The sequence below is a fragment of the Salipiger pentaromativorans genome (assembly GCF_024721115.1).
GTDB classification, from domain to species: Bacteria; Pseudomonadota; Alphaproteobacteria; order Rhodobacterales; family Rhodobacteraceae; genus Salipiger; species Salipiger pentaromativorans.
Genome location: NZ_JAMDHK010000014.1, coordinates 1 through 55,471, shown reverse-complemented (window position 1 = coordinate 55,471; position 55,471 = coordinate 1). Strand labels below are relative to the sequence as shown.

General features: G+C 65.4%; 55 protein-coding genes and 2 tRNA genes (1 of these 57 cut by a window edge). 31 read left to right on the top strand and 26 right to left on the bottom strand.

The features are described 5' to 3' along the window. Positions 1-69 carry the beginning of a transcriptional repressor gene (locus M4578_RS18520; RefSeq protein ID WP_258094785.1) on the bottom strand. It extends 411 nt beyond the left edge of the window, so the window shows 69 of its 480 coding nt (coding positions 1-69); its start codon is at positions 67-69; its stop codon lies beyond the left edge, outside the window. Between the two features lie 87 nt (positions 70-156). Between M4578_RS18520 and M4578_RS18515 the strand changes: the two genes are divergently transcribed. Further along, entirely contained in the window at positions 157-1,149 is a 993-nt protein-coding gene (locus M4578_RS18515; RefSeq protein WP_258094784.1) for a zinc ABC transporter substrate-binding protein, read from the top strand. Between the two features lie 98 nt (positions 1,150-1,247). Here M4578_RS18515 and M4578_RS18510 read toward each other — a convergent pair whose 3' ends face one another. The 13 genes from M4578_RS18510 to M4578_RS18450 all read right to left on the bottom strand — a co-directional run bounded on the left by M4578_RS18510 (position 1,248) and on the right by M4578_RS18450 (position 10,331). Next, positions 1,248-2,024 carry a LamB/YcsF family protein gene (locus M4578_RS18510; protein WP_258094783.1) on the bottom strand — a complete coding sequence of 259 codons (777 nt, stop codon included), beginning with the start codon at positions 2,022-2,024 and terminating at the stop codon, positions 1,248-1,250. A gap of 9 nt (positions 2,025-2,033) precedes the next feature. Further along, positions 2,034-3,047: a 5-oxoprolinase subunit C family protein gene (locus M4578_RS18505; protein ID WP_258094782.1), complete on the bottom strand. Its 1,014-nt coding sequence runs from the start codon at positions 3,045-3,047 to the stop codon at positions 2,034-2,036. Next, positions 3,044-3,784, bottom strand: coding sequence for a 5-oxoprolinase subunit B family protein (locus M4578_RS18500; protein WP_258094781.1), 741 nt, complete (start codon positions 3,782-3,784; stop codon positions 3,044-3,046). Before M4578_RS18500 ends, M4578_RS18505 begins: the two co-directional genes overlap by 4 nt. A gap of 261 nt (positions 3,785-4,045) precedes the next feature. Then, positions 4,046-5,296, bottom strand: coding sequence for an aminotransferase class V-fold PLP-dependent enzyme (locus M4578_RS18495; protein WP_258094780.1), 1,251 nt, complete (start codon positions 5,294-5,296; stop codon positions 4,046-4,048). Further along, complete coding sequence (locus tag M4578_RS18490) at positions 5,293-5,481, bottom strand: DNA gyrase inhibitor YacG (RefSeq protein ID WP_258094779.1); 189 nt, start codon at positions 5,479-5,481, stop codon at positions 5,293-5,295. The genes M4578_RS18495 and M4578_RS18490 overlap by 4 nt, the downstream gene beginning before the upstream one ends. Further along, positions 5,478-6,494, bottom strand: coding sequence for a ribonuclease E/G (locus tag M4578_RS18485; RefSeq protein WP_258094778.1), 1,017 nt, complete (start codon positions 6,492-6,494; stop codon positions 5,478-5,480). Before M4578_RS18485 ends, M4578_RS18490 begins: the two co-directional genes overlap by 4 nt. 9 nt (positions 6,495-6,503) lie before the next feature. Continuing rightward, positions 6,504-7,079, bottom strand: coding sequence for a Maf family protein (locus M4578_RS18480; protein WP_258094777.1), 576 nt, complete (start codon positions 7,077-7,079; stop codon positions 6,504-6,506). A gap of 66 nt (positions 7,080-7,145) precedes the next feature. Next, positions 7,146-7,364: a translation initiation factor IF-1 gene (gene infA / locus M4578_RS18475; protein ID WP_007792573.1), complete on the bottom strand. Its 219-nt coding sequence runs from the start codon at positions 7,362-7,364 to the stop codon at positions 7,146-7,148. 97 nt (positions 7,365-7,461) lie between these two features. Then, entirely contained in the window at positions 7,462-8,346 is an 885-nt protein-coding gene (locus tag M4578_RS18470) for a carbon-nitrogen hydrolase family protein (protein ID WP_258094776.1), read from the bottom strand. Positions 8,347-8,425: 79 nt separating this feature from the next. Then, the gene (locus tag M4578_RS18465) at positions 8,426-9,007 is read right to left on the bottom strand and encodes a GNAT family N-acetyltransferase (RefSeq protein WP_258094775.1); all 582 of its coding nucleotides are present in this window, start codon (positions 9,005-9,007) and stop codon (positions 8,426-8,428) included. Continuing rightward, positions 9,007-9,405: a ketosteroid isomerase-related protein gene (locus tag M4578_RS18460; RefSeq protein ID WP_258094774.1), complete on the bottom strand. Its 399-nt coding sequence runs from the start codon at positions 9,403-9,405 to the stop codon at positions 9,007-9,009. The genes M4578_RS18465 and M4578_RS18460 overlap by 1 nt, the downstream gene beginning before the upstream one ends. Continuing rightward, the gene (locus M4578_RS18455; RefSeq protein ID WP_258094773.1) at positions 9,402-9,848 is read right to left on the bottom strand and encodes an arsenate-mycothiol transferase ArsC; all 447 of its coding nucleotides are present in this window, start codon (positions 9,846-9,848) and stop codon (positions 9,402-9,404) included. Before M4578_RS18455 ends, M4578_RS18460 begins: the two co-directional genes overlap by 4 nt. Before the next feature lie 3 nt (positions 9,849-9,851). Continuing rightward, positions 9,852-10,331: a UPF0262 family protein gene (locus tag M4578_RS18450; RefSeq protein ID WP_258094772.1), complete on the bottom strand. Its 480-nt coding sequence runs from the start codon at positions 10,329-10,331 to the stop codon at positions 9,852-9,854. Positions 10,332-10,478: 147 nt separating this feature from the next. On the opposite strand from M4578_RS18450, the gene M4578_RS18445 reads away from it, so the two are divergent. After that, a complete protein-coding gene (locus M4578_RS18445; RefSeq protein WP_258094771.1) occupies positions 10,479-11,687 on the top strand; it encodes an alpha/beta fold hydrolase in 1,209 nt (402 codons plus the stop codon). A gap of 16 nt (positions 11,688-11,703) precedes the next feature. Here M4578_RS18445 and hisD read toward each other — a convergent pair whose 3' ends face one another. Beyond that, on the bottom strand, positions 11,704-13,005 hold the full coding sequence (gene hisD, locus M4578_RS18440; RefSeq protein WP_258094770.1) for a histidinol dehydrogenase: 1,302 nt from the start codon (positions 13,003-13,005) through the stop codon (positions 11,704-11,706). Between the two features lie 154 nt (positions 13,006-13,159). Here hisD and M4578_RS18435 point away from each other — a divergent pair, with 154 nt between their 5' ends. After that, positions 13,160-13,555, top strand: a complete 396-nt coding sequence (locus M4578_RS18435; RefSeq protein WP_258094769.1) for a c-type cytochrome — start codon at positions 13,160-13,162, stop codon at positions 13,553-13,555. A 9-nt stretch (positions 13,556-13,564) separates the two neighbouring features. Here the strand turns inward: M4578_RS18435 and M4578_RS18430 are convergent, their stop codons facing one another. The 3 genes from M4578_RS18430 to M4578_RS18420 are packed head-to-tail and all read right to left on the bottom strand — an operon-like array spanning position 13,565 to position 15,459. Beyond that, positions 13,565-14,029 carry a DUF2948 family protein gene (locus tag M4578_RS18430; RefSeq protein ID WP_258094768.1) on the bottom strand — a complete coding sequence of 155 codons (465 nt, stop codon included), beginning with the start codon at positions 14,027-14,029 and terminating at the stop codon, positions 13,565-13,567. Further along, positions 14,026-15,297: a UDP-N-acetylglucosamine 1-carboxyvinyltransferase gene (gene murA, locus M4578_RS18425; protein WP_258094767.1), complete on the bottom strand. Its 1,272-nt coding sequence runs from the start codon at positions 15,295-15,297 to the stop codon at positions 14,026-14,028. The genes M4578_RS18430 and murA overlap by 4 nt, the downstream gene beginning before the upstream one ends. A 3-nt stretch (positions 15,298-15,300) precedes the next feature. Next, the gene (locus tag M4578_RS18420; protein WP_258094766.1) at positions 15,301-15,459 is read right to left on the bottom strand and encodes a hypothetical protein; all 159 of its coding nucleotides are present in this window, start codon (positions 15,457-15,459) and stop codon (positions 15,301-15,303) included. A gap of 100 nt (positions 15,460-15,559) precedes the next feature. Between M4578_RS18420 and M4578_RS18415 the strand changes: the two genes are divergently transcribed. Next, a tRNA-Thr gene (locus tag M4578_RS18415) sits at positions 15,560-15,634 on the top strand. Between the two features lie 84 nt (positions 15,635-15,718). Here M4578_RS18415 and M4578_RS18410 read toward each other — a convergent pair. After that, positions 15,719-16,273 carry a TetR/AcrR family transcriptional regulator gene (locus M4578_RS18410; protein ID WP_258094765.1) on the bottom strand — a complete coding sequence of 185 codons (555 nt, stop codon included), beginning with the start codon at positions 16,271-16,273 and terminating at the stop codon, positions 15,719-15,721. 110 nt (positions 16,274-16,383) lie between these two features. Here M4578_RS18410 and M4578_RS18405 point away from each other — a divergent pair, with 110 nt between their 5' ends. Then, positions 16,384-17,577 (top strand): acetyl-CoA C-acyltransferase, encoded by a 1,194-nt coding sequence (locus M4578_RS18405; protein ID WP_258094764.1) that lies wholly within the window; start codon positions 16,384-16,386, stop codon positions 17,575-17,577. A 64-nt stretch (positions 17,578-17,641) separates the two neighbouring features. On the opposite strand, the gene M4578_RS18400 is transcribed toward M4578_RS18405, so the two are convergent. Beyond that, positions 17,642-18,283: a TetR/AcrR family transcriptional regulator gene (locus M4578_RS18400; RefSeq protein WP_258094763.1), complete on the bottom strand. Its 642-nt coding sequence runs from the start codon at positions 18,281-18,283 to the stop codon at positions 17,642-17,644. A 117-nt stretch (positions 18,284-18,400) separates the two neighbouring features. On the opposite strand from M4578_RS18400, the gene M4578_RS18395 reads away from it, so the two are divergent. Continuing rightward, positions 18,401-20,437, top strand: coding sequence for an NADH:flavin oxidoreductase (locus M4578_RS18395; protein WP_258094762.1), 2,037 nt, complete (start codon positions 18,401-18,403; stop codon positions 20,435-20,437). Between the two features lie 60 nt (positions 20,438-20,497). Here M4578_RS18395 and M4578_RS18390 read toward each other — a convergent pair whose 3' ends face one another. Next, positions 20,498-22,153: a thiamine pyrophosphate-binding protein gene (locus M4578_RS18390; RefSeq protein WP_258094761.1), complete on the bottom strand. Its 1,656-nt coding sequence runs from the start codon at positions 22,151-22,153 to the stop codon at positions 20,498-20,500. A gap of 194 nt (positions 22,154-22,347) precedes the next feature. Here M4578_RS18390 and M4578_RS18385 point away from each other — a divergent pair, with 194 nt between their 5' ends. The 9 genes from M4578_RS18385 to M4578_RS18345 all read left to right on the top strand — a co-directional run bounded on the left by M4578_RS18385 (position 22,348) and on the right by M4578_RS18345 (position 28,916). Further along, entirely contained in the window at positions 22,348-22,632 is a 285-nt protein-coding gene (locus M4578_RS18385) for an STAS domain-containing protein (RefSeq protein ID WP_258094760.1), read from the top strand. After that, positions 22,629-23,003: a response regulator gene (locus M4578_RS18380; RefSeq protein WP_258094759.1), complete on the top strand. Its 375-nt coding sequence runs from the start codon at positions 22,629-22,631 to the stop codon at positions 23,001-23,003. Before M4578_RS18385 ends, M4578_RS18380 begins: the two co-directional genes overlap by 4 nt. A 2-nt stretch (positions 23,004-23,005) precedes the next feature. Beyond that, positions 23,006-25,132, top strand: coding sequence for a chemotaxis protein CheA (locus M4578_RS18375; protein ID WP_258094883.1), 2,127 nt, complete (start codon positions 23,006-23,008; stop codon positions 25,130-25,132). Then, entirely contained in the window at positions 25,125-25,592 is a 468-nt protein-coding gene (locus M4578_RS18370; RefSeq protein ID WP_258094758.1) for a chemotaxis protein CheW, read from the top strand. The genes M4578_RS18375 and M4578_RS18370 overlap by 8 nt, the downstream gene beginning before the upstream one ends. Continuing rightward, positions 25,589-26,455: a CheR family methyltransferase gene (locus M4578_RS18365; RefSeq protein WP_258094757.1), complete on the top strand. Its 867-nt coding sequence runs from the start codon at positions 25,589-25,591 to the stop codon at positions 26,453-26,455. The genes M4578_RS18370 and M4578_RS18365 overlap by 4 nt, the downstream gene beginning before the upstream one ends. A 9-nt stretch (positions 26,456-26,464) precedes the next feature. After that, entirely contained in the window at positions 26,465-26,851 is a 387-nt protein-coding gene (locus tag M4578_RS18360) for a response regulator (RefSeq protein ID WP_258094756.1), read from the top strand. Position 26,852: 1 nt separating this feature from the next. Beyond that, complete coding sequence (locus M4578_RS18355) at positions 26,853-27,209, top strand: chemotaxis protein (protein WP_258094755.1); 357 nt, start codon at positions 26,853-26,855, stop codon at positions 27,207-27,209. A 121-nt stretch (positions 27,210-27,330) separates the two neighbouring features. Beyond that, the gene (locus tag M4578_RS18350; protein ID WP_258094754.1) at positions 27,331-28,389 is read left to right on the top strand and encodes a CheB methylesterase domain-containing protein; all 1,059 of its coding nucleotides are present in this window, start codon (positions 27,331-27,333) and stop codon (positions 28,387-28,389) included. Further along, positions 28,386-28,916, top strand: a complete 531-nt coding sequence (locus M4578_RS18345) for a chemotaxis protein CheD (protein ID WP_258094753.1) — start codon at positions 28,386-28,388, stop codon at positions 28,914-28,916. The genes M4578_RS18350 and M4578_RS18345 overlap by 4 nt, the downstream gene beginning before the upstream one ends. A 13-nt stretch (positions 28,917-28,929) precedes the next feature. Here M4578_RS18345 and M4578_RS18340 read toward each other — a convergent pair whose 3' ends face one another. From M4578_RS18340 to M4578_RS18325, 4 genes are all read right to left on the bottom strand, one after another. Beyond that, entirely contained in the window at positions 28,930-29,652 is a 723-nt protein-coding gene (locus M4578_RS18340) for a proteasome-type protease (RefSeq protein WP_258094752.1), read from the bottom strand. A gap of 91 nt (positions 29,653-29,743) precedes the next feature. Further along, positions 29,744-30,577 (bottom strand): transglutaminase family protein, encoded by an 834-nt coding sequence (locus tag M4578_RS18335; protein WP_258094751.1) that lies wholly within the window; start codon positions 30,575-30,577, stop codon positions 29,744-29,746. Then, entirely contained in the window at positions 30,574-31,527 is a 954-nt protein-coding gene (locus M4578_RS18330; RefSeq protein ID WP_258094750.1) for an alpha-E domain-containing protein, read from the bottom strand. The genes M4578_RS18335 and M4578_RS18330 overlap by 4 nt, the downstream gene beginning before the upstream one ends. Before the next feature lie 7 nt (positions 31,528-31,534). After that, positions 31,535-32,959 carry a circularly permuted type 2 ATP-grasp protein gene (locus tag M4578_RS18325; RefSeq protein WP_258094749.1) on the bottom strand — a complete coding sequence of 475 codons (1,425 nt, stop codon included), beginning with the start codon at positions 32,957-32,959 and terminating at the stop codon, positions 31,535-31,537. Between the two features lie 474 nt (positions 32,960-33,433). On the opposite strand from M4578_RS18325, the gene urtA reads away from it, so the two are divergent. From urtA to selD, 11 genes are all read left to right on the top strand, one after another. Next, a complete protein-coding gene (gene urtA / locus M4578_RS18320; RefSeq protein ID WP_258094748.1) occupies positions 33,434-34,723 on the top strand; it encodes an urea ABC transporter substrate-binding protein in 1,290 nt (429 codons plus the stop codon). Between the two features lie 83 nt (positions 34,724-34,806). After that, a complete protein-coding gene (urtB, locus tag M4578_RS18315; protein ID WP_258094747.1) occupies positions 34,807-36,765 on the top strand; it encodes an urea ABC transporter permease subunit UrtB in 1,959 nt (652 codons plus the stop codon). Positions 36,766-36,952: 187 nt separating this feature from the next. Then, the gene (gene urtC / locus M4578_RS18310; protein WP_258094746.1) at positions 36,953-38,140 is read left to right on the top strand and encodes an urea ABC transporter permease subunit UrtC; all 1,188 of its coding nucleotides are present in this window, start codon (positions 36,953-36,955) and stop codon (positions 38,138-38,140) included. Continuing rightward, a complete protein-coding gene (gene urtD, locus M4578_RS18305) occupies positions 38,137-38,877 on the top strand; it encodes an urea ABC transporter ATP-binding protein UrtD (protein WP_258094745.1) in 741 nt (246 codons plus the stop codon). Before urtC ends, urtD begins: the two co-directional genes overlap by 4 nt. A 73-nt stretch (positions 38,878-38,950) precedes the next feature. Continuing rightward, positions 38,951-39,646: an urea ABC transporter ATP-binding subunit UrtE gene (urtE, locus tag M4578_RS18300; protein ID WP_258094744.1), complete on the top strand. Its 696-nt coding sequence runs from the start codon at positions 38,951-38,953 to the stop codon at positions 39,644-39,646. A gap of 288 nt (positions 39,647-39,934) precedes the next feature. Continuing rightward, positions 39,935-41,284 carry an ABC transporter substrate-binding protein gene (locus M4578_RS18295; protein ID WP_258094743.1) on the top strand — a complete coding sequence of 450 codons (1,350 nt, stop codon included), beginning with the start codon at positions 39,935-39,937 and terminating at the stop codon, positions 41,282-41,284. A 65-nt stretch (positions 41,285-41,349) separates the two neighbouring features. Continuing rightward, on the top strand, positions 41,350-42,591 hold the full coding sequence (locus M4578_RS18290) for a carbohydrate ABC transporter permease (RefSeq protein ID WP_258094742.1): 1,242 nt from the start codon (positions 41,350-41,352) through the stop codon (positions 42,589-42,591). Positions 42,592-42,676: 85 nt separating this feature from the next. After that, positions 42,677-43,882, top strand: coding sequence for a carbohydrate ABC transporter permease (locus M4578_RS18285; protein ID WP_258094741.1), 1,206 nt, complete (start codon positions 42,677-42,679; stop codon positions 43,880-43,882). A gap of 94 nt (positions 43,883-43,976) precedes the next feature. Continuing rightward, positions 43,977-45,212: an MGH1-like glycoside hydrolase domain-containing protein gene (locus M4578_RS18280; protein WP_258094740.1), complete on the top strand. Its 1,236-nt coding sequence runs from the start codon at positions 43,977-43,979 to the stop codon at positions 45,210-45,212. A gap of 5 nt (positions 45,213-45,217) precedes the next feature. Beyond that, positions 45,218-46,246: an ABC transporter ATP-binding protein gene (locus tag M4578_RS18275; RefSeq protein WP_258094739.1), complete on the top strand. Its 1,029-nt coding sequence runs from the start codon at positions 45,218-45,220 to the stop codon at positions 46,244-46,246. Between the two features lie 464 nt (positions 46,247-46,710). Next, positions 46,711-48,888 (top strand): selenide, water dikinase SelD, encoded by a 2,178-nt coding sequence (gene selD / locus M4578_RS18270; RefSeq protein ID WP_258094738.1) that lies wholly within the window; start codon positions 46,711-46,713, stop codon positions 48,886-48,888. Here selD and mnmH read toward each other — a convergent pair. Next, positions 48,870-49,928 carry a tRNA 2-selenouridine(34) synthase MnmH gene (gene mnmH / locus M4578_RS18265; RefSeq protein ID WP_258094737.1) on the bottom strand — a complete coding sequence of 353 codons (1,059 nt, stop codon included), beginning with the start codon at positions 49,926-49,928 and terminating at the stop codon, positions 48,870-48,872. The two genes, selD and mnmH, sit on opposite strands and share 19 nt — an antisense overlap. A 149-nt stretch (positions 49,929-50,077) precedes the next feature. Between mnmH and M4578_RS18260 the strand changes: the two genes are divergently transcribed. From M4578_RS18260 to M4578_RS18240, 5 genes are all read left to right on the top strand, one after another. Then, positions 50,078-50,152 (top strand) — tRNA-Phe (locus tag M4578_RS18260). A gap of 220 nt (positions 50,153-50,372) precedes the next feature. After that, positions 50,373-50,570, top strand: a complete 198-nt coding sequence (locus tag M4578_RS18255) for a helix-turn-helix transcriptional regulator (RefSeq protein WP_258094736.1) — start codon at positions 50,373-50,375, stop codon at positions 50,568-50,570. Positions 50,571-50,955: 385 nt separating this feature from the next. Beyond that, entirely contained in the window at positions 50,956-52,512 is a 1,557-nt protein-coding gene (locus tag M4578_RS18250; RefSeq protein WP_258094735.1) for a glycosyltransferase family 2 protein, read from the top strand. Between the two features lie 7 nt (positions 52,513-52,519). Then, positions 52,520-53,095: a hypothetical protein gene (locus tag M4578_RS18245; protein WP_258094734.1), complete on the top strand. Its 576-nt coding sequence runs from the start codon at positions 52,520-52,522 to the stop codon at positions 53,093-53,095. Between the two features lie 828 nt (positions 53,096-53,923). Beyond that, a complete protein-coding gene (locus M4578_RS18240) occupies positions 53,924-55,414 on the top strand; it encodes a calcium-binding protein (RefSeq protein ID WP_258094733.1) in 1,491 nt (496 codons plus the stop codon). Positions 55,415-55,471 lie beyond the last annotated feature (57 nt).

The following is a 55,471-nucleotide window of genomic DNA, read 5'->3' as shown; positions in this document are numbered from 1 at the left end:
TTCCGCCGCGCCCAGCGCCTGCGCGATGCAGTGGCGATGGTCGTGCGAGGAAAAGCCGAGCGTGTCCATGGCAACCTCCGTAATCTAGGGGTTGATATGTTATAGCATCACGATTATCAAGCCCGGTGAATGTTATATCATAACAGGAAGACCTCTATGCTGAAACCGCTGCTTCCCGCCGCGCTGCTGCTGGCCACCCCGCTCTGGGCCGAGGCGCCCCGCACCGTCACCGACATCGGCCCCGTTCAGGGCCTTGTCGCCGCGGTGATGGGCGATCTGGGCACCCCTGACGTGCTGGTGCCCAAGGGCGCCTCGCCGCATTCGCACGCGCTCACCCCGTCGGAGGCGCGGGCGCTGCAGGACGCAGAGCTGGTATTCTGGATCGGCCCCGATCTGACGCCGGGAATCGGGCGCAAGATCGAGGCCATCGCGGGCGACGCCGCAACGGTGGTGCTGTCCGAACAGCCAGGCACACTGCATCTGGCCTCGCGCGATCACGTTCTCTTCGACGAACGTGTGCCGGCCGATGAGGACGATCACGATCATGACGAGGCGGATGCCGCCGACGCGCATGACGACCACGATCACGCCGAAGACGCCGGTCACGAGGACCACGACGATCACGACCATGCGGGCGGCGACCCGCATCTCTGGCTGTCCCCCGAAAACGCCGCCAACTGGCTGCCGGCGATTGCCGGCGCCCTGGCCAAAGCCGATCCGGTGAACGCCGCCGCCTACCGCGCCAATGCCGCCGCGGCGCAAGCCGCGCTCGACGACGCCGTCGCCCGCGCGGCGGCGCGGCTCGCGCCCGTGCAGGAAGACCGCTTCGTGGTGTTCCACGACGCCTATCAATATTACGAACGCGCCTTCGGCCTGCATGTGATCGGCGCAATCAAGCTGTCGGATGCCACCGATCCCAGCCCCGCCCGGCTCGATGCGCTGCGCGACGCGGTCGCCGAAAGCGGCGCCACCTGCGTCTTCGCCGAGCCGCAATTCGACCCGCGCCTGATCGCCGCCATCACCGAGGGCGCCGAGACCAAGGTCGCCGAGCTGGACCCGCTGGGCCTGGCGCTGGCGCCGGGCGCCGGCTTCTATCCCGCGCTGATCGAGGATCTGGCAGAGCGCATCGCAACCTGCGCGGCGCATTGAGCCCCGGCTCTTTCATCTTTCCGCAAAATACTCCGGGGGAAAGCGCGCTCCGGCGCGCGAGGGGGCAGCGCCCCCTCCTCCCCCCCTCCGCACCGACCTCAGACCGCGCCGGTGCGTCCCTCGAAGGTCTTCAGCGCAACCCCGGCCTCTTCCAGCGCCGAGCGGACCGTCCGCGCGATCTGCAGCGCGGTCTTGCCGTCGCCATGCAGACAGATCGTATCCGTGGCCGCCGGGATATGCCGGCCGCTCTCGGTGATGATCGCCCCCGCCTGCACCATCGCCACCATGCGCTGCGCGGCCAGATCCGGATCGTGGATCACCGCGCCCGGCTGCGAACGATCGACCAGCGTCGCGTCGTCGTTATAGGCCCGGTCGGCAAAGATCTCTCCCGCCCAGCGGCAGCCCAGTCCCTCCACCGCCTCCTGCTGCGCGGTGGCCGCCAGCACCATGACGATGATGTCGGGATCGACCGACAGCGCGCCCTCATAGGCCGCCTGCGCCAGACCGGCATCCTCGGCGCACATATTGGCCAGTGCCCCGTGCAGCTTGAGATGGCGCACCTGACCGCCCGCCGCCTGTGCCATCGCCCGGGCCGCGCCAAGCTGGTAGGCCACCAGGTTGCGCAGGCTGTCGCCGGAGATCTGCATCCGCCGCCGGCCAAAGCCCTGAAGATCGGGAAAGCCCGGATGCGCCCCGATGCCCGTCCCGCGCGCCACTGCCACCGCCATGGTCGCGGCCATCACGTCCCAGTCGCCCGCATGGAAGCCGCAGGCGATATTGGCCGAGGTGATCACCTCGAGCAGATCCGCATCCTGCCCCATCACCCAGGGGCCGTGGCTCTCGCCCATATCCGCATTCAGATCGACAGATGTCATGGCATCCTCCTAATGGTCGTGATGATCGCCGCTGGAAAACCCGCTGACGAGCTTGTGGGACAGCAGATCGGGCACATCCGCCGGATCGCGCACCACCGGCACGACCTTGCGCGGCAGCTCGGCAATCTGCCGGCGATAGGCCGCCTCGGCGGCCAGCGCCTCCGGAAGCGAGACGAAGCGGAAGCTCAGCCGCGCCCCCGCCGGGGCCTGCGCGATGCGCGGCAGATCCGCCGGAATGACGGTGCCCAGCCGCGGGTAGCCGCCAGTGGTCTGGCATTCGGCCAGCAGCACGAAGGGGGCGCCGTCGCCGGTGATCTGGATGTCGCCGGGCGAGATCACCTCGGACACCACCGACAGCCCGCCCTCGACGCCATAGCCCGCGCCGTCCGGCACGACCTTGACCCCCATGCGGTTGGCGCGGTTGTCCCGCGTGAACCCCTCGCGCCCGAAGCGCGCGCGCTGCTCCGGCGGGAAAAACGCCGTCTGAAGGCTTTCCACCACCCGCAGCGTACCGCCCGCGAAGCGGTTCTCGGCCGCCAGCTTGCGCCCGGTCTCGCCGCCCCGGTCAGGAGCGACCGCGAGCCGCGTGCCCGCCGCCACCGGCGCGCCGAGATTGGCGGTCAGATGCGCCGATTGCGCGTGCAGGATCTCGGGCTCGGCAAAACCTCCCCCCACATGCAGATAGCCATAGGCCCCGCTGGTCGCCGGGCCGATCTCGAGCCGCGCGCCCTTCGGCAGCAGATGCGAGGCGTGCCAGAGCAGCGGCGCCCCGTCGAGCGTGGCCCGCATCGGCGCGCCGGTCAGCGCGATGCGCATCTCCTCGGTGGCCTCGAACTGCCCGCCCATACCGCCCATCTCGAGCGCGACGGCGCCGCGCCTACCCAGCAGCGCCTCCCCCTCGGCAAGCGCCAGCCGGTCCATCGCGCCGCCGCGCGACAGGCCATAGGTAATCCAGCCCGGGCGGCCGGCGTCCTGCAGGGTCAACGCGGGACCCGCCCGATGCACGATCAATGCGCGGCTCATGACAGCGCCTCCCATGTGGCACCGCCCTCCGGATCGCCGGCGAGATTGGCAAAGACCTCCTCCGAGACCGGCGGAAACGCCACCTCGTCGCCGGGCGCCAGCAGGAAGGGCCGCTCGTGGCCCAACCGGAACAGCGGCGCGGCGGTCTGCCCGACATGGCGCCAGCCGGTGGGCGCGGTGACCGAGAAGATCACGAATTGCCGGATCGCCAGCACCAGCGCGCCTTTCGGCACCTGCGGCGTCAGCGCCTGCTGGCGCGGAATGTTCCAGCGTTCGGGCAGTTCGCCCAGATAGGGCTGCCCCGGCGCGAATCCCAGCGCCGTCACCCGTACCCGCGCGGTCGAGAGCGAGGCCAGCGCCTCGGCCTCCGACATCCCCGCCGCCGCCGCCGCCTCGCCGAGCTGCGGGGCCAGGGCACCGCCATAGACGGTGGGAATCCGGTGCAGCCGCCGGCCATGCGGCAATTCCGCCTGAAGCCAGTCGCGGCTCTGGATCAGAGCGCGCAGCTCGGCCTCGAGCGTCTCATGGGTCAGGTAGAGCGGATCGAAGCGCAAATAGCAGGAGACCAGCGAGGAGGAGCTTTCCTCCACCCCGTCCCAGCCCGCATGCTCGACTTCGGCGCGAAAGGCCAGCGCGGCGCGGTTCGCAGGCTCGCTCAGCCGGTCGCCGAAGCTGACCAGCATACCGTCGATGCCAACGGTGCGAATGATCGGAAAGCTGGTGGATTCCAGCGTCATGGCCCCGGCCCTGTCAGGTAAAATCCGTTTGAACATGAACAATCCCGGCGCCCGCTGCAAGCCGGCTGGAGCGTCTGGCGATCTTGCGGGAAACCGGCTCATCGCAGATGGCACCCGGCGGGTGGAAAAGCGGCGGCGGGTGGTCGCCAAACCCATCTTGACCAAGACGGAGACTTGTTTCCGGACCAGAGGCACGGAGGTTGCAGGTAAGACCTAGACTTCGCGCGGGCAAGGTCCGCCCAAGACCGACCCGGGCGACCTTTACCCCAAAACCCGCGTCATCGCGGCGAGAAACGCCGCCACCTCGGCCTCCGAATTGTAATGGCAGAGCGACACGCGCACGCAATCCGCCTGCCCCAGCGGGGTCAGGATATTGCCCGAATAGTGATCCGCCTTGCGGCTGTGCACCCGGATCCCCTCGCCCGACAGCGCCGCGACCAGATCGACCGAGGCCCGCCCCTCCGCGTAAAAGCTCACCAGCCCCTCGCGCGCGGGGTTGTCCACACCGCCGACGATCGTCACGCCCGGCATCTCGGCCAGCCCCGCCAGATTGCCGGTGCCGTGCAGCATGGCCCGGGTCAGCGCCGCCTCGTGATCGTGGATCGCCCGGCCCGCCGCCGCGATGCGGGCGCGCGGCTCGGTCTCGTCCGAGACCGCGCCGCCCAGCCATTCGAAATACTCGACCACATCGGAAAAGGTCGCATAGGCGCCGGTATCGCGCGTCCCAAGCTCCCAGCTGCCCGCAGGCCCGCCGATCAGCGCGTCATGCGGCAGCGCCGACAGCCGGTCCGAGGCCCAGGCGAGCCCGTAGCCATGGCGCGAAAACACCTTGTAGGGCGAGATCACATAGCCGTCGATGTCATAGCCCGCGATGTCGATGCCGCCGTGGCAGGCGTGCTGGATGCCGTCCACGATGATCAGCGCCTCGGGCGCCTTGGAACGGATCGCCGCGACGATGGCGGGCACATCCATGCCCATGCCGGTCACCGGCGAGGTGTGCAGGATCGTCGCCACGCGCACATCTTCGGTCACCGCCGCCGCATAGGCCTCTGCCGTCACCACGCCCGTGGCGTCGTCATGCGGGACCAGCACATGGCGCTTGCCCGCCACCTCGGCCCAGCGTGCACAGGCGCTGCGCGAGGCGGGATGTTCCACGGTCGAGCCCAGCACCACACCCTCCGGCGTGCCAAGACAGGCATCCGCGATCAGCCGGAACAGCAGCTCCGTCCCGCTTTCTCCCAGCAGCACCTTGCCCGTCTCCGCCCCCAGAAACAGCGCCGCATCCTCGCGCGCCTTGGCGATGATCTCGCCCAGCGCCGCCGAGGCGGGGTTGTCGCGGCCCTGGTTGTCGGGAATCGCGGCAAAGCGCGCCGAGGTCTCGACCACCGATTTCAGCGTCAGCGCCCCGCCCGCGTTTTCGAAAAAGATCCGCGGGCCGGTGAAGGGGCAGTCCTCCACATAGGCGAATTTCGCGCGGATGGTCTCGAGCAGTTCGGGCGTGATGGCAGTCAATGTCGGGTTTCCTCTTGCCGGGCCTTTTCGGCGGCCTCGATGGCCTCTTCCATATCCTCGGGATCGGTCGAGGGGATGGCGTAGCTGCCCGAGACCCATTTCGCCAGATCCACATCGGCGCAGCGTTTCGAACAGAAGGGGCGGTATTTGACTTCGGTGGGTTTGCCGCAAATCGGACAGCTCATGTCAGCACCTCCCGCAGCGGCACGCGCTCGCGCTTGCGCTGCAATTCCATCAGACCGAGCTGGGTCCAGCCCGCGAGAATGGTCTCGGTCTCGTCCTGACGCAGCGCGGCGCGCAGCACCTGCTCCATCTGGCGGCGGTCCTTCTTGGGCGCGGGCGCGGGATCGACCAGGATTTGCCCGCCCAGCCCCCGCAGCCGAAGCTGCCGGGGCAGCTCGCGCAGCGCCGACATATTGGCCTTGAGCCCCGCCGCGGGCGAGGTATCGCCGCCGGTGTTGATATCAACGGCCACCAGCGCGCGGGTCGGCTCGATACACATCGACCCGCCGCCCGCAAGCGGCACCAGCGGGCTGCGCAGCGCGTCGATCATGTCATGCACATTATGGCGCTCAAAGCTGCCGGGCGCGGCGTCGAGATCGCCGGTATCCCATTCCCGCCAGGCCAGCGCATGCGGCCCGTCGCCCTCGACCAGCGTTTCAGGCTCGCCCGCGCTGTCCTGCAACACCTGCGCCGCCAGCCGGGCCATGGCCTCGATGTCCTCGGCGATGTCCTGGGCATGGGCGCCCGCGCAGGAAGAGCGCAGGATCAGCCCGTGATCGCCCTCCATCACCTCATGGGCGATGGCCAGCAGCTCGTCGCGCAGATCGTCGTCCTTGATCTGGCGCGACACGTTGATGCCCGGCGCGCCGGGGGTGACGATGGCATAGCGCGACTTGAACAGCAGCCGCGTGGTGACCGGGATCGCCTTGCCGGGCTCGGCATAGCCCGTGACCTGCACCAGCAGCGCGTCGCCCGGCGCCAGCCCCTTGACCTGCCGCAGAAAGGCGGTGCCGTCCGGGGTTTGCAGGAACATGCCGCCCTGCCCCTTCATCGGGCGCAGCGCGGTCGCGCGGTAGATCGTGCCGGGGCGCGGATGATCGCTGTCGATCAGCAGATCCTGAAGCTGGCCATCGACGATCAGCGCGGCGGCTTCCGTCCCGTCCAGCTCGTCCAGTGCGATGGTGCGGCCCTTCATGACGCTGCCCTATGCTGCCTTGTAGAGAGGATAGCCCGCCGCGATCAGCAGCCCGGCGGTTTCCGCCAGCGGCAGCCCGACGACGGCGGTGAAACTGCCGTTGATCCAGGGAATAAACGCGCCCGCAGGCCCCTGAATGCCATAGCCGCCCGCCTTGCCATGCCAGTCGCCGCTTTGCAGATAGGCGTTCAGCTCTTCGTTCGACAGGCTTTTCATCTGCACCTGGGTGACGACATCGCGCTCCCAGATCCGGTCGCCGCGTTTGACGGCCACGGCTGTGATCACACGATGACGGCGCCCGGACAGGGCGACCAGAAACGCCGCCGCTTCCTTCTCGTCGGCCGGTTTGCCGAGGATTCGGCGGCCCAGCGCGACGGTGGTGTCGGCGGAGAGCACGATCTCGTCGGGCCCGCAGGGAATCGCCTCGGCCTTCTCGCGGGCGAGACGCACGCAATAGGGACGCGGAAGCTCGCCCTTGCGGGGATCCTCGTCGATGTCGGGAGGGCGGATGTCGGCGGGGGTCACACCCAGCTGCGCGAGCAATTCGCGGCGGCGGGGGCTGCCGGAGCCGAGGACAAGTTTCATGCGCGGGCCCGTGCGGTTTCGATCCGCGATGCGGAATCTTCCGGTGATGTCAGGCCCATGCGGGGCTTACTTGAAGCGATAGTTGATCCGACCCTTGGTCAGATCGTAGGGGGTCATTTCCACCTGAACGCGGTCGCCTGCCAGAACCCGGATGCGGTTCTTGCGCATCTTTCCTGCCGTATGTGCGATGATCTCATGGCCGTTCTCGAGCTCGACCCGGAATGTCGCATTGGGCAGGAGTTCCTTCACGACGCCGGGGAATTCGAGAATGTCTTCCTTGGCCATGGTATCTCCTGTGTGTGCCATTCCGCGCTGGTTTGCGGAACGCACAACGATATGCGCCCAAACGACGCCTTTTTCAAGGGCACATCTGCCCTGCAAATCAGGAAAGGCTCCGCAAGACGGCGGGGCGGTCACGCCCGGCCTGCTCGTCCCAGTGGGTGCGGTTGAGCACGACCCCATCCTTGCGAACCCGCGCGACCGCGTCAAGATCAAGCTCCGCATAGGTCCAGCCGGGACGGTTCATTGTGCCCTCGGCAAGCACCCCGCTGGCGGGAAAGCCTGTGTCGGGCGGCCCGAAAACCCCGCCCATGCCGCTATTTGTGTCCACCGCCTCGGACCAGTCGCAGGTGCCCACGGTCGAGGCCATCACCGTCACGCATTGCTGTTCCAGCGCTCGCGCCATCGCGCCGATTCGCACCCGGTGATAGCCATGCGCCGCCTCGGTGCAGGAGGGCACGAGGATCAGATCGGCCTCCGACAGCGCGCGGGCCAGCAGCGGATATTCGCTGTCATAGCAGATCAGGATGCCGATCTTGCCCAGCGCCGTGTCGAAAAGCGTCAGCGGCCCGCCGCCCACCACGTCCCACTCCTCGCGCTCGAAGCGGGTCATGATCTGCTTGTCCTGATGGCCCATGGCACCGGAGGGTGCAAAGAACCGCGCGCGGTTCACCGGGCGCGGGCCGATCCCGGCATCGAAGACCGGGGCGGAGGCGGCGAGGATATGCACGTCATATGTCTTTGCCAGTTCCGAGTGCAGCGCATCCACCTGCGGAATGACCTCCGAGACCGCGTGCAGCGAGGCTTCGAGATCCAGCGCCACGTCGCGGCCCGCCAGCGTGGCCAGCTCCATCGCACCGTATTCCGGGAAGACCAGCAGATCGGCGCCCTGCCCTGCGGCCTCGCCCACCCATTCCGTGAGCTTCGCGGCGTAAGCCTCCCAGTTGTCGAGGAAATCCATCTTGTAAGCGGCGGCGGCGAGTTTCATGGCGTCGTCCTTGTTGCAGGCGAAGGCCGGGGCGCTGCCCCGGACCCCGGGATATTTAGAGCCAATGGAAAACCGGGAATCAGAGCGATTTGATCCAGAACTGCAAGGAATGGTCCGATTGATCGGTATCCCCGAGGTCTTTCCATCGAAAATGTGCAAGTGCACCATCGAGCTTTTCATAGCCGCGCTTACGCCAGAACGGGTCTAGCGGTGCATAATCGGCCGGGCGCGCCGGGTGATCGGGCGCGCGCAGCACGCCGCAGAAGGCCGCGTGCCGGCGCCCCAGCGCGCGGGCATGTCCCTCGCGCAGATCGAAGAACCTGTGCCCGATCCCCCGCCCCCGATAGGCGGGCAGCAGCACGGATTCGGCGCAGTAGAAGACCTCCGCCAGATCGTAGCCCGTGCCCGCGAAGGCTGCGGCGAAATCCTCGGCGTGATCCTCCATCGGCGTGCCGGTGGCGGCGCCCACAAGCCGGGGGCCGTCGAAGGCGCCGACCAGCACGGCACCGGAGCTGTCGCGATAGGTCTGAAGATAGCGGCGCTCATAGGCGACATCGCCATCGTAGAGATAGGGAAAGTCGCGGAACACCGCGATGCGCAGCCGCGCCACATCGTCGAGCGCGGCGTCGAGCGCCGCGCCGGTCAGCACCTCGACGCGCATCAGCTGACCTGCCGGATCCAGTCCGCGAGGTTGTAATAGGTCACCACGCGAGTGATCTTGCCGTCCTTGAGGGTAAAGAACGACCCCGCCGGCAGCCGGTAGGTCTGGCCATGCGCCTCGGGCAGCCCGGCATCGGTGTTCAGGTATGTGCCGTTGACGATGTACTCGGCGGCGCCACGGGTGCCGTCCTCGGCCTCGAACACCACCATATCGGTGAGGGTTTCGTCATAGCAGTGGGACATGTGGGCGCAGAATTCGGCGAATTTGGTCTTGCCGCTGCGGATCTGCCCTTCGTTGACGTGATGCGCCACGTCGGTGGCGAGGCAGGCCAGCATCGCCTCGGTGTCCTTGGCATTGAAGGCGTCGAAATAGCGCTGGAGGGTGTCGGTGGCGCTCATCTGTCTCCCCATCGGCTCTTGAGCTTGTCCATAATCTGATCGCGGGTCTGGCGATAGGCGTTGAGTTTCATCTCGCGGGTCTCGCCCAGCCCGGTCGGGTCCATGATCGGCCAGTACTCCACCGTCAAGTGGTAAAACCGCGTGAGATCCAGCGCCGCGCGCTGCGAGGCCGGTGACATGGCGACGATCAGGTCGAACCCCGAGAGCGCCTCGCCCATCTCCTCCAGCTCCTCGAAGCTGCGGGCACGGTGTTTGCTCAGCTCGACGCCGATCTCCTTGCAGACCGCGATGGCGAACCCGTCCACCTCGAGGTCGTTCACCACGCCGACGGATTGCACATAGGTGTCGAAGCCGTAGAGCTTCTTCATGATCCCCTCGGCCATGGGAGAGCGTACCGCGTTGTGATCGCAGCAGAAAAGCACCGATTGCGGCAGGTCCGCCAAGCCTCAGCCCCCGAAATGCAGCACGCAGATGAGGGTAAAGAGCCGGCGCGCGGTGTCGTCATCGACCTCGGCCTTGCCCTCCAGCCGCTCCTGGAGGATGCGCGCGCCCTCGTTGTGGATGCCGCGGCGGGCCATGTCGATGGTCTCGATCTGGCTGGGCGCGGCGGTTTTCACCGCGTCGAAATAGCTTTTGCAAATCTGAAAGTAATCCTTCACCACCTGCCGGAAGGGCGAGAGCGAGAGATGAAACTCCGCCGCTTTCTCATCGGCCTCGGTGGACACGTCGAACACCAGACGCTTTTCGCGGATCGCCAGCCCCAGCTTGTAGGGGCCGGGCGGCACCGCGCGGTCGTCGCGCGCGGGCAGGGAAAAGCTGTTCTCTTCCATGAGGTCGAACATGGCGACACGGCGTTCCTGCTCGATCTCGGGCGTGGGCGGCGGCAGGTTGGCGTCGTCCAGGTCGATCTGAGAGATATGGCTCATGGGCGTAGTCCTTCAGCGGGCCCGAAAGGCTTAGCGTGCCGCGCCGGGCACTGCAATGCGGGGCTGCGATGATGAGACGCGTTTCCCGCATAGGAGTATTTATGCTATGCTGATTCATTGGTTAGATGAATTTTCAGGAGCGCGGCCATGTCCCGGCGTGCCATCATTCTTGTCCCCGGCTTTTCCCGCAAGGAGCGGCACCAGTCCCGCGACCGGCTGGTCAGGGCGTTGCAGCACTACACCGACGGCTGGCGGGTCGAACAGACCGACGAGGGCGACGGCCCGACAACCGGCGCCATCGGGCTGACCGCCGCGGCGCGCGCGGGCGGCGAAACCCGCGAAATCGACGTCTACGAGGCCTATTGGGGCGATCTGGTCCCCGACTGGAGCAACGAATCCCCCTGGGCGCGGTTCAAGCGGGGCTTCTTCCTGATCCGTTACTGGCTGACCGGCGGCGTGCGCGGCTGGCTGGCCCGGGGCGAAGCCCCGCCGCGCGCGGCCTGGGCGATGGTGATCGCGGCGTTTCTGCTGATCCTGTGGTGGATCGTGGTGGCGATCTTTCTGATGCAGGCCATCGGCAACGGCACGATCACCCTGCCGGACTCGCTGACACAGATCCCCGTCGTTCAGACCGTCTGGAACTGCCTGACCGGCTGGACCGCCACGATCGGCGGTTCGGTCTTTGCGCTGATCATGCTGTGGATCTGGAGCCTGGGATGGCTCGAGCAGTTTTCCAACATCTCGGCCTACACCAAGGCCTATCTGCGCGACGAGGCGCTTGGCGACGACGATGTCGGGCTGCGCGCCAAGGCGCGGCACCGGGTGCTGGAGGTTCTCGATCAGGTTGCCGATGTGCACGGCGACAAGGCCTATGACGAGATCTATGTCGTGGGCCATTCGCTGGGCGGCGCCATCGCGGTGGATGCGCTGGCCGAATGCGGCGATCTTCTGGAACGCGTCGTCCTGTTCACCTGGGGATCGGCCCTGGGGATGCTGGCGCAGCAGGAACCGCTGGTCGAGCAGGAGATCGCCAAGTTCTACACCTCGGAGACCCGTGTCCGCTCGTGGGTCGACGTGGTGTTTCCCAAGGATTTCATGGGCTCGAAAGTGCCCGTACCGCGCCGTTTCGGCAAAGACGGCGCGCCGGGGCCGAGCTATGACATGCTGTTTCCCGGCGCCGTCGCCCCGACCCTGCCCAAAGGCATGCACACGCTGGAACTGACCCGCATCCACGAAGCCTATTACCGCTGCGAGACAGCGGTTCTGATGCTGGTGCAGCCGGTCACGGCGCTGCCGCCGCTGCCGGACGACCCGGTCGGCGCCGGACCGCGCCCGGTGGCCGGGCTGCGCGGCTGAGCGCGGGAGCGGGGGATCAGCGGTTGAGCTTGCGCAGCCGCGCGGTGACGCTCAGCCCATGCGCTTCGAGGCTTTCCGACTGCGCCAGCACCTCGGCGGCGGGCCCGATGGCGCGCAGCGCCTGCGGCGACATCTGCGCCAGCGTGGTGCGCTTGAGGAAATCCAGCACCGACAGCCCCGACGAAAACCGCGCGGACCGGGCCGTGGGCAGCACATGGTTCGGCCCTCCGACGTAATCCCCGATGGCCTCGGGCGTCCACTGGCCGAGAAAGATCGCGCCCGCATGGTGGATCTTTTCGGACAGCGCCTGCGGATCGGCGACACACAGCTCCAGATGCTCCGGCGCCACCCGGTCCGAGAGCGCCGCCGCCTCGTCGAGATCCCGCGCCACGATCACCGCGCCGAAATCGCGCCAGCTCGCGCCGGCGATGGCGCTGCGCTCCAGCACCTCGAGCTGACGGTCGACCTCGGCCGCCACCGCCCGTCCGAATGCCGCATCGGTGGTGACCAGGATCGCCTGCGCGCTTTCGTCATGCTCGGCCTGGCTCATCAGATCGAGGGCGAGGAATTCCGGATCGTTCTCCGCGTCGGCGATCACCAGGATTTCGGAGGGGCCTGCGATCATGTCGATGCCGACCTTGCCGAAGACCCGCCGCTTGGCCGCCGCGACAAAGGCGTTGCCCGGGCCGGTGATCTTGTCCACCGGGCGCACGGTTTCCGTGCCATAGGCCAAGGCCGCAATCGCCTGGGCCCCGCCCAGCCGGTAGATCTCGTCCACCCCGGCGATCCGCGCCGCCAGCAGCACCAGCGGATTCACCTCGCCATCGGGGGTGGGCACGGTGATGCAGATCCGCTCGACACCGGCCACCTTGGCGGGAATGGCGTTCATCAGAACCGAGGACGGATAGCTCGCCAGCCCGCCCGGCACATAGAGCCCCGCCGCCGAGACCGGCGTCCAGCGCCAACCCAGCGTGGCGCCGTCGGGATCGGTCCAGAGCGCGTTCTCGGGCATCTGGCGGACATGGTAGGCGCGGATGCGCTCCGCCGCCGTCTCCAGCGCCGCCCGTTCCGAGGCGGGCACCTGCGCGCAATAGGCGTCGATCTCTTCGCGCGTGAAGGCAAGCCGTTCCGGGCTCAGCTCCAGCCGGTCGAATTTCGCCGTCAGCTCGATCAGCGCCGCGTCGCCCCCCGCCCGAACCTCGGCGATGATCCCCGCGACGATGTCGTCCACATCGGGACTGTCCTCGCGCTTGGCGCTCAGGAGCCGGGCGAATTCGATCTCGAAATCCGGCTCGGTCGTGTCGAGAAAGACGGGCATGGCAAGGTCCTTGTGCGTGTCCTTCGCCTCTTACCCGCTGCCCGCCCTTGCCTCAAGCACCTGCGCGCCGCCTTGATCCCGGTCAAGGCCGGTAAAATTCGTAGCGCTAACATTCCGAAGGACGGGGAGACCACGCAAAGGGAGGAGGACTCACATGAGAGCCTTTGCAGCCATGGGTGCCGTTCTGGCACTCATCCTGCCCTTGTCGGCACAGGCCGACCAGGCAGGGGAAGCCGAATACCTGAACCATTGTGCCGCCTGTCACGGCGTCTCGGGCACGGGCGATGGCCCGCTGGCCGAGATGATGACGGTTCCGGTGCCCGATCTCACGCAGATCTCGGCCAGGAACGACGGCGCCTTTCCCATGCTCGCGATGATCCAGGTGATCGACGGGCGGACCGGGGTGCGCGGGCACGGATACCCGATGCCGGTCTGGGGGCAGCGGTTCAAGGACAGCGCAGAGGAGATGGGCAGCTACGGCAGCGAGATCGAGGTCCGCGGGCGCATCCTGTCGCTCGCCTATTTCCTCGAGTCGATCCAGGCGCCGTAAACCGCCGGACTAGCCTTCGTGATCCGGCAGTTTTCCGGAAACGGCACGATACGGCCGGGTCACGTCGCGCAGGCGAAGCTCCAGAGCTTCGACCTGCGCCCGCAGCGCGCCGTCGCCGGCCAGGGTAAAGACGACAAACCCCGCGCCCTCTTCTCCGGGTTCGAACTGCACCGAGAGAAGCGACAGCACGGTTTCTCCATCGCCACGGGCAACGCCCTGGCTGGCCACCGCCTGCACATTCTCGACCGAGACCAGCGCCCGCACACGCTCGGGCGGCACGGTGTGCACCCCGTCCTCGCGCCGCACACGGTTCACCAGCAGCGCCAGCCGCCGGTGCCGTTTTTGCCAGGAAATATCGCCCGCGGTCAGCACCGCATCCTGCAGCAGCGCGGAGAGCACCTGCAAATCCTCGGGGTCCATCGCCCCGAGATTCAGCGGCCCGCCGCCTGCGTCTTCAAACCGTGCGTCCGTCAATCGCCCTTCACCCGTTCGATCTTGGCCCCGACCCCGCGCAGCTTGCGCACCACATGCTCATAGCCGCGATCGAGGTGATAGACCCGGCTTACCACCGTTTCGCCCTCGGCGGCGAGTCCCGCCAGAATCAGCGAGACGCTGGCGCGCAGATCGGTGGCCATCACCGGCGCGCCCTTGAGCTTCTCGACCCCCGTCACCGTCGCGGTGCCGCCATGCACGTCGATCTGGGCGCCCATGCGTATCAGTTCCGGCGCGTGCATGAAGCGATTCTCGAAAATCTTCTCCTCGAGCACCGAGGTTCCCTCGGCGGTGCAGAGCAGCGCCATCATCTGCGCCTGAAGATCGGTCGGAAAGCCCGGGAAGGGCTCGGTCACCACATCCACCGCGCGCACCCGCCCGTTCTTGCGGCTGACCTTGAGACCGGTCGCCGTCTCCTCCACGCCGACCCCCGCCGCGTCGAGCTTTTCGCAAAAGCTCTCGACCAGCGCGATCGTGCCGCCGAGGCACTCCACCTCGCCGCCGCAGATCGCCGGGGCCAGCATATAGGTGCCCAGCTCGATCCGGTCGGTCACCACCCGGTGAGTCGCCCCGCCAAGCCGGTCGACGCCCTGGATCTCGATGGTATCGGTGCCCTCACCCGCGATCTGCGCCCCCATCTTGCGCAGGCATTGCGCCAGATCGACAATCTCGGGCTCGCGCGCGGCGTTCTTCAGCACCGTGGTGCCCTTGGCCAGTGTCGCGGCCATCAGCGCGTTCTCGGTCGCGCCCACGGTGACGAAGGGAAACTCCACCACCCCGCCCCGCAAGCCTCCGGCAGGCGCCTTGGCGTGGACATAGCCCTCTTTCAGCTCGAGCTCGGCGCCCATGGCCTCCAGCGCCTTCAGGTGCAGATCGACGGGCCGCGCACCGATGGCGCAGCCGCCGGGCAGCGAGACCTCGGCATGGCCGTGCCGCGCCAGCAGCGGGCCGAGCACCAGGATCGAGGCGCGCATCTTGCGCACGATGTCGTATTCGGCGCGGGTGCTGGTCAGGCTGTGGCTCGACATCGCCAGAACCTGATCCTCCTGCAACCCCTGCACCTCGGCGCCCAGCGATTGCAGCAGCAGCGTCATGGTACGGATGTCCGACAGCCGCGGCGCGTTGGTCAGCGTCAGCGGCTCGTCCGACAGCAGCGTCGCCGGCATGAGGGTCAGGCAGGCGTTCTTGGCACCCGCGATGGGGATCTGGCCCGAAAGCGGGCCATTCCCGGTGACGACGATGGAATCCATGTCCTACTGATCCTTTTCACTGCTCTGCCCCGGCGCGGCTTTCTCCGCTCCGCGCGCTCTGGCCTGTTGTTTTCGCCGCGCGAGATTCGCCTTCAGCGCCGCTTTCAGCCGCGCATCGCGATCATCCGCCTTGGGTTTCTGGCTGCCTGTCTTGCGCTCCATGGACCTTCTTTAAAGCAGGGGCGAAAAACCGTCCAGATTGCGCTTGCACCGGATTCGATTTGCGTCTAATCAGCCGCCCACGCCATCAAGGCGTCCCGGCGCTGCCGTAGCTCAGGGGTAGAGCACTCCCTTGGTAAGGGAGAGGTCGAGAGTTCAAATCTCTCCGGCAGCACCATCTTCAAACACCCACCCATACCGACCCCGAGAGCGCGGGCTTCCCTCGCCCGGCGCATGATCTCCTTGGGACAGCCGGACCCGCTCAGGACCCCCTGGGCGCCTCCGGTGCCCTGTTGGCCGCGACGATCGACGCCGCCAGCTCCGGGTCGCGGACCGCGCGGGCGAGCATCAGCGCGCCGATCAGCCGGCTCAGCAGACGGATGGCCATGGTATCGTCACCGTCCGCCGCCCCGGAAATCAGCGACAGCGTGTGCCGGAGCCCGTCCTCGAACGCCCTCCCCACGCGCGCGTCGTGGCGTGGCGCCTCGCTGGCCAGCGCCGCATAGGCGCATCCCTTCTCGCGATGGGCAATGTGAGGCGCGGAAAGATACCACTCCGAAACGGCGGCGAGCGGATCGCCCTGCGCCGAGTCGAGCACCGCCTGCCAGGCCTCTGCGTTCCGGGCAAGCGCCTCGGCCGTCGCCTCCGCGATCAGCGCTTCCTTGCTGTCGAACTGCTTGTAGAAGGCCCCGTTGGTCAGCCCCGCCGCCTGCATCAGCCCGGCGATTCCGATGCCGTCATAACCTTCGGCACGAAACATCTCGCTTGCGGTCGCGACCACGCGCTCCCGGTTCTTCGCCGCATCGCTCCGGCTCATGCGCATGGGCATCCCCCCTTTTCGCTCATCGTTAAATTACAGTCATAATCTTAATGTTGACAAGAATGATTACGATCATAATCTAACGGCAACACCAAGAGGAGCCCCCCATGCCCAGAGACCCGAACCCGATCGTCATTTCCGCCGCGCGCCGCACCCCGCTGGGTGCCTTCATGGGGGCCCTGTCGGGGGTCAGCGCGACAGAGCTCGGCACGGCGGCGATCCGCGCGGCGGTTTCCGATGCGGGTCTGGCGCCCGACCGGGTGTCGGAGGTGCTCATGGGCTGCGTGCTGCCGGCGGGGCTCGGGCAGGCGCCGGCGCGGCAGGCCGCGCGGGGCGCGGGGCTGGCGGATGCCACCGGCGCCACGACGGTGAACAAGGTCTGCGGATCGGGCATGAAGGCGGTGATGATCGGCCACGACCTGCTCCGGGCGGGCAGCGCCGGAATCGTCGTCGCCGGCGGGATGGAGGCGATGTCGGGTGCGCCCTTTCTGCTTTCGGAGATGCGCAAGGGCCGCAAGGCGGGCAGTTCCGAGCTGCTCGACCACATGATGAAGGACGGGCTCGAAGACGCCTATGACCGGGGTCGCCCCATGGGGCTTTTCGGCGAGGCCACGGCAGAGCGCTACGGCTTTAGCCGCGAGGATCAGGACAGCTATGCCATCGAGACGCTGACGCGAGCGCGCCAGGCGGTGGAACGCGGCGCCTTCGACGCGGAATGCGCTGCGGTCACGGTCCGTACCCGCAAGGGCGAGGTCACGGTCGTGCGCGACGAGCGCCCCTTGCAGATCGCTCCCGACAAGATCCCCGGCCTGCGCAGCGCCTTCGGCGAGGGCGGGACGATCACCGCGGCGAGCTCCTCGGCCAATGCCGATGGCGCGGCGGCGCTGGTGCTGACCACGGAGGCCACGGCGGTGGCCGAGGATATGCCCGTGATGGCGCGCATCCTTGGCCACGCGACCCATTCGCAAGAACCCGCCTGGTTCACCACCGCGCCGATTCCGGCGATCCGCAAACTGCTGGACCAGCTCGGCTGGGCGGCGGCAGAGGTCGATCTGTTCGAGATCAACGAAGCCTTTGCAGTGGTCTCGATGGCCGCTGCGCAAGAGATCGGCATTCCGCGCGACCGTCTCAACGTGAACGGCGGCGCCTGCGCCCTGGGGCATCCCATCGGCGCGACCGGGGCCCGCATCCTGGTCACGCTGCTGCATGCGCTGCGCGCCCGCGGGCTGCGCCGCGGCATCGCCTGCCTCTGCATCGGCGGCGGCGAGGCCACCGCCGTCGCGGTGGAGCTTGTGGGCTGAGCCGGCGCCCTGCCCGGCACGCGCCTGGGCGGCGGCGCGTTGCGCGCCCCTGCCCTAACGCCTGTCAGGCCACGCCGAACCGGGCGCGGAACCGCGCCATATCCGCCGGCGTCGGTGGTTGGCCCGCAAAGATCGTGACGTAATCGGCGACGCGCAACAGCCGCGTCTCCAGCGTTTCGCGCACCTGCATCGAGATATATCCCATCTGGGTCAGATAGACCGTGCGCGCCCGGACATCCGCCTCGGCCTCTGTCACCCCGAACCGCCGGAACATCTCGCGAATCGCCGCCAGCCGCGCCTCGTCCGCCGCCTGCACCTGCGCCGCGACGCCCGCATCCCCATGCGCCCAGCCGCGCACCGCGAAATCGAAGCGCGGCTCGAAGCCGGTCTCGTCCAGAAACGCCCCGATCAGCGACAGCACCGCCTCGGGCAAGGTCTCGGCATAGGCGGCGCAGGCGGTCACGATGGCGCCGGTGTTCTGCGCCTCCCAATGCGCCAGAAGCGCGTCGAGCAAGGCGCCGCGATCCTTGAAAAACCAATAGAAACTGGTGCGCGAGAGGTTCAGCCGCGCCCCCAAAGGCTGGATCTTCACCGCCTCGAGCCCGCCATCGACAAAGGCTTGCTTGGCCGCCTCCAGCCACAGCTCGCGCGATCCGCGCCAGCCCGCCGCCTTCGCGGCCGCATCCTCATCCGTCTGCCCTGTCATGCGCCCGGTCTAGCCGCCGCCCCCTCTTGGAACAAGGGAAATGGACAGTCATGAACACAAACTTGACATAAGTGAACATTTCTCGCAGCGTCGCCGCAGCCCCGAAGGAGTCCGGCCATGTCCACCGATCCGCTGTTGCAGCCCTATCGCCTCAAACACCTGGTGCTGAAGAACCGCCTGATGCTGTCCTCGCATGAACCGGCCTATGCCGAAGACGGGATGCCCAAGGCGCGTTACCGGGCCTATCATGTGGAACGCGCCCGCGCCGGGATCGCGCTGACGATGACGGCGGGCTCGGCCAGCGTCTCGCGCGACAGCCCGCCTGCCTTCAACAACATCCTGGCCTGGAAGGACGAGGTGGTGGACTGGATGCGCGCGCTTGGCGACGCCTGCCACGAGCATGGCTGCGCGGTGATGATCCAGCTCACCCATCTCGGCCGCCGCACCCGCTGGGACAAGGGCGACTGGCTGCCCTCGCTCTCGGCCGGCCATGACCGCGAGGTGGCGCACCGCGCCTTTCCCAAGCGCGCCGAGGACTGGGATATCGCGCGGCTGATCGAGGACTATGCCAGCGCCGCCGAGCGCATGCAGGCGGCGGGGCTCGACGGTATCGAGCTCGAAGCCTATGGCCATCTGATGGACCAGTTCTGGACCCCGATGGTCAACGAGATGGAGGCGCCCTGGGGCGGGTCGCTCGACAACCGCATGCGCTTTGCCATGGAGGTGCTGGGCGCGATCCGCAAGCGCGTGGGCGAGACGTTCATTGTCGGCATCCGCTATTCGGCCGATGAATGCGCCCGGACCGGCATCACCCCGGACGAGGGGCTCGAGATCACCCGGCGGCTCAAGGCCAGCGGGCTGGTGGATTTCCTCAACGTGATCCGGGGCCGCATCGACACCGACGCGGCGCTGACCGATGTGATCCCCGTGCAGGGGATGCGCAGCGCGCCGCATCTGGATTTTGCCGGCGAGATCCGCGCCGCGAGCGATCTGCCCACCTTCCACGCCGCCAAGATCCAGGATGTCGCCACCGCGCGCCACGCCATCGCCAGCGGCAAGCTCGACATGGTCGGCATGACCCGCGCGCATATGGCCGATCCGCATATCGTCGCCAAGATCCTGCGCGGCGAAGAGGACCGCATCCGCCCCTGTGTCGGCGCCAATTACTGTCTCGACCGGATCTATATGGGCGGCGGGGCGCTCTGCCTGCACAACCCCTCGACCGGGCGCGAACTGGAAATGCCGCATGACATCGCCCCGGCAGAGACCGCACGCCGCGTGGTGATCGTGGGCGCCGGGCCGGCGGGGCTCGAAGCCGCGCGGGTGGCGGCGCTGCGCGGCCATGAGGTGGTGGTGCACGAGGCGGCGAACGATCCCGGCGGCCAGGTGCGGCTGACCGCGCAGACCCCGCGCCGGGCCGAGATGATGTCGCTTATCGACTGGCGTTTCGCGGAATGCGAGCGCATGGGTGTGCGCTTTCATTTCAACAGCTTCGCCGATGCCGAGACGGTATTGGCCGAGGCGCCGGACGTGGTGATCGTCGCCACCGGCGGGCTGCCCCATGCCGAGGGGCTCGACACGGGCGATGCGCTGGTGGTCACCGCCTGGGACATCCTGTCGGGCGATGCGCAGCCCGGCAGCAATGTGCTGATCTTCGACGACGCCGGCGATTTCGCGGCGCTTCAGGCGGCGGAGAAACTCACCGCCGCCGGCGCCAGCGTCGAGATCGTGACCCGCGACCGCAACATCGCCTCCGAGGTCATGTCGATGTCGCTCACCCCCTCGCTGCGCGCGTTGCAGGGCCGCGACCTGCGCTTCACGGTGACCTGGAGGCTCGACGCGGTCACGCGCGAGGGCAATGGGCTGCGCGCCACGCTTGGCAGCGACTACAGCCCGGCGACCGCCGAACGGCTGGTGGATCAGGTCGTGGTCAACCGCGGCACCCGCCCGCTCGACGAGCTGTATTTCGAGCTGAAACCCGGCGCGCGCAATCAGGGCGAGGTGGATTACGAGGCGCTGATCGCGCTGCGGCCGCAAGAGCTGGTGCACAACCCGGAGGGCCAATACCAGCTTTTCCGCATCGGCGACGCGGTTTCGGCGCGCAACACCCATGCCGCGATCTACGATGCGCTGCGGCTGCTACGGACGCTTTGAGGAGCACGTCAAGATCCAATCGCAACCATATGATATAACGTCATATTTTGAGACCGCCAGTCACACGCCCGCGCGGATCTGGCTGAGCGTCCGGTAAGGCGTCAGCGCCTCGGCATCGACCGTCAGCTCGAGCAGCGCGCCGCTGGGCGAGGCCAGCGCGCGTTCGAAGGCGTCGGCGAACTGGGCCGTCTCCGAGACCAGCTCGCCATGCAGCCCGCAGGCCCGCGCGATGCCCGCGAAGTCGGGGTTTTGCAGATCGGTGCCGCTGACCCGGGCGGGAAATTCCCGCTCCTGATGCGCGCGGATCGTGCCGTAGCTGCCATTGTTGACCACGATCACGATCACCGCCGCACCGGCCTGCCGCGCGGTGGCCAGTTCCTGAAGGGTCATCTGGAGATCGCCATCGCCGGCAAAACACAGGACCACCGCCTCCGGCCGCTCCAGCTTGGCCGCCACCGCGGCGGGCAGACCATATCCCATCGCCCCCGATTGCGGCCCCAACAGCCGCATCCCCGGGCGGAACCGGAAGAACCGCGTCGGCCAGACGGTGAAATTGCCCGCACCATTGGTCAGCACCAGCTCGTCCTCGGCGAGCCGCGCCCGCAAATGCGCGCAGACCGCCACCATATCCACCGGCCCCGGCTGCGCCGGCGCCTTGTCGATAAAGCCCAGATAGGCCGCGCGCGCGGATTCGCGCCAGCCCGCCCAGCCGCCCGTCACCGCTTCGGAAAGCGCCAGCGCAAAGCGCTCGGGCGAGGCGTGAATGCCCAGCGCCGGACGGTAGACCTTGCCGATTTCACGATCGGACGCATGGACATGCACGATCTTCTGAACCGGGTCCGGCACCCGCAGCAGCGTATAACCATCGGTCATGTTCTCGCCAAAGCGGATGCCTAGCGCCAGAATCACATCCGCATCGCGCAGAATCCCCTTGACCGCCGCGCTCATCCCCACCCCGGCATCGCCGCAAAAGCAGGGCGAGCGATTGTCGAACTGGTCCTGATAGCGAAAGGCCGTCGCCACGGGAATATCCGAGCCTTCGGCAAAACGTTGCAGCGCCGCGCTGGCCGCACGGTCCCAGGGCGCGCCACCCATCACGATCAGCGGACGCTCGGCGCGCTCCAGCATCTCAAGCGCCTCGACCACCGCGCCCGGCGCGGGTTCGGGCGGGAAAACCGGCACAGGGCCGTCGAGCGGCGCCACTTCGGCCTTGGCCATCAGCATGTCCTCGGGCAGCGCGATCACCACAGGGCCGGGGCGGCCGGTGGTGGCCACGGTCCAGGCGCGCGACAGGATCTCGGGCACGCGCGCCACATCGTCGATCTCCACCGCCCATTTCGCCATGGTGCCGAAGACGGCGCGGTAATCGACCTCCTGAAACGCCTCGCGCCCGCGCATCCCAGTGGCAATCTGCCCCACCAACAGCAGCATCGGCGCGCTGTCCTGCATCGCCGTATGCACCCCGATCGAGGCATTGGTCGCGCCCGGTCCGCGCGTCACCATGCAGATGCCGGGGGTCCCCGTCAGCTTGCCATGCGCCGCCGCCATGAAAGCCGCCCCGCCCTCCTGCCGGCAATTGACGAAATCGAGCCGGCCCTTGCTGTCATGCATCGCGTCGAGCACCGCCAGATAGCTTTCGCCCGGCACCCCGAAGGCCCGCCGCGCGCCCAGCGCGATCAGACAATCCACCACCAGTTGCCCACCGTTGCGTGCCATGCCGCTCTCCTTCCGCCGCTACGCCGTTTGTGGAGAATTCGAAGCCGCGCCGCAAGCGGGGCCGAAATCACCACCCGCCAGAACGCTTTGTTAAGACCCGGCCCGTATTTGTCTTGCTGATCCGGCGGGGGATTTGGCCTGCCGGGCGCATTGACCCGCGACCTCGCAACGCTGCCAAAGGTGCCGATCCCACGATGACCGACGTTCACTATCACGTTCTCGAACCCGCGCGGAACCGCAATGGCGAGGATGCGCTTGTGCCCTTCCTGCTCGGGGCCCGCCACGGCCCGGTGACGATCTCGGCCCGCGACGTGGCGCGTCTCGATTCGCACCGGCTGCAAATCCTTCTCGTGGCCGAGAAGCAATGGGCCAGCGAAGGGCTGCCCTTCCTCCTGACCGACACCAACGGCACCTTCCGCGCCGGGCTCGAGCGGCTCGGCCTCGCCTCCGATCACTTCGACAAGGACCCGCTGCAATGACCACCAAAGTCCTCGCGATCGACGATTCCCGAACCATCCGAAACCTGCTGCGCGTCTCGCTGGAAGGCGCCGGGTTCGAATATCATTCGGCCTGCGACGGGGTCGAAGGGGTCGAGCAATTCGCCGATGTCGAACCCGATGTCGTGATCACCGACATCAACATGCCCAACATGGACGGGTTCGGCGTGATCGAGACGCTGCGCAACGGCCCCAACCGCACCACCGTGCCGATCATCGTGCTCACCACCGAAAGCGGCGCCGATCTCAAGGCGCGCGCGCGCACCGCCGGCGCCACCGGATGGATCGTGAAACCCTTCGACGATTCCTCGCTGGTCTCGGTGCTGCGCCGCCTCACCGGACATGTGGTGTGACGATGTCGACAAACTCGATCCGCGATACGTTTTTCGAAGAATGCGAGGAGCTGCTCGAAGCGCTTGTCGAAGGGCTCTCGGCGATGGAAGAAAACGCCGAGGATATGGATGTGGTCAACGCGGTCTTCCGTGCGGTGCATTCGATCAAGGGCGGCGCCGGCGCCTTTGCGCTCGACCGGCTGGTCAGCTTCGCCCATACCTTCGAGACGGTCATGGACAAGGTCCGCTCGCATGAGCTGAAGGTCGATGAAGAGCTGATGCTGCTCTTTCACCGCTCCGGCGACCAGCTTGCCGATCTCGTCGAGGCTGCCCGCGACGACCGCGAACCCAACGCCGAATCCGAAGCCACGATCCTCAAGGAGCTCGAGGCTCATCTCGGCGATGCGGACCGCGAGGAAGCCTTCTCCTTCGACGCGGTGACACTCGATTTCGACGCGGCGCCCATGCCCATCGACCTGCCCGAGCCCGAGCCGACGCTGCGCCGGTTCGACATCCGCTTTCACCCCACCCCGATGCTCTACGCCAACGGGCACGAACCGCTGCTGCTCTTCGACGCGCTGGCGGAGCTGGGGACATTGACAGTACAGGCCGATCTGAGCCATCTGCCCGAATTCGATGCCTTCGATCCCAATGATGCGGTGATCGACTGGCAGCTCTCGCTGGAGACCAGCGAGGACGAGACCGTGCTGCACGAGATTTTCGAATTCGTCGATGCGCTCTGCGATCTGGAAATCTCGGTGCGCGACGAGGACGCCCCCGCGCCGATGCCACCGGAGGAGAGCCCCGCCCCCCCCGAGGCCGCGGAACCCGTGACAGAGACCGCGGCGCCTGTCGTGGCCAAGACCACCGAACCGCCCGAAGCCAAGACCCCGCCCAAGCAAAGCGCGCCGCGCGACGAACCCCGCGGGCCGCGCCCGACGCTGCGCGTCGATCTCGAGCGGGTGGACCGGCTGATCAACACGGTGGGCGAACTGATCATCAACCAGGCGATGATCTCGCAGCGCATCGAAGAGCTGGAACTGCCGGCGGTCGCGCATCTCACCAACGAGCTCGAAGCCTACAAACTGCTGGCCCGCGACATCCAGGAAGGGGTGATGGCGATCCGCGCCCAGCCGGTGAAGCCGCTCTTCCAGCGCATGTCCCGGATCGTCCGCGAAGCCTCCGAGGCGACCGGCAAAAAGGCCAAGCTGGTCACGGTGGGCGACTCGACCGAGGTCGACAAGACCGTGATCGAACGGCTGGCCGATCCGCTTACCCACATGGTGCGCAACGCGGTCGATCACGGGCTGGAGCCGCCCGCGAAACGCGAGGACGCCGGCAAGGACCCCGTCGGCGCGATCCGGCTCTCGGCCTCGCACCGTTCGGGCAGCGTCTTCATCGAGATCGCCGATGACGGCGCCGGGCTGAACCGCGCGCGCATCCTCGAGAAAGCCATCGAGAAGGGGCTGGTCTCGCCCGAGGCCGAGCTCTCCGAACAGGAAATCGACAACCTGCTCTTCCTGCCGGGCTTCTCCACCGCCGCCGAGGTGTCCAACCTCTCGGGGCGCGGAGTTGGGATGGATGTGGTGAAGAACGCGGTCGCGGCGCTGGGCGGGCGCGTGTCCATCGCCTCGGTGCCCGGCAGCGGAACCACCTTCACCATCGTGCTGCCGCTCACGCTGGCGGTGATGGACGGGTTCGTCATCTCGATCTCGGATCAGACCATGGTGATCCCCATCGCCTCGATCATCGAGACGATCCGTCCGAACCGCAAGGACCTGCATTGCATCGGCACCGACGGCCAGGTCATTTCGGTGCGCGGCTCCTACGTCCCGATCGTCGATGTGGCGCGCAATCTCGGCCTGTCGGGTGGCGAGACGACCACCGGAAGCGGCGTGCTTCTGCTGGTCAGCACCGAGAGCCAGGGCCTCACCGCACTGCGCGTCGGCGCGATCCACGATCAGCGCCAGGTGGTGATCAAGAGCCTCGAAAGCAACTACGGCGCCATTCCGGGCGTGTCCGCTGCCACGATTCTCGGCGACGGCAAGATCGCCCTCATTCTCGATCCCGACGAGCTTGTGAAACTCAACCCCGCGGCGCCCTTCCTGCCGCTCGCATCGACCCCCAGATTGGAGCTGCGCCATGCTTGATGTTATCGAAGCCCCGACCGAAACCCAGTTCGAGTTCATCACCTTTTCGGCGGGTAACCAGAGCTTCTGCCTCGAGATCACTCAGATCCGCGAGATCCGCCGCTGGACTCCGGTGACGAAGCTGCCGCACACGCCGGACGATGTGCTGGGCGTGATGAACCTGCGCGGTGCGGTGATCCCGATCTTCGATCTGGCGGCCCGCTTCGGGCTTGGCACCACACCGGACAACGAACGCAATGTCGTGATCGTCGCCGCCGCCGGCGGCACCACCATCGGGCTGCTGGTGGAATCGGTCTCGGAGATCCTCTCGGTAGACAAATCCGCGATCCAGGAAACCCCCGACATCAAATCCGAAGCCGCGCGGCAGGCCATCCTCGGCGTGATCTCCGTGGGCGAAAACATGGTGCGCGTGGTCAATCTCGATGCGGTGCTCGACAATGACATGGGAACGGCGGGATGATCCCGGCTCCGTCAGAACCGGGGGCGCGGGACTTCCGCTTTACCGACGAGGATTTCCGGGCGCTCGCGCGGCTGGCCCGCGCCGAATTCGGCCTCAGCCTCGCCGAAAGCAAGAAGCCGCTGGTCTATTCCCGGCTCGCACGGCGCCTGCGGGCGCGTGAGATCAGCCGGTTCCAAGACTACATGGCGCTTCTCGGAACCCCCGACGCGGCCGACGAACGGCTCGAACTGATCTCGGCGCTCACCACCAATGTGACCAGTTTCTTCCGCGAGAAACACCATTTCGAGACGCTCAGGCAGGCGTTGATTCCCGATTTTCCGCAGCAGTCCCGCGTCCGGATCTGGTCGGCCGGCTGTTCCTCGGGGCAAGAGCCGTTCTCGATCGCCATGACGATCCTCGACGCGCTGCCCGACGCCGCACAACGCGACATCCGCATCCTCGCCACCGACATCGACCCGGCCATCGTGCGCCGGGCGAAGGCGGCACAATATACCCAGGAAGAGGTCGAAACGATCCCCAGCGAGCTGCGCCGAAGCTGGATCGGCCTCGGCGCCCGCGCAGATCAGTTCGAGATGGCCGCGGCGCCGCGCCAGATGATCTCCTTCGCCGAGCTGAACCTGATCGACCCCTGGCCCTTTCATGGCCCGTTCGACGCCATCTTCTGCCGTAACGTGGCGATCTATTTCGATCAGGACACCCAGCAGACGCTTTGGGGGCGTTTCGCCACCATGCTGCGCGACGACGGGTTTCTGTTCATCGGCCATTCGGAGCGCGTGTCCGGCCCGGCACTGCAGACGCTCGCCACCGCAGGGGTCACCACCTACCGCAAGAAGCCCGCATCGGGTGGCGCTGTCGCGACTTAGGAGACGAGAATGAGTCTGAAAGATTCCCTGCGCGTGATGGTGGTCGATGACATGGCCACGAGCCGCGGTCTGATCACCCAGGCGCTCGACGAGATCGGCATCGCGAATTACCAGACCGAGAACGACGGCCAGAAGGCGCTGGCGCGTCTGGCCGCCAGCCCGGTGCATCTGGTGCTGTCGGATTTCAACATGCCCAACATGGACGGGCTGGCGCTGCTCCAGGCCGTGCGTCAGAACAAGGCGACGCAGCGCATGGGCTTTATCCTCGTCACCGGTAAACCCACCCCCGACATGGTCGCCGCGGCCAAAAAATGGGGCCTCAACAACATGATCAAGAAACCTTTCACCTCGCTGGCGATGAAGCAATGCATCGAGAGCGTGGTGGGAAAGCTGTGACATGCGACTGACTGACATCCACCTCACCCCCGCCGATGCGACCCGCCTGCTGTCGAGAGAAATCCGCCATTTGCAGCACCGGCTGGAGCGGCTGGAACACGGGATGGAACATTTCTATGCCGCCAGAAACGGGCGGCTGGGGACGGTGGCGGTCACGGCGCTGCAAGAGCTCGACATGCTGGCGCAATCCACCGATGCGCTGGCCGCCTATGTGGAAAAACTCTCGCTCCGGGTCGATGCAGACACGGTGCTCGACCTGTCGTCAGAGCTCTCCGCCATTCCGCTGCGCACCCTCAGCCGCCGCCTGAGCGGCGCAACACAGGAGGATCTTGCCGCAAACGCGCCCGAACTGTTCTGAGCGCCGCCACCCGCCCGGGCCAGCACCGCCGCCGTCTCTCCCGCGGCCCAAGGGGCACCGGCCCGTTCCCTCTCCGCCGCCGTGCCCCGCACGCCTGGCCAGCATATCGAAAGGGGCGTCGATGCGTCCGATCTCGCTGATCATCGCCATTCCGGACAGGGCCTTGCGCCGCCGTCTGTCGCAGGAAATGGGCGCCTCGCCCGTGATCGACGTTGTGGCCGAGACCCACGACCTGATGACCACCTATGCCGAGGTCGAAGAACGCGAGCCCATGGCGGTGCTGATCGCCGGGGCGCTCGCCCGGGCGCCGGAATTCGAGGTGATGCGCGCGTTGTTCGCCGCGCTCGATGTGCGCTGGCTGGTGATCACCGGCTCCCCCGACGCCGGCGGCCGCGATGCGGACTCGCCCTGGGGCCGGACCTCCGATCTCTTCGCGGTGGACACCGGCGTCTCTGCGGAACGGCTCGTCGAAACCCTGCGCAGCGTGACCCGCGCCGCCCGGCGTCTGGGCCCCGCCACAGCCCCCCCGGCCGCGCTGCGCCCGGCCGCGGCTCCCGAGGCCCCTGCCGCCGGGCGCAGCAATCGCTTCATCCTGATCGGCGCCTCCACCGGCGGGGTCGATGCGCTGCTCTGTGTGCTGTCCAGCTTTCCCGCGGATTGCCCGCCGACCTTCATCGTGCAGCACACCGGCGGCGGGTTCGGAGAAAGCCTCACCCGCCTGCTCGACCGGCAATGCGCGGCGCGGGTGCGTCCCGCGCGCGACGGCGATACCGTGGATCATGGCGAGATCGTTCTGGCCGCGGGCAGTCGCGCGCATATGCGCCTGGCGGGCGGCAAGCCGATGCGCATCGCACTGGAGGCCGGCGCTCCGATCTCGGGCCATATGCCTTCGGTCGATGCGCTGTTCCACTCCGCCGTGCCCGGGGCCAGACGGGCAGTCGTGGCACTGCTGACCGGCATGGGCCGCGACGGGGCCGAGGGGATGAAGGCACTGCGCGATGCCGGCGCCGTCACCATCGCTCAGGACAAGGCCACCAGCATCGTCTACGGGATGCCGCGCGCCGCGATGCAGATCGGCGCGGCGCAATCCAGCCTGGCCCTGCCCAGGATCGGCCCGGCGCTGTTGCGCGCCTGCGCCGCCGGCCAGACCCAGGCCAGCCAGAGGGCGACAGCAAAATGATGGATCAAACGGAAAAACTCGTGAACGTCATCCAGGGCGAATACCACATCTCGGACGATCCGCAGTGCGTGCTGTCCACGGTGCTGGGATCCTGCGCCGCCGTCTGCCTGACCGATCCGGTTGCCCGGGTCGGCGGCATGAATCATTTCCTCTTGCCGCACCGCGCCGGCAAGGATGGCGAGGATGTGCGTTATGGCGCCTATTCCATGGAGCTGCTGATCAACGGGCTGCTGAAACGCGGCGCCCGCAAGAACCGGATGATCGCCAAGCTCTTCGGCGGCGCCAAGATGATCACCCAGCTGCGCGACATCGGCGTGTCCAATGTCGCCTTCGCAAAGGAGTTTCTGCAAAACGAAGGCATTCCGCTCGCCTCGCAAAGCACCGGCGGCAACGCCGCGCGGCGCATTCGCTTCTGGCCGACCGACGGGCGGGTCAAGCAGTTCATCGTCCCCGGCGAGGTGGAGGCGGTGGCGCCGGTGATCCCCCCCGCGCCGCGCCCCGCCCATGGCGAGATCACGCTGTTCTGACCTCAGGCGCCCTTCAGATCGGGTCGATCTGCTGGAAGGCGTTGCGCAGCGCCTCGGACCAGGCGGCGCTCATCCGGGCAAAGCCCTCGTCATCGGCTTCGATCCGGCGACGCCGGCTGATCTGAAGCGCATCGGTTTCGATGATCGCCATATCCAGCGGCATGCCGACGCTGAGGTTCGACCGCAGGGTGGAATCCATCGACAGCAGCACCGCCTTCTCGGCATCGGCCAGCGAGGTACCGGGCTCGATCACCCGGTCGAGGATCGGCTTGCCATATTTGTGCTCGCCGATCTGCAGGAACGGCGTGTCCTGCGTCGCCTCGATGAAATTGCCCTCGGGATAGACCAGGAACATGCGCATCGGGCCGCCTTTGCGCTGCCCCGCCACGATCATCGAGGCGGTGGCGCCTTGGCTCATGCGTTCCATCTTGGCCGAGACTTCGGTGGTGACGTCCGACAGCATACCGCCGACGATCTCCGCCACCTGCAACATGGTCGGCGCCCGCAGGATCGACCGGTCGCTTTCCGGATCGTCATTGGCATCGGTCAGCCGCGCCATGGTGGTCTGGGTGATCGACAGCGAACCGGCGGTCATGATGCCGATGGCCCGCTCGCCCGGGGTCTCGAAGAGAAACATCTTGCGATAGGTCGCGATGTTGTCGAGCCCCGCATTGGTGCGCGTGTCGGAGAGCAGAACCATGCCCGCATCCAACAGCAATCCCACGCAATAGGTCATCCCGAATCCCCTGAAAGCACCCTGCCCCGCATCGGCTATAGAGCCGCGCGGCCCGCCGGGCAATGGGCCCGAACGGCGCAGATGCCGCCGTTTACTGCTGTTGCTGGCCCTGTTCGGCGGTCACGATGACCTCGACGGTCAGATGCTCGTCGGGCGTGCTGCCCTGGACCACCCCCCGGATCGGTGCCGCGTCCTGCGCGTCAAAGCCCGAGCCGAGGCGGATATAACGCTCGTCCGGGCAGCAGCGGTTCGACGGGTCGAAACCGACCCAGCCGAGATCCGGCACGAACAGCTCGGCCCAGGCGTGGCTGGCCTCATGCGGCTTGCCGTCCTCGTCCGCCTGCAAATAGCCGGTGACGTAGCGCGCGGGAATGCCGGCCACATGCGCCACGGCGATGAGCGCATGCGCGTGGTCCTGACACACGCCCTTGCCGCCCGACAGCGCCTCGGCGGCGGTGGTGTGCGGCTTGGTCTCGCCCGGCGCATAGTCGATGGCCTCGGCTACGGCGCCCGACAGCGCGTGCGCCCGGTCGAGATCGGAGGCCGCTTTCATCCCGTCCAGCGCCGAGGCCGACAACGCGCGCAGGTCGTTGTCGGGGCGGATGAACTTGGTGGAGCGCAGATAGAGCGAGGCCGGCCCCTTTTCGCGGTGATCGCGCAGCACGCCGAAAAGATCGACGGTCTCGACCTCGCCGGTCACGACGACGCTCAGCTCGTCAAGCGGGCCGCGCCAGCTAGCGAGCGCGGTGCGGTCGCCCGCGCCATCGGTGAATTCCGCTCCGCGCAGCGCGCCCTCGGTTTTCACCTCCCAGGACAGCACCTTTTGCGAAGCACAGTCGGCGGGCCAGAGACGCAAGGATTGCACCACCCCGCGCACGGGATGGTCGAAACGGTAACGGGTGGTGTGGCGCACGCTCAGTTTCATGCCGGGATCCCATGCAGATAGACATCCTGAACCGTGGTCGCGAGCCCCGCGTTGCGCGCCATGAAGCGCGCCAGGAACTCGTGCAGCCCTTCGTCGAAGATGTCCTCGACCGAGGCGCGGTTCAGATCGTCGAGAAGCTGATGCGCCACATCCTGCGCGCGGGTGCCGGTCTGGTAATTCTCGGCGATATTGTCGAGATGCTCGCAGGTCCAATGCACACAGGACAAAAGCGAGCGCGGGAACTTGCGGTTGAGGATCAGCAGATGCGCGATCTTCTGCGCGGTGATCTCGCCGGTATAGGTCCAGTTGAAGGCGCGCTGCGCGGTCATCGACTGCAAGAGCAGCGCCCACTGGCTCTGATCGAGGCCGGAGCCGACATAGGAGAGCGACGGCAGCAGCACGTAATATTTCACGTCGATCAGCCGCGCGGTGTTGTCGGCACGCTCGACAGAGGTCCCGATGCCCATGAAGTCGTAGCCGTCATTGCGCAGTTGCGTGGCCTGAATGCAGCCCCGCACGAGATGACAGATGCGCAGCGTCCATTCGCTGAGATCGCTCAGCATGAGCTTGCTGCGCTCGGTGCGCTGAAGCTGCTTGAGCTCCTGGAATGCAGAGTTGATCGCATCCCAGACCGGCGCGGTCAGCGCGGTGCGCACCACGCGGGCATTCTCGCGCGCGGCGTTGATGCAGGAGAGCACAGAGGACGGGTTCTCGGCATCGAAGAACAGCCAGGTTTCGATATTGCGCTGGTTGGGCTCGCCGTATTTTTCCTTGAACTCTTCCAGCGTGCCCTTGGCCTGAAGCACGGCCTCCCAGTCGTTGCGATAGCCGCCCGAGGGATCGGGCAGCAAAGCGTTGCGGGCGCCCACTTCGAGCAGGCGCGCGGTGGTTTCGGCGCGCTCGAGATAGCGGGCCATCCAGTAAAGGTGATCTGCGGTGCGGCTCAGCATGTCTTGTTCACTCCGCCAGGATCCAGGTGTCTTTCACGCCCCCGCCCTGCGAGGAGTTCACCACCAGCGACCCTTCGGTCAGCGCCACGCGGGTCAGCCCGCCCGGCACGAGTTCGATCTTTTCGCCCACGAGACAATAGGGGCGCAGGTCCACATGGCGCGGCGCGATGCCCTCCTCCACGAAGGTCGGGCAGGCCGAAAGCGAGAGCGTCGGCTGCGCGATGTAGTTCTCGGGGTTCTCGCGGATCTTGGCCTCGAAGGCCTCGATGGTGGATTTGTCCGATTTCGGCCCCACCAGCATACCGTAGCCGCCCGATCCGTGCACCTCTTTCACCACCAGCTCCGGCAGGTGTTCGAGCACGTATTTGCAATCGTCCTTCTTGGCGCATTGCCAGGTGGGCACGTTTTCCAGCACCGGCTCCTCGCCGAGATAAAAGCGGACCATCTCGGGCACATAGGTGTAGATCGCCTTGTCGTCGGCCACGCCCGCGCCCGGCGCCGAGCAGATCGTCACGCCGCCCGAGCGGTAGACATCCATCAGCCCCGGCACGCCCAGCATCGAATCCGGGCGGAAGCACAGCGGATCGAGGAAACTGTCGTCGATCCGGCGATAGATCACATCCACCTTCTTGGGGCCCTCGGTGGTCTTCATCCAGACGAAATCGCCCTCGACGAAAAGATCCTGCCCCTCGACCAGCTCGACCCCCATGAGATCGGCCAGGAAGGAATGTTCGTAATAGGCAGAGTTGAACTGGCCGGGCGTGAGGATCACGATATTCGGCTCGCTCATGCATTTCTTGGGCGCCACCGAGGCCAGCGTCTTTTTCAGAAGCCCGGCATAGCCGTCGACCGGCGCAATGCGGTTCTCCATGAAGAGCTGCGGGAACATGCGCATCATGATCTCGCGGTTCTGGAGCATGTAGCTCACACCCGAGGGCGTCCGGCAGTTGTCTTCCAACACATAGAACTGGTCGGGCCCGGTGCGCACCAGATCGACGCCGACGATATGGCTGAACACGCCCTTGGGCGGCATGAAGCCCACGGCGGCCTTTTCATAGGCCTCGTTATTGGTGACCAGATGTTCGGGAATGCGGCCCGCGCGGATGATCTCGCGCCGCCCGTAGACATCGCAGAGAAAGGCGTTGAGCGCCGCGGCCCGCTGGCGGATGCCGCGGTCGAGCTTGCGCCATTCGGTATCGGTCAGCACCCGCGGGAACATGTCGAACGGGATCAGCCGCTCCGGGTCGCCGCCTTCACCATAGACGGCAAAGGTGATCCCCACCCGCCGGAACAGCGCCTCGGCCTCGGATTGCTTGAGGCTTCGGAGCTCCGCAGGCATGGAGCGATACCATTGTTCGAGATTTCGATAGGCGGCGCGAACGTCTCCGCCGTTCATCATTTCGTTGAAGATCGGGGCTTGCTTGGCGCTCATTGTATTCCCTTCGCTCTGCGCCTCAAACTCCAACTTTCCGGGCATAAGGAAAAGGCCCCCCAGGCAAAATTTTGTCCCCCACGAGGCCAAAGCCCAAAACTTAGGCAACGCCGGCATACGAATCCCGAAGTCGCGATTTCCGGGCCGTATTCTCCCCTATGCCACGAAACTGACGCAAATCAGCGCCCAAAAAATACACACACAACCCAAAACATGCACGCAAAATGTGCAAAAATTCCCCGGGCCCGGCACCTTCCGGAAATTGACGTGGAGGCACCCCGACGCTCCGCTAATCAAAGGGGCGTGCTCCGGGAGGAGTGCAAAAACGGGGATGCCCCGGCACGGCACGAAAACGTGCAAGCACGGTCGGGGCGCAACAACAACGAAGCGGCGAGCAGTCATTTTCTGCCCCGCCCGGCCGAACAGGCGGGGCGGCGACGGGAGGATCGCGCCGCGCACAAGGGATGTTACCTAATGATTAAAACGCTGAAACTTTCGGGCGTGGCCGCCGCGGCGCTGTTCGCCGCTGGCGCAGCCTCGGCACAAGACGTGACCTGCCCGATCAAGGTGGGCGTTCTGCACTCGCTGTCCGGCACGATGGCGATCTCGGAGACCACGCTGAAAGACACGATGCTGATGCTGATCGCCAAGCAGAACGCCGCCGGTGGCCTGCTGGGCTGCGAGCTGGAAGCCGTGGTCAAGGATCCGGCCTCCGACTGGCCGCTGTTCGCGGAAAAGGCGCGTGAGCTGATTTCGAACGACGAGGTCGACGTGACCTTCGGCTCCTGGACCTCGTCGAGCCGCAAAGCCGTTCTGCCTGTCCTCGAAGAACTCAACGCGCTCTATTTCTACCCGGTGCAGTATGAGGGCGAGGAATCCTCTAAGAACGTGTTCTACACCGGCGCCGCCCCGAACCAGCAGGCGATCCCTGCCGTCGATTACTTCCTTGACGAACTGGGCGTCGAGAAATTCGCGCTGCTCGGCACAGACTATGTCTATCCGCGCACCACGAACAACATTCTGGAATCCTACCTCAAGGACAAGGGCATTGCCGAAGAGGACATCTTCGTGAACTACACGCCCTTCGGTCAATCCGACTGGTCGACCATCGTGGCCGACGTCGTCGCCCTGGGCGAAGACGGCAAGCAGGTCGGCGTGATCTCGACCATCAACGGCGATGCCAACATCGGGTTCTACAAGGAACTCGCGGCGGCGAATGTGTCGGCAGACGACATCCCGGTCGTGGCCTTCTCGGTGGGTGAAGAAGAGCTGTCGGGCCTCGACACCTCGAACCTCGTCGGCCACCTGGCTGCATGGAACTACTTCATGACCGCCGACACGCCGGAAAACGCCGAGTTCATCAAGGAATGGCATGAGTTCATCGGCGACGACAAGCGCGTGACCAACGACCCCATGGAAGCGCATTACATCGGCTTCAACATGTGGGTGAAGGCCGTCGAAGCCGCCGGCACCACCGACGTTGACGCCGTGCGCGAAAACATGTGGGGCCTCGAGTTCCCGAACCTGACCGGCGGCATGGCGGTGATGGGCACCAACCACCACCTGTCCAAGCCGGTGCTGATCGGCGAGATCCGCGCCGACGGTCAGTTCGACATCATCTCGCAGACCGAGCCGGTCCCCGGCGACGCCTGGACCGACTACCTGCCGGAATCCGCTCCGCTCAAGTCCGACTGGAAAGAGCTCGAGTGCGGCATGTACAACACCGAGACCTCGACCTGCGTCCAGATCAAGTCGAACTACTGATCTGAGCCACTCCGGCGGCGGGCGCGGTCTCCCTTCGCGCCCGCCCCTCTCCTCCCCTCCGGATTTTCCGTAAAGGCTGCCATATGTTGCGTGCGCTTCTTCTCGCCTTCGCGCTCGTTCTGTGTCTCTGCATGCCGGCGGGACCGGCACGGGCACAGGATCAGGATCTTCAGACGATCCTCCAGACCCAGGCCGAAGAGGTCGCCAGCCCCGGGCGGCAAAGCGTCGGCACGCTCATCGAGGCCCTGACCGCCTCGGGCCTTCCTTCGGTGCCGCTGTTTCTCGAACGCTGGGCCGACCGTGGCGTCTATCAGCGCAGCAGCGACGGGCTGTTCTATTTCGCAGAGAAACAGGGCGACGATTATGCGCTGAGCGATATTGCCAGCGGCGCCCCCGCCGGCACCGCGCCCGGCTCCGAGATGACCCAGATCCGCCCCAATGGCGGCGTCCGCCGGGTCATCGCCACCGCGCTGGTGCAGTTCCAGCTTTCCGATCCCGACATTACCCGCCGCAGCGCCGCGCTCGACGCCATCGCCCGCAGCCCCGAACCCGACCAGCTGGAGCCGCTGCGCAACTCCATCGCGGGCGAGACCGATCCAGAGCTGCTGGCCCGCAAGGAGCGGCTGGCGGGCATGCTCGCCGCCCGCTTCGGCGATACGGCAGACGAGCGCATCGCCGCCATCGAGGCGCTGTCCGGCGCGCTGTCGGTGGATGTGCGCGCGGTGCTGAACCAGATCCTCACCACCAAACCCGGCGTGGCCACGGCGCTGCCCGAGAACGCCAACATCGCCCGCACCCTAACGCCCGGCAAGGATCTGACCGAAGACGAGGCCTATGCCCGGCTTGTCGAGGCCGGCCTCGCGCCCGCCATCTGGAGCCGCGACCAGATCAAGGCCGCGCTGACCGAGAACATCGCCGATGGCGCGGTGGGCGGCGTGCCGCTGGGCCAGCTTGTCAGCGAAGACGGCCGCGACCGCGCCTATGCGGCGCTGGCCGCCGCAGGCACCGTGCCGCCGCTGGTCACAAAGGCGGATGAGGCGACCGCCGTCAGCGCCCATGTGTTTTACGAGGAATACGACGAGACGGACGCCAGCATCACCTCGGCCGCCCGCGAGGCGCTCGACGAGGTGGAGACCCGCGTGTTCTTCAACCAGATGCTCGATCTCGGGCTCGACGCGCTGTCGCTGGCCTCGATCTATTTCCTCGCCGCCATCGGGCTCGCCATCACCTTCGGGGTGATGGGCGTGATCAACATGGCCCATGGCGAGTTCATCATGATGGGCGCCTATACCGGCTATGTGGTGCAGCAGATCATCCCCGACTACACCGTCAGCATCATCGTCGCCCTGCCGCTCGCCTTCGCGGTGACCTTTGGCGCGGGCGTGGCGATGGAGCGGCTGGTGATCCGCTGGCTCTACCACCGCCCGCTGGAAACGCTGCTGGCCACCTTCGGCATCTCCATCGCGCTGCAGCAGCTGGCCAAAAACATCTTCGGCACGCAGGCCCGGCCGCTGACCTCGCCCTCCTGGCTCGACGGCGCCTGGGTGCTGAACGATGTGGTGGGCATCGCCAATATCCGCATCGCGATCTTCGTGCTGGCGCTGATCTTTCTCGGGCTCATCCTCTTCGTGCTGAACAAGACCCGGCTGGGTCTGGAGGTACGCGCGGTGACGCAGAACCCCGGCATGGCGGCCTCCATGGGCATCAACCCCGACAAGATCAACATGCTGACCTTCGGCCTCGGCTCGGGCATCGCCGGCATCGCGGGGGTGGCCATCGGGCTTTATGCCAAGGTCACCTCGGAGATGGGCGCCGATTACATCGTGCAGAGCTTCATGACCGTGGTCGTGGGCGGCGTCGGCAATGTCTGGGGCACGCTGGCGGGCGCCGGGCTGATCGGCATCCTCCAGAAAGGGATCGAGTATTTCAACCCGTCCAACACGCTGGCGGCGCAGACCTATATGATCCTCTTCATCATCCTCTTCATCCAGTTCCGCCCCAAGGGCATCGTCGCCCTCAAGGGCCGCGCGGCGGGGGATTGAGCATGGATACGCCTTTCTGCCAAGCCGCACCCGGCCCCGCGTTCCGGCCTGCCTCCGGCGGGAGTATTTTCCGGAAAGATGAAAGCAGGGGGAGGGATCGTCTTTCATCTTTCCCCAAATACTCAGGGAAGATTTGCGGCGGCGCGGCGGCCTCCCTGCCCCGCCCCGCCTTCAGGGAGATCCAGTCATGAACGGCAGTTTCCTGTCCCAGAACCGCTCGGTCTTCTGGTTCCTGCTTTCGCTCGCGGTCTTCGTGCTGATCGTCACCGTGCTGTCGGAAGCGACCGGCAACGGCATGATCTCCACGAGCTTCGTCAAGACGCTGGGCAAGACGCTCTGCCTGATGCTGGTGGCCATCGCCATGGATGTGGTCTGGGGCTACACCGGCATCCTGTCGCTGGGCCACATGGCGTTTTTCGGGCTCGGCGGCTATATGATCGGCATGTGGCTGATGTATGCGCGCATCGAGATCATCATCACCGAAAGCCTGCGCGCCGCCGCCATCCCGCCCACCCCGGAAGAGATCCACGACGCCATCGGCACGCAGATCTTCGGCGTGGTGGGCAGCTCGGACTTTCCGCCGATCTGGATCTTCGCGCATAGTTTCTGGCTGCAGATCGCCATGGTGGTGCTGGTGCCGGGCCTGCTTGCGCTGGTCTTCGGCTGGCTCGCCTTCCGCTCGCGGGTGACCGGCGTCTACCTGTCGATCCTGACGCAGGCCATGACGCTGGCGCTGTCGCTGTACCTGTTCCAGAACGAATCCGGACTGCGCGGCAACAACGGCCTTTCGGGGCTGCAGAACCTGCCCGGCCTCGACGCGGTGCCGCAGGCGCAGATCTCCATCGCCTTCTTCTGGGCCTCGGCCGTGGCGCTGGGGGCGGGCTATGTGCTCTTTGCCTGGGTGGTCTCGGGCAAGATGGGATCGGTGATCCGGGGCATTCGCGACAATGAAAGCCGGGTGCGCTTCCTCGGCTACCATGTGGAGAGCTACAAGCTTTTCGTCTTCACCCTGACCGGCATCGTCGCGGGCATCGCGGGCGCGCTTTATTACCCGCAGGCGGGCATCATCAACCCCAACGAGATCGCGCCCATCGCCTCGATCTACCTGGCGGTCTGGGTCGCCATCGGCGGGCGCGGGCGGCTTTACGGCGCGGCGCTTGGCGCGGCCTTCGTCTCGCTGCTGTCGAGCTGGTTCACCAGCGGCGGCGCGCCCAACATCCCGCTGGGTTTCTACACGATCCAGTGGACCGACTGGTGGCTTGTGCTGCTGGGCGTGAGCTTTGTCGCCGTCACCCTGCTCGCCCCCAAGGGCATCGGCGGGCTGTTCGACCTGATCGCGACGCGCGGCAGCGCTGAAGGAGGAGAGAAGAAATGAAAACGCTTCTCGAAATGTCCGGTGTCTCCGTCAGCTTCGACGGGTTCAAGGCGATCAACAACCTGAGCTTCCAGATCGGCGAGCCGGAGCTGCGCGCCATCATCGGCCCCAACGGCGCGGGCAAGACCACCTTCATGGACATCATCACCGGCAAGACCCGGCCCGACGAGGGCAAGGTGATCTATGGCGAGAAATCCATCTCGCTCTTGAAGATGAGCGAAAGCCAGATCGCCATGGCGGGCGTCGGGCGCAAGTTCCAGAAACCCACCGTCTTCGAGGCGCAGACCGTGCGCGAGAACCTCGCCATGGCGCTGAAGAACAAGCGCGGGCCCTTCGACGTGTTGCTTTACCACAAGACCAAGCGCGGTGCCGCGCGGATAGAGGAGCTGGCCGAGACCATCGGCCTGACCGACAGCCTGCCGCGCATCGCGGGCGAGCTGAGCCACGGGCAAAAGCAATGGCTGGAGATCGGCATGCTGCTGGCGCAGGACCCGCGCCTTTTGCTGGTGGATGAGCCGGCGGCCGGCATGACCCCCGCCGAGCGCGAACACACCACCGACCTGCTGAAGCGCGCCGCCGAGAAACACGCGGTGGTGGTGGTCGAGCACGACATGGAGTTCATCCGGCGGCTCGACTGCAAGGTGACGGTGCTCTGCGAAGGGTCGGTGCTGGCGGAAGGCTCGCTCGATCACGTGACCTCGAATCCCGAGGTCATCGAAGTCTATCTGGGGCGCTGATCATGGCGCCCCGCACATCCCGACGGAACGATGCGCCACTGCCGCGCAAAGCCCCCGCGCCCGGAGGTCCCTCATGCTGAGCGTCGACAACCTCACCCTGCATTACGGCCAGAGCCAGATCCTGCACGGCATCTCGCTGACGGCGGAACCCGGCAAGGTCACCGCCGTGACCGGCACCAACGGCGTGGGCAAGACCTCGCTGCTGAAGGCCATCGCGGGCCGCCACCCTTACAGCGGCGGCGCCATCACGCTCGACGGCGCGCCGCTCAACCATCTCAACGCCTTTCAGGCGGGGCGCGCGGGCATCGCCTATGTGCCGCAGGGGCGCGAGGTGTTCCCGCTGATGACGGTGCAGGAGAACCTCGAGACCGGCTTTGCCTGCCTGCCGAAATCCGAGCACAAGGTGCCCGACCACATCTTCGAGCTGTTCCCGATCCTCAAGGATTTCCTGCACCGCCGGGGCGGCGATCTCTCGGGCGGGCAGCAGCAGCAGCTGGCCATCGCCCGCGCCCTGATCACCAAGCCCCGCGTGCTGCTGCTCGACGAGCCGACCGAGGGCATCCAGCCCAATATCATCCAGCAGATCGGGCGGGTGATCTCGCAGCTGCGCGATCAGGGCGGCATGGCGATCATCCTCGTGGAACAGTATTTCGATTTCATGTGGGAGCTTGCCGACAGCTTTGTCGCCGTGCAGCGCGGCGCCGTCTCGCTGGCGGGCAAGGCGGGCGAGATCGACCGCGAGGCGCTTTTGGCCAAGGTTTCGATCTGAGCCACGGGTGAGCGATCCCGGCTAAATTGCTGCGGCGCGGCGGATTTTCCGCTTGCCCAAATCGCTTTGAGCGCCAATTCTCCCGCTCGGGAGAATTGTTTGCATGCTGCCAAAGGCAGAGAACCGAGGACGTGCCACAGATCCCGTGCCCGAGGGCGCGGGGCCAAGCGGTGAAAGCGCCGCAGGCACGGGGGCAGACACTCCAGATCCGCGTTTTTTGACCGTCCGGCCCCCGTGGGACCGCCGGGCGACCCGTGCGTTTCCGACGCTTTGTGACAGGAGGACCTGATGAAATCGATTCGTATGCCGCTTTTGGGCAGCGCCGCCATGGCGCTTGCGCTGACAGCCAGCGCCGCCGGGGCGGAGACCATCCGCTTCTGGACCACCGAAGAGCAGCCCGAGCGGCTGGCCCGTCAGGAGGCGATGGCGGCGGCCTTTGCCGAGGCGTCGGGTCATGAGGTCGAGGTGATCCCCGTCACCGAAAGCGAGCTTGGCACCCGCGCCACCGCCGCCTATGCCGCGGGTGACCTGCCGGACGTGATCTATCATCCGCTCTCCTACGCCCTGCCCTGGGCCGAGGCGGGCATTCTCGACCCGGAGGCCGCCACCGACGTGATCGAGGATCTGGGCGCCGACACATTCGCGCCCGGCGCGCTGGCGATGGCGAGCTTCGAGGACGGTTACGCCTCGGTGCCGGTCGACGGCTGGACGCAGATGATCCTTTACCGCAAGGATCTCTTCGACGCTGCGGGGCTGGAGGCGCCGACCTCTTACGCCGCCGTCGAAACGGCGCTGGAGGCGCTGCACAATCCGCCGTCGATGTATGGCTTCGTGGCCGCCACCAAGGTCGACGAGGCCTTCATGTCTCAGGTGCTGGAACATGTCTTCCTCGCCAATGGCGTGTCGCCGGTGGGGCCGGACGGGTTCGCACCGCTCGACGAGGCCAAGACCACCGAGGTGCTGGAGTTCTACAAGACCATCGCCGAGGCCTCGCCTCCGGGCGATCTCTACTGGGACCAGTCGCGCACGCTCTATTTCTCGGGCAACGCCGCGATGATCATCTGGTCGCCCTTCATCCTCGACGAGCTGGCGGGCCTGCGCGACAGCGCGCCGCCCACCATCAACGATGACCCGACCTCGACCGAGCTGGCCTCGAAAACCGGAATCGTGACCAATTTCTCCGGCCCCTCGAACCCCGACGGCGCCGCCTGGGCGAGCCTGAACTTCTTCGGCATCACCTCGGACGCGGCCACCGACGCCGCCGAGGCCTTTGTCGAATATTCGCTCGACCAGGGCTATGTGGAGACGCTGGCCATCGCGCCCGAGGGCAAGTTCCCGATCCGGCGCGGCACGGCGGACGCGCCTGAGAAATTCGTCACCGAATGGTCGAAACTGCCGGTCGGCGTGGACCGCAAGGCGCCGCTGGGCGACCTCTACCCGCAGGAGATGATCGACGAGATCGTCGCCGGGCTCGACGTGGCGCAGCGCTGGGGCGTGGCCGACGGGCAGCTGGCGCTGGCCTCGAAGATGATCAACAGCCAGGCGGTGAACCGGGTGGTGCGGGAGTATATCGACGGGCAGATCGACGCCCCCGCCGCCGTCGCCAGGCTGAACGAGGAACTGGGCGCGATCGACTGATCGCCGCCCCGCGCCGGGACCTCTGACCGGAGGTCCCGGACCACGTCCGGGACGGGAGGTTTTCCATGACAGACGCTGTGCCCCCCACCGGCACCGGCCCGCTGGCCAGACGCGAGGCGCGGCTGGCCTGGGGGCTGCTGTTTCCGACGCTGGCGGCGGTGTCGCTGGTGGTGATCCTGCCGCTGCTGGCGGTGTTCTGGATCAGCTTCAAGCCGGTGGGACTCGCCGATCTGCGCCCGCCCGCCCCGGTGGTGCGCGAGGATATTCGCGGCGATCTGGCGGCACCGGGCGATGAGGCGACGCTGCGCTACCGGCTGCGCAACTCCTCGCAGGACCAGCCCATTCTGGGGGTCACGCTGAGCGACGCCTGGCCCGAGGGGCTGGAGGCGGGCGAACTGGACCCGCGCTGCACCATCGCGGATGGGCGGCTCTCCTGTGCATTTGGCGACTGGGAGGGCGGCGCACGCGAGCAGCTGCGCATTCCGGTGACCGCCACGGAGGCCTATTTCGCGGGGCCCGGCGCCACGGACAGCGATCCGGTCATGGGCGGAGAGGCGCGGAACATCCTGACGAGCTTTGACTTCACGCTGGAGAATTTCGCCCAGATCTTCGATGGCGGAGAATTCTGGTCGGTGCTGGGGGTGACGCTGTTCTATACGGTCTTCGGCACGCTCGGCGCGCTGATCATGGGGCTGTTCGCCGCCATGCTGCTGAACAAGAGCTTCAAGGGTCAGGGCATCCTGCGCGGGCTTTACCTCTTCCCCTATGTGGCTCCGGTGATCGCCGTGGCCTTTGCCTGGATCCTGCTCTTCGATCCGTTCTCGGGCTCGGCCAATGCGCTGCTGATCCAGATGGGGGTGAGCGAGGGCGCGATCAATTTCTTCGGCGAGCGGCCGCTGGCGCTGCTGATGGTGACGCTGTTCGAGATCTGGCGCTATTTCCCCCTGTCGTTCCTCTTCATCCTCGCGCGGATGCAGAGCATCGACCACGACATGTACGAGGCCGCCGACATGGACGGTGCCTCGCCCTTCCAGAAATTCTGGTATCTGTCGCTGCCGCAGCTGCTGGGGATCCTCTCGGTGCTGTTCCTGCTGCGCTTCATCTGGACCTTCAACAAGTTCGACGACATCTTCCTGCTGACGGGCGGCAATGCCGGCACGCGGGTGCTGACGGTGAATGTCTACGAACAGGCCTTTGCGCTGTCGAACATCGGCGCGGGCGCGGCGGTGGCGGTGGTGATCTTCTGCTGCCTGCTGCTCTTTTCGCTCTTCTTCTTCAAGGTGATGAGCCGGGAGGAAGGGCTTTGAGCGCGCGCGTCATGACCGGCGGAGCGCCCGGCCGCGCGGGCGGTTTTTTGCGTATTTGGAAAGAGAAGAAGATGCGGGGTGTCGCATGAAGACCCTGAGATACGGTTCCGTGACGGCGCCGGTGCTGGGGGCGCTGTGGTGTTTCGTCATCGCGGTGACGCTGGCGGTGGCGATGAGCTTTGCCACCGGCGCGCCGTTCCGGCCCGCGCTGCTCTGGTCGCTCCTCTGGGGCGCGGGCATCGGGTTCGGCGCGCTCTTCGGGGCGGTGACGCTCTGGGGCGCGGCGCTGGGGGTGTTTGTGCTGGGGGTTTTGGGAATCGGCCCGATGGCCTCGGGGGATGGCACGGGTGTGGTTGCGCTTGCCCTGGGTCATGGCGCGGTGGCGCTCTTCACCGCGCTGGGGGCGCGCAAGATCCTCGAGGAGTGCCGGATCGGCGCGCTCACCCGGCATGAGTTCGAGGAGGCGGTGATCCGGTTTCTGACCGGCTTCGGCTATATCTTCTTCACCGCCATCGTGCTCATCCCCTTCTATGTGATGGTGATGACCAGCCTGAAGAACCAGGCGCAGCTCATGGCCAACCCGCTGGATTTCTCCATCGACCTCACGCAGGGGCTGTCGCTTTTCCGCAGCTATGGCGAGCTGATGACCGAGTACAGTTTCGGCTCCTATCTCTGGACCTCGTTCTATGTCTCGGTGCTGACCGTGCTGATCACGCTGGCCTTCGCCATTCCCGGCGCCTATGCGGTGGCGCGGCTGCGGTTCCGGGGGCAGGCGCTGTTTGCGCGCTCGATCCTGCTCATCTACATGGTGCCGATGATTGTGCTGGCGCTGCCGATCTATATCGCCTTTTCGATGACGGGGCTGCGCAACACCATCTTCGGCATCGTGATCATCTATCCGGTGACGACGATCCCGGTGGCGCTTTACATGCTTCAGGGCTATTTCCGCGGGCTGCCTGCGGAGATCGAGGAGGCCGGGCTCATGGACGGGCTGAGCCGCCTCAAGGTGATCTGGCAGATCACCCTGCCGCTGTCGCTGCCGGCGCTGGCCTCGGTGTCGCTCTACGTCTTCATGATCGCCTGGAACGAGTTCCTACTGGCCTTCATGCTGCTCGACGATCCGTCGAAATTCACCCTGACGCGGGGGATCGCCTCGCTGAACTCGTCCGAGGTGCCGCGCCAGCATCTGATGGCGGGCGCCGTCATCGCCACGGTGCCGATCATGGTGCTGTTCCTCGGGCTGGAACGCTTCATGACCAAGGGGCTGACGGCGGGGAGCGTCAAGGGGTGAGACATGGGTTTGCATCGCAAAATGAAAGACGCCGGGGGCGTGTTTCAAATGTCGACCGCGCCGGGCAGCCGCGCGGCGTGGAGAGGAGCGCGCCGTGAGCGATAGTCTCGACGATCAGGCCCGCGCCGTGCTGCGCGGCAACGACCGGGGCGGCTATACGGTGCCGACCGACATGCTCTATCCGTTCCAGTGGAACTGGGACAGCGCCTTTGCCGCCTGGGGGTTTTCCACCTTCGACAATGCGCGGGCGTGGCGCGAGCTGGAGACGCTCTTTGCCGCGCAATGGCCGGACGGGATGGTGCCGCATATGGTGTTCCACGACGACGCGCCGGGCTATTTTCCGGGGCCGGAGGTCTGGGGCGCGGGCGGCGAGGTGCCGACCTCGGGGATCTCGCAGCCGCCGGTCGCCGCGACGCTGGCGCGGATGATCTGGGAGGGCGACCGCGAGGCCGGGGAGGCGCCGATGCGGGCGCTCTATCCGAAGCTGATGGCCTGGCACCGCTGGTGGATGGAGACGCGCTGCGGGTCCGGCGCGGTGGCGGTGTGCCACCCCTGGGAATCGGGCCGCGACAATTGCCCCGACTGGGATGTCGGGCTGGCCAATGTGGATGGCTCCGGCACGGGCGACTATGCGCGGCGCGACGCGGCCCAGGTGGATGGCGCCCAGCGCCCCACCAAGCAGGAATACGACCGCTATCTCGCGCTGGTGCGGTTCGGCAAGGAGTGCGGCTGGGATCAGGCACGGATCGTAGCCGATTGCCCCTTCCTCATGGCCGATCCGGGCATCACCTTCATTCTCATCCGCGCCCATGACGATCTGGCCGCGATCGGGCGCGCGCTCGGCGAGGATGTGGCGGAGATCGAGGCCTGGGCGGCGCAGCTCCGCGAGGGGGTGCAGACGCTCTGGAACGCGGATCTCGGCGCCTATGACGCGAAGGATCTGCGCAGCGGCAAATGGGCGGGTGTGATCGGCTCGGGCGCCCTGCTCTGCTGGCTGGCGCGTTGCGAGAGGCCCGAGATGGAGGCGCATCTCGCCCGCATGTGGGACGCAGTGACCTACGGGCTGCCCTCGTCCGACCCGGGGGCGGCGAGCTTCGAGCGCAAGCGCTACTGGCGCGGGCCGGTCTGGCCGCAGATGAACGCGCTCATCGCCCTGGGGTTTCTCAGCGCCGGCAAGGACTGGGACGAGGCGCGGCTGCGCGAGGAAAGCGCGGCGCTGATCGAGGCATCGGGGTTTCGCGAATATTTCGATCCGATGGATGCCGCCCCCTGCGGTGGCGATAATTTCACCTGGACCGCCGCGTGCTGGCTGGCCTGGGCGGGGAGGTAAGAGACATGGCAAGCATCGAGCTGAAAGCCGTCGAGAAATGGTATGGCGACGCGCAGGTCATCAAGGGCGTCGATCTGGACATCGAGGAAGGCGAGTTCGTCATCTTCGTCGGCCCCTCGGGCTGCGGGAAATCCACCCTTCTGCGGATGATCGCCGGGCTGGAGGAAACCTCGCGCGGGCAGATCCTGATCGGCGGCAAGGATGCGACCTCCGAGCCGCCGGCGCGGCGCGGGCTGGCCATGGTGTTCCAGAGCTACGCGCTCTACCCGCATATGTCGGTGCGCGAGAATATGGGGTTCTCGCTGAAGGCGGCCGGGGTGCCCAAACCCGAAATGGCCGCCAAGGTGGACGAGGCGGCGCGGGTGCTGAAGCTTGAGGCCTTGCTCGACCGGCGGCCCAAGGATCTTTCCGGCGGGCAGCGCCAGCGGGTGGCCATCGGGCGCTCCATCGTGCGCGACCCGACGGCGTTTCTCTTCGACGAGCCGCTGTCGAACCTCGACGCGGCGCTCAGGGTCGAGATGCGCTACGAGATCGCCAAGCTGCACCAGGCGCTGCAATCGACGATGATCTATGTGACCCACGATCAGGTGGAGGCGATGACGCTTGCCGACCGCATCGTGGTGCTGGAGGCGGGCAAGGTGAGCCAGGTGGGTTCGCCCCGCGAGCTTTACGAGCGGCCCGGCAACCTGTTCGTGGCGCAGTTCATCGGCTCGCCCAAGATGAACGTGTTTCCGGCGGCGACCGCCGGGCTGCGGCTCGATGCGCCGCTGCCTGCGAAGGCCGAGCATTTCGGCATCAGGCCCGAGCATATTTCGCTGGGCGCACCGGGGGCCGGGCAAATCGACGGCATCGTGGATGTGATGGAGTATCTCGGCGCCGACACCTATGTGATCGTGGACTGCGAGGGCGCGGGAAAGCTGACCGTGCGCAGCCATGGCGAGACCGGACTGGTGCCGGGCGCCACCTGCGGGCTGGTGTTCGAGGACGGTCAGACGCATCTCTTCGACAAGGCGGGGCTGGCGATCCGGGGGTGAGTTGGCGTGAGGCCGCAGAGCGCCTTTCGATACGTTGCGGGCACGGTGGGCAGGATTGCCCACCCTACAGATCCGCATTCCTCCCGCCCCGGACTTGATCCGGGGCCTCCGGGTTTGGCTTTGCGGTCGGTTTCTCGAATGGAACACCCAATCCCTGCCCCCTGGCCCGGAATCAAGCCGAACGCACCGGGCCCAGCGGCGGCCCGTTCGGGCGGGCTGACGCTTTGGTAACGCAAGCGCATAGCTGCGAGGTCCTTCGGGTCTGGCCGGGATAAACGACGGGATTCAACAGGTCAGTGCGTCAGCCCACGGGCAACCGCTGGGCCCGGCATATTTGGCGCTTGTGACAAGGGCGACTTCAGCGCCACCAGCCCCCCAAACCATCCGCATCCGCGCATCATGGCGCATGGGCAGCCCCGCTCCCCCATGCTAGAGGCGACCTATTCTCCCAAGGAGCCGCGCCCATGATGCCCCCCACCCTGCCCCTGACCCGCGATCTGGTGCTGATCGGAGGCGGGCATACCCATGCGCTGGTGCTGCGCATGTGGGGGATGAAACCGCTGCCCGGCGCCCGTGTCACCGTCATCAACCCCGGCCCCACCGCGCCCTATTCCGGCATGCTGCCAGGCTTTGTCGCGGGCCATTACGACCGCGAGACGCTGGACATCGACCTGGTGAAACTCGCGCGTTTCGCAGGCGCAAGGGTGATCCTTGGCGCCGCCGAGGGCATCGACCTCGCGGCGCGCGAAATCCACGTCCCCGGACGCCCGCCGGTGGGCTTCGACGTGGCCTCCGTCGATATCGGCATCACCTCGGCCATGCCCGATCTGCCGGGCTTTGCAGACCACGCCATCCCCGCCAAGCCGCTTGGCCCCTTCGCCAGCGCCTGGGCGCGCTATCGCGATGGCGGCGGCCCCGCCTCGGTCGCGGTGATCGGCGGCGGCGTGGCGGGGGCCGAGCTGGCCGCCGCGATGGCCCATGCGCTGAGAACGCGCGGCCGCGCGGCCGAAGTGCACCTGCTCGACCGCAGCGCCGCGCTGTCTGCCCTGCGCCCGCCCGCCGCCGAAAAACTCCGCCGCGCCCTCGCCCGCCAGGGCGTCACCCTGCACGAACAGGCGGACATCACCGCGATCACCGCCGAGGGTCTGACCCTCGCCGACGGCACGCATCTCGCCGCCGCCTTCGTGACCGGCGCGGCGGGCGCCTGGCCGCACCCCTGGCTGGCCGGCACCGGGCTCGCCCTGCACGGGGGCTTCATCGCCGTCTCCCCAACGCTGCAAAGCTCCGACCCGGATGTCTTCGCCGCCGGCGATTGCGCGCATCTGACGCAAAGCCCGCGCCCCAAGGCCGGCGTCTATGCAGTCCGCGAGGCGCCCGTCCTCTTCGACAACCTGCGCGCCAGACTGACCGGCGACGCCACGCCCCGCCCCTATCGCCCGCAAAAGGATTACCTCAAGCTCATCTCTCTGGGCGAAAGATCCGCCCTTGGCGACCGCTTCGGCCTGGCGCTCTCGGGCCCGCTGATGTGGCGCTGGAAGGACCGCATCGACCGTCGGTTCATGGAGAAATTCCAGGCGCTGCCGCAGATGCAGCCGCCGCCCCTTCCCACGCCTCGCGCCGCGGGCAGCAAGGAGGCGCTCGGCGACAAACCCATGTGCGGCGGCTGCGGCGCCAAGGTCGGGCGCGATGCACTCTCGGCGGCGCTGGCACACCTGCCGCCGCCCGAGCGCGCCGATGTCACCCCCCTGCCCGGCGACGACGCCGCGCTGCTGACCACCGGCGGCACCCGTCAGGTGCTGACCACCGACCATCTGCGCGCCTTCACCGCAGACCCGGTGGTCATGGCCCGCATCGCCGCCGTGCACGCGCTTGGCGACATCTGGGCCATGGGCGCCGCGCCGCAGGCCGCCACCGCCAGCCTCACCCTGCCCCGCATGTCCGAGCCGCTGGCGGAACGCACGCTGACCGAGATCCTCACCGCCGCCTCGGAAATCCTGCGCAGCGCGGGCGCCGAGATCGTCGGCGGGCATTCCTCCATGGGCGACGAACTGACCATCGGCTTCACGATCACCGGGCTTTGCGACACCGCGCCGATCACCTTATCCGGCGCGCGGGAGGGCGACGATCTGGTGCTGACCAAACCGCTGGGTTCCGGCGTGATCATGGCCGCCGAAATGATGGGGCTGGCAAGGGGCGACTGGGTGGCCGAGGCGCTCACGAGCATGACCCGCCCGCAGGGCGACGCGGCGACGCTGCTCGCCGGCGCGCATGCGATGACCGATGTCACGGGCTTCGGCCTCGCCGGCCATCTGCACGGGATCTGCATGGCCTCGGGCAAAAGCGCCGAGCTTGTGCTCGACGCGATCCCGCTGCTGCCCGGCGCCGAGGAGCTGGCAGAGGCAGCCATCCGCTCGACGCTCTACCCCAAGAATCGCGATGCTGTCCCGTCGCTCGACACCCCCTCGGAGCCGGCGCTGCAACCACTGTTCGATCTGCTCTTCGATCCGCAAACCTCGGGCGGCCTGCTCGCCGCCATCCCCGATGGCGCGGCGGCGGTCAGCCAACTGCAGGCTCTGGGCTATGAGGCCGCCGTCATCGGCCGCATCGCCGGCGACTGGCCGGGTCAGATCTCGATCGTCTGAAGCGCCTCGGCGATACGGTCCGCCAGCCGGTCGAGGCCGCTATCGTCCAGCGTCGGCGTCTCGAAGCGCCGCAGCACATCCGGCGTCATCGCCGCCATGGATTTCTCATAGGCCGGATCGTAGTGATCGGCCGCCAGCGACCGGCACAGCTCCAGACGCGCGCCCGACGCAATCAGCTCTTCCCAGCGATCCACCAGCGCATGACCGCGATGATAGCGCAGCGGCGAGAGCATGTCCCGAAGCCGCTCGCCATCGGACAGAATGTCGTCATAGGCCGCATCGAGATAGGCCGCGCGCGCCGCCAGCGGCGCCGAGACCTCGATCCAGGGCGCCTGTTTCATCGCCTCCCACAGCGATGGCGGCAGCAGGATCTGGCCGATCTTGCTGCTTTCCGCCTCCACCAGCACCGGCCGCGCCGGATCGAGTCGGCTCAGCGCCTGCGCGAGCCCGGTCTCAAAGGCTTTCTGGCTGGGCTGCCCGCCCGGCATATCCCCCAGCAAGGATCCGCGGTGCCGCGCCAGCCCTTCCAGATCGACCATCTGCACCCCGCGCGCCGCGAGCCGCGGCAGCAGCGCGGTCTTGGCGGTGCCGGTATAGCCGCCGAGCTGAATCAGCCGGTGCGGCAGCGGCATCTCGTAAAGCGCCCCGGTGACCAGCCTCCGGTAGCTGCGATAGCCGCCCTCGACCGCCTCGGCGCGCCAGCCGATCTGTTGCAGCATCCAGGCGAAAGAGCCCGAGCGCTGCCCGCCGCGCCAGCAATAGACCAGCGGCCGCCAGCCGCCCTCGTGATGTGCCAGCGGCCCCTCGATATGGGCGGCGGCGTTGCGGAACACCAGCGCGGCGCCGAGCTTGCGCGCGAGAAAGGGGCTTTGCTGCTTGTAGATGGTGCCGACGCGCGCGCGTTCCTCGTTGTCGAGCACGGGAAGGTTGATGGCGCCGGGCACGTGATCTTCGGCAAACTCGGCGGGGCTGCGCACGTCGATGACCGTATCGAAGCCGTGGCTGAGGAAATCGGAGAGGGACGGAAAGCTGCGCGCCATGCCCGCAGATGTAGCGCGCGCGCCGGGCGGAGGGAAGCCGGATTGCATCTGCTGCGGGGGCATGTGTTTTTTTCGGTGAAAACCCTCTGGACACCGCCTTATGGCTCGGCTATCCCCCCTGCACCCGAAGGGCGGCGCCCTTCTCCGGTGCCCGGGTAGCTCAGGGGTAGAGCAGTGGATTGAAAATCCTCGTGTCGGTGGTTCGATTCCGCCCCCGGGCACCACAATATTCACCAACCCTGTGATTTTAAATAAAAAATCGTCTGGTTTATTTTTCAGCCCCCCGTTTAGTCCACCCTTTTTGGCGCGAAGCTATGTGTCGAAATGTGCCCTATTTCACCGAATCGTTGAGGTAAGCAGCTCGTTTGTCCTAGCCTTGAAGCCTCTCGGGAAACTTGTCGAAACCCGAGCATCGCGATGCTCTTCACTCATGGAGACATCGTGATGAGGATACTTTCAAAACGCCAGGTCAAGGAGCTGGTCCTGTACTCGCCGCAACACATTGCTCGCTTGGAGAAAGCCGGCCAATTCCCGCAACGGGTCCGGCTGGGCGTCAACCGCGTGGGCTGGGTGGAGGCCGAAGTCCTGGACTGGCTGGAAGACCGGCTTGCGCGCCGAGAAATGCCTGACCGACACTCCTGATACAGGAGCCGGGTGATCGGGTGTGCACAGCCCGATCACCCACTTTCATCTCTCTCCTGTTTGGGTACCCTTGACAAAAAACCTGGATGAAGCGCGCTCGGCCCTGATCGAGCGCATGTACCGTTGAGCCCCCGCAGCCTTGTCAAAACAGTACACTCGCGGGATGGTTGATGAGCAGCGCGCCCCGTGGGGGGGGCAAATCGCCAGCACGTTACGCTGTCTTTGCGACGAGCCTTCCGGTACACTTCGAGGGACTCCCTATTTTTGCCCTTTTTGTGCCTTATCTGAGCTGTCTTAGTAGGTAGCAGAGATTCAGTCGGTGCCCCGATGGGCTCACTGGACAAGTATCAAGCAAGGTCATCAGCCGACCGTGGCAGAGGTAGCAATGAGTGATTCAGGTTGGTCTGTAGTCTCGACATGCGCGGAGCCAAAGAAGCTCGTGGAAGCCTTCGTCGCGCACCATCTAGCCCAAGGTGCCGAAGAGATATTTTTGTTCTTCGATGACCCTTCTGATGGGTTGGCTAAGGTGTTCTCCGGCGTCCCAAGGGTTGTGTGCATCGAATGCGATGAGAGTTTCTGGAACTTGAGCCGCCCCAAAAAGGGCCGCCCGAGCGGACATCGGCAACGTCAGACCCACAACGCAGAACTTGCCGCTAGAAAGCTCTGTAAGAGCGACTGGATTGCACATATTGACGTTGACGAATTCTTGCTTCCGAGAGCGGCTGGCAGCATTTCGAATATGCTGAAAGCGGTACCGTCGGAAATTGATGCGGTGCGCGTATTGCCAGCCGAGCGCATGTTCTTAGAATGTCCCACCCCCGGTCAGCTATCGTTTGACGGCATCTTCAAGCTCAAGCCCGAGTGGAGTAGCGGCTGGGGTGAGGAACTTTATGGGGAGCTGGGAATATTCTTCCGGAATGGCTTTCAGGGACATGAGGTTGGAAAGAGCTTCAAACGGTGCAAAAACCGAACGGCGCGATTTAATATTCATTTTGTCCGCAAAGATGGAGAGAATATTCCTGAGGTAACGATAAGTCAAAATGAAGCGGTTCTGCTGCACTTTTTTCCAAGTTCCATCGAAGACTGGCGAGACAAGTACGAGCGAAGAATTGATGATAAAGCATATTTTGAGACAATGCCAGAACAAGCGAAGCGCCGATATTCACTGTATGGCTTGGCACGCGAGGAAGGCGGGTCAGTAGCCGTGCGTGAGCTCTTTGAGACATTGAATGTTCTTTCAGAAGATTCACAGGTAGTCCGGAAAAATCCAGATCAGTTTTTTAAACCACATCTGGACTTCAAGACGAACGTGGAGAATCTCGTGAGCCCGTACGTCACTAGCGGCAAAGAATTCCAGCATATGTCTGCCCCTTCCGATGAAGCTATTCCTGAGGACCAGAAGATATTTCAGATTGGCATGAATCGGGGTGGCACAAAAGAAATTTGCGCAATGTTTGGGCGCCGCGGAATGACATACGCCCACTGGGATCATGGTCGATTGGCGAAGAATTTGAAAGACGCTATCGAGAGAAATGCAAAACCGTTCATTGGGTATGAACAATACCAATTGCTCAGCGATATTTCATTCGGTAGCAAAGGCGAAAATATCTATGATGGCTTCTATGATTTTGAGTACATTCTACGCCACTTCCCTTCATCAATATTTATCCTTAATTACCGCCCAGTTGAGCAATGGCTACGCAGCAGGAAGCGATTTCGGGGTGGTAAATATATTTCCGAGCACATGATGGCACATGGTCTGGCCAATGAGGCTGAGGTTTTGGAAAAGTGGCGTAGCGACTGGACCTCTCATGAGAAGAGAGTTCGAGAAATGGCTGAGGACGGAAGAATTCGTCTATTAGAATATTCGCTCAACACTGAAAAGCCCTCCCGCTTCTTCGCCCGACTTGAGGACATGCTGAAACAAGATCTTCGGAGGTGACGAGAAAATGACGAGTAGCGTTCTAAAGTTTGGAGATGCAATTAAACTTGCGTGGACTGAACGAACCCGAAGGGGTCCAACCGTTCTCTTTGCTGACACGAGAAAAGCCTGGCGCGCACGTAAGCGTATCATCGAGTGCCGAGATGCGAACTGCATCGATCTCTATATTGATGAAAGTAAGCCGTATAACGTGTCGGAACTCGTAGCAGCGCTGGAGATGGTTCGAACGTTCGTTTCAGACGAGTTCGGCCTCATTGCCTGCAACGGTGCCGTTGTGCCCAGCCTCGCTTTTGCGGCTGAGCTCTTTCCTGCGAAGATCGTCTTGGCGAACCCGGAACCCTGTGAGCAAGATCTGGGTTTCAATGCAGTGAGCCAGAAAACATTTCCTGACCTGCAAAACGTTCGGGGCATCAAGGTGATACATGAGCGCAACGACGCATTTTCGGAAGGAATTGTTCAGGAAATCGCCTCGCATAACGGAAATATAAAGCGGCTCAGGGTTTCTGAGTTTTCGAATATCCTGTCAAATATAATTAAAAGCCCGGGGTATGTAGGATCTTTTGCCTCCACCTTGAAGCCTTGAGGGGGGCTAACGAAATAGCGGTGACGCGCAGCCAGTGTCATCACCACGTCTGAAAAAGAACTGATCAATTTCTTAGAGTACAACCATACTACAGCCCGCTATCGGAAGCTGACCGTTGATCGAATGCCCAGAATGACTTCAGCTGGGAGGCATTGGGCTGAACTCTAAGCGATTCTGGTTTGCAGGCACCGCTGATCCAATATCATGCGCTTGATAGGGGCGAACAAGCGAACATGCTATGTTCTTGCCCTTGGACTGTGGTCCAACCATGCAGATTCGAGCTGCAACTGTGAAGCCATACATCATGACGTACTCAGATAGCGCGATCTCAAGCTGGACGATCCGTTCTTCCAAATTTGTTACATCTCGGGCCATTACAGATATCCTTTCATCCCCCTAATTAAAGCAACTATATTAACAGATCGTAAACGTCACGGTGCAGGAAGGTTATCCTCGACACGATTCATCAGGCCTTCAACTCACACGCATCTTCGACGGCGAACCGCAGATAGCGCTCGCGCGTCCTACAGGTGTGCGTGGGAACATTCCGCTGTCGATCTGAGCTCGACACAAATGTCTTCGCATCCCACCAACACAGCCGGTAGAACCGTTGGGGCTTGGCCTTCTAGCACCTTTGCATAGCAATGCGAACCCGAACGCCTGTACCTTGTTTGAGTTAGCCAAGGCGGCAGGCGGCGCCTTCTTGTATTAGTTTTCTCAACCAAGTTTTTTGAAATACCACTTTTAGGGTATACGTCAATCGCATAAGCTACCCTAGGTGGAGCGTGAGATTGCTCTTCCCGGAACAATCATGGAGTAGAGTGGAAAATGGCTGTTATCAATGGAACGAGCAACGCGGACAACTTGGCTGGGGATGCCGCAAACGACACCATCAATGGTCTGGGAGGAAATGATACTATCCGAGGCAACGGTGGCGCCGATTTGCTTTACGGCGGCAATGGTCATGATCATATCTACCATGACGGACACAAAGGTGGATTGTATGGCATGAATGGAAATGACTATCTCTTTGCATCGAAAGACAGTGGTGCACAAGTGCACATGTATGGAGGTAGCGGGGATGACACTATTTCTATGGACTTGACGAATGACGTCTCCTGGGCAAGCCGGGACGGACATCATGTGTTTGGAGGCCAAGGGAACGACCAGTTTGTATTTGAGAACCGATCATACGCCGATGGGATGCTTGTTGGGAGAATTGATGACTTTGACAACTCAAGGGACAGCATCTGGATAGGCGGCACTCAACTAGACTTGGGAAACCTACCAAGCGGGGTAAGAGTCGTCGAACATCTTGGGCAGCAATGGTTGGTGATCGACAATAAAGCAGCATACGCGCTTGAAGGAGCGCGTAAAACGACCGGTGACATTGAAGAAGATCATTTCCGTGATGTTGAATTTTCGCTCGCGCTCCTCGCCTCTCTTCCCACAGTGGCATACATTGATCAACTGAACTACGTTGAGCACCATCTCTATGAGGATATCGAGAATTCCTTGAATATCATTTCTGTGGGCGCAGGAACTGTGAACGGTTCCAGCTCGGCAGACCGCATATACGATGGAGGAGGAGACTCGAATACCATCTACGGGAACGGTGGTGGAGATGTTATCGACGCCAATGGCGGTCATGATACTGTCTACGGTGGAAGCGGTGACGATATGATCGCGGGGGGTCTCGACGATGATCTTATCTATGGCGGAACTGGAAATGACACCCTCTATGGCGGCAGTGAAGATGACGTGATCTATGGCGAAGATGGAAATGATTCCATTTTTGGCGGAACAGGCTCAGACTCCCTCGAAGGGGCGAGCGGGAATGATACGCTTCGAGCTGGGACGGGAGATGACACCGTACGTGGTCAAGATGGAGGTGATCTCATACGCGGGGCCGCGGGAAATGACTATCTACGCGGAGGAAATGGTGATGATGAGATATACGGTGATAACGGAGATGATGAGATATACGGTGATGTCGGTGAAGACACAATTTACGCTGGATCCGGAACCGACACAATTATTGGCGGCACAGAACAGGACATTGTTTGGGGTCAAGGCGGTGCCGACATCTTCAAGTTCAACACTGGCCATCTCATAGATTGGGCCAACACCTCGGGGACAACCGCCGAGAGAAACGACCAACTGGATAGAATTGAGGATTTTGTGATCGGAGAAGACAAAATCGACTTCAGTGGGTTTGCCGGCGTTTCCTCTCGGTCCGACTTCAATATGTGGCAAACAACAATAGATGGAGATGTTTACTTCACTCTTAGGGAAGGTCTGAAAAACCTCGCGCTCTGAGGGGTTTGGTATAGACTTTGCGGGACGAAGAAGGAAGCCCCATCATGCCCAAGCAGC

What these genes read in the sequence shown, in the direction of transcription:
- M4578_RS18515 (WP_258094784.1), top strand. Translation starts at nt 157, where the DNA reads ATGCTGAAACCGCTGCTTCCCGCCGCGCTGCTGCTGGCCACCCCGCTC.
- M4578_RS18510 (WP_258094783.1), bottom strand. Translation starts at nt 2,024, where the DNA reads ATGACATCTGTCGATCTGAATGCGGATATGGGCGAGAGCCACGGCCCC.
- M4578_RS18505 (WP_258094782.1), bottom strand. Translation starts at nt 3,047, where the DNA reads ATGAGCCGCGCATTGATCGTGCATCGGGCGGGTCCCGCGTTGACCCTG.
- M4578_RS18500 (WP_258094781.1), bottom strand. Translation starts at nt 3,784, where the DNA reads ATGACGCTGGAATCCACCAGCTTTCCGATCATTCGCACCGTTGGCATC.
- M4578_RS18490 (WP_258094779.1), bottom strand. Translation starts at nt 5,481, where the DNA reads ATGAGCTGTCCGATTTGCGGCAAACCCACCGAAGTCAAATACCGCCCC.
- M4578_RS18485 (WP_258094778.1), bottom strand. Translation starts at nt 6,494, where the DNA reads ATGAAGGGCCGCACCATCGCACTGGACGAGCTGGACGGGACGGAAGCC.
- M4578_RS18480 (WP_258094777.1), bottom strand. Translation starts at nt 7,079, where the DNA reads ATGAAACTTGTCCTCGGCTCCGGCAGCCCCCGCCGCCGCGAATTGCTC.
- infA (WP_007792573.1), bottom strand. Translation starts at nt 7,364, where the DNA reads ATGGCCAAGGAAGACATTCTCGAATTCCCCGGCGTCGTGAAGGAACTC.
- M4578_RS18470 (WP_258094776.1), bottom strand. Translation starts at nt 8,346, where the DNA reads ATGAAACTCGCCGCCGCCGCTTACAAGATGGATTTCCTCGACAACTGG.
- M4578_RS18465 (WP_258094775.1), bottom strand. Translation starts at nt 9,007, where the DNA reads ATGCGCGTCGAGGTGCTGACCGGCGCGGCGCTCGACGCCGCGCTCGAC.
- M4578_RS18460 (WP_258094774.1), bottom strand. Translation starts at nt 9,405, where the DNA reads ATGAGCGCCACCGACACCCTCCAGCGCTATTTCGACGCCTTCAATGCC.
- M4578_RS18450 (WP_258094772.1), bottom strand. Translation starts at nt 10,331, where the DNA reads ATGAGCCATATCTCTCAGATCGACCTGGACGACGCCAACCTGCCGCCG.
- M4578_RS18445 (WP_258094771.1), top strand. Translation starts at nt 10,479, where the DNA reads ATGTCCCGGCGTGCCATCATTCTTGTCCCCGGCTTTTCCCGCAAGGAG.
- hisD (WP_258094770.1), bottom strand. Translation starts at nt 13,005, where the DNA reads ATGCCCGTCTTTCTCGACACGACCGAGCCGGATTTCGAGATCGAATTC.
- M4578_RS18435 (WP_258094769.1), top strand. Translation starts at nt 13,160, where the DNA reads ATGAGAGCCTTTGCAGCCATGGGTGCCGTTCTGGCACTCATCCTGCCC.
- murA (WP_258094767.1), bottom strand. Translation starts at nt 15,297, where the DNA reads ATGGATTCCATCGTCGTCACCGGGAATGGCCCGCTTTCGGGCCAGATC.
- M4578_RS18420 (WP_258094766.1), bottom strand. Translation starts at nt 15,459, where the DNA reads ATGGAGCGCAAGACAGGCAGCCAGAAACCCAAGGCGGATGATCGCGAT.
- M4578_RS18410 (WP_258094765.1), bottom strand. Translation starts at nt 16,273, where the DNA reads ATGAGCCGGAGCGATGCGGCGAAGAACCGGGAGCGCGTGGTCGCGACC.
- M4578_RS18405 (WP_258094764.1), top strand. Translation starts at nt 16,384, where the DNA reads ATGCCCAGAGACCCGAACCCGATCGTCATTTCCGCCGCGCGCCGCACC.
- M4578_RS18400 (WP_258094763.1), bottom strand. Translation starts at nt 18,283, where the DNA reads ATGACAGGGCAGACGGATGAGGATGCGGCCGCGAAGGCGGCGGGCTGG.
- M4578_RS18395 (WP_258094762.1), top strand. Translation starts at nt 18,401, where the DNA reads ATGTCCACCGATCCGCTGTTGCAGCCCTATCGCCTCAAACACCTGGTG.
- M4578_RS18390 (WP_258094761.1), bottom strand. Translation starts at nt 22,153, where the DNA reads ATGGCACGCAACGGTGGGCAACTGGTGGTGGATTGTCTGATCGCGCTG.
- M4578_RS18385 (WP_258094760.1), top strand. Translation starts at nt 22,348, where the DNA reads ATGACCGACGTTCACTATCACGTTCTCGAACCCGCGCGGAACCGCAAT.
- M4578_RS18380 (WP_258094759.1), top strand. Translation starts at nt 22,629, where the DNA reads ATGACCACCAAAGTCCTCGCGATCGACGATTCCCGAACCATCCGAAAC.
- M4578_RS18375 (WP_258094883.1), top strand. Translation starts at nt 23,006, where the DNA reads ATGTCGACAAACTCGATCCGCGATACGTTTTTCGAAGAATGCGAGGAG.
- M4578_RS18370 (WP_258094758.1), top strand. Translation starts at nt 25,125, where the DNA reads ATGCTTGATGTTATCGAAGCCCCGACCGAAACCCAGTTCGAGTTCATC.
- M4578_RS18365 (WP_258094757.1), top strand. Translation starts at nt 25,589, where the DNA reads ATGATCCCGGCTCCGTCAGAACCGGGGGCGCGGGACTTCCGCTTTACC.
- M4578_RS18360 (WP_258094756.1), top strand. Translation starts at nt 26,465, where the DNA reads ATGAGTCTGAAAGATTCCCTGCGCGTGATGGTGGTCGATGACATGGCC.
- M4578_RS18355 (WP_258094755.1), top strand. Translation starts at nt 26,853, where the DNA reads ATGCGACTGACTGACATCCACCTCACCCCCGCCGATGCGACCCGCCTG.
- M4578_RS18350 (WP_258094754.1), top strand. Translation starts at nt 27,331, where the DNA reads ATGCGTCCGATCTCGCTGATCATCGCCATTCCGGACAGGGCCTTGCGC.
- M4578_RS18345 (WP_258094753.1), top strand. Translation starts at nt 28,386, where the DNA reads ATGATGGATCAAACGGAAAAACTCGTGAACGTCATCCAGGGCGAATAC.
- M4578_RS18340 (WP_258094752.1), bottom strand. Translation starts at nt 29,652, where the DNA reads ATGACCTATTGCGTGGGATTGCTGTTGGATGCGGGCATGGTTCTGCTC.
- M4578_RS18335 (WP_258094751.1), bottom strand. Translation starts at nt 30,577, where the DNA reads ATGAAACTGAGCGTGCGCCACACCACCCGTTACCGTTTCGACCATCCC.
- M4578_RS18330 (WP_258094750.1), bottom strand. Translation starts at nt 31,527, where the DNA reads ATGCTGAGCCGCACCGCAGATCACCTTTACTGGATGGCCCGCTATCTC.
- M4578_RS18325 (WP_258094749.1), bottom strand. Translation starts at nt 32,959, where the DNA reads ATGAGCGCCAAGCAAGCCCCGATCTTCAACGAAATGATGAACGGCGGA.
- urtA (WP_258094748.1), top strand. Translation starts at nt 33,434, where the DNA reads ATGATTAAAACGCTGAAACTTTCGGGCGTGGCCGCCGCGGCGCTGTTC.
- urtB (WP_258094747.1), top strand. Translation starts at nt 34,807, where the DNA reads ATGTTGCGTGCGCTTCTTCTCGCCTTCGCGCTCGTTCTGTGTCTCTGC.
- urtC (WP_258094746.1), top strand. Translation starts at nt 36,953, where the DNA reads ATGAACGGCAGTTTCCTGTCCCAGAACCGCTCGGTCTTCTGGTTCCTG.
- urtD (WP_258094745.1), top strand. Translation starts at nt 38,137, where the DNA reads ATGAAAACGCTTCTCGAAATGTCCGGTGTCTCCGTCAGCTTCGACGGG.
- urtE (WP_258094744.1), top strand. Translation starts at nt 38,951, where the DNA reads ATGCTGAGCGTCGACAACCTCACCCTGCATTACGGCCAGAGCCAGATC.
- M4578_RS18295 (WP_258094743.1), top strand. Translation starts at nt 39,935, where the DNA reads ATGAAATCGATTCGTATGCCGCTTTTGGGCAGCGCCGCCATGGCGCTT.
- M4578_RS18290 (WP_258094742.1), top strand. Translation starts at nt 41,350, where the DNA reads ATGACAGACGCTGTGCCCCCCACCGGCACCGGCCCGCTGGCCAGACGC.
- M4578_RS18285 (WP_258094741.1), top strand. Translation starts at nt 42,677, where the DNA reads ATGAAGACCCTGAGATACGGTTCCGTGACGGCGCCGGTGCTGGGGGCG.
- M4578_RS18275 (WP_258094739.1), top strand. Translation starts at nt 45,218, where the DNA reads ATGGCAAGCATCGAGCTGAAAGCCGTCGAGAAATGGTATGGCGACGCG.
- selD (WP_258094738.1), top strand. Translation starts at nt 46,711, where the DNA reads ATGATGCCCCCCACCCTGCCCCTGACCCGCGATCTGGTGCTGATCGGA.
- mnmH (WP_258094737.1), bottom strand. Translation starts at nt 49,928, where the DNA reads ATGGCGCGCAGCTTTCCGTCCCTCTCCGATTTCCTCAGCCACGGCTTC.
- M4578_RS18255 (WP_258094736.1), top strand. Translation starts at nt 50,373, where the DNA reads ATGAGGATACTTTCAAAACGCCAGGTCAAGGAGCTGGTCCTGTACTCG.
- M4578_RS18250 (WP_258094735.1), top strand. Translation starts at nt 50,956, where the DNA reads ATGAGTGATTCAGGTTGGTCTGTAGTCTCGACATGCGCGGAGCCAAAG.
- M4578_RS18245 (WP_258094734.1), top strand. Translation starts at nt 52,520, where the DNA reads ATGACGAGTAGCGTTCTAAAGTTTGGAGATGCAATTAAACTTGCGTGG.
- M4578_RS18240 (WP_258094733.1), top strand. Translation starts at nt 53,924, where the DNA reads ATGGCTGTTATCAATGGAACGAGCAACGCGGACAACTTGGCTGGGGAT.